Below are 47985 nucleotides of genomic sequence, written 5' to 3'. Positions count from 1 at the left end.
AGACTCCGAAGAGTCTCGCTCGACTTGCATGTATTAGGCACGCCGCCAGCGTTCGTCCTGAGCCAGGATCAAACTCTCCAAGAAAGTTGATTAGCTCATAAAATAAAACGTTGGCTTCGTTTCAAAAAGAAACGAATATTATTGTTTGTTGACGTTTTTGTTTGTTTAGTTTTCAAAGAACAATCTGCCGCTCAAAGACGACTATATCAAGATAACATTTCAAGTTGTTAAAGTCAACAACTTTTTTATTTATCTTTCATCGCCTCGCTGACGACTTTTCCTATATTACAGGAGATTAATAGATTGGTCAATACCTTTTTAAAAATAATTTATGATAATATAAAAAAACGTAGTAGATACAATAGTTTACCTATATTCAGGATTAAAAATAGTCACAAGTGATTGTTGTGTAAAAATCATAGTTCCCCGAACTAAAGTCCTTTTACACCAATTCGAATAAATGTTGACCAGCCTTACGAACGCTCCTGCACCATCCTGATTCCAAGCGTCATCATCGATGAGCCCATCACACTGAATACCGTCATCGACATGAGGTAATACGCCTGCTACTGTGCCTTGTCCGGTGCATTCGTATTGACAATATTCGTGAAGATATAATAGAAAAGAATCGGCATCACCAGCGACCAAAACACGATATAGCAATTCCTTAACACCCGAATAATCTCTGTTTTACATTGCATTTGAAATACTTTCATCTTATATAGCGTCCTTGGTGTTACCCGGTAATTGTTCGAATGCTTCCTCCAGCTTGCCGCGTTCAATTCGGATATCCCTCGTCTCGATTTTTTCGCGGACTTGCTTTTCATGAGGTTCGAGTTTAAACAGGTGGATCTCCCCGGCTGTTGGCTCGAGAAGCCCTAACCAGTGGTTTGGCATTTGGATGATAATGACTGAATAGGCAAAAAGTCTTGCTGGTTTATTCACAGGTTTTAAGGCAGTTACCAACAGTTATAGGATTGCTATCCACACTTCACCGCAATATATCCACACTTTTCAGACTTTTATACACAAATTATGTGCATAACTATAATTATCCGATTAATATCCACTTTCGTATCCACAATCTTGTTAAACTTATCCACTTTTTCCAGAGGTTTATCCACAAAATATGTTCAGGTATCCACATTAACACGTTGATTTGTCCACAACACGCATAAAAAAGACCTAGAACAGTATCTAGGTCTTTTGGCTTTTCTGATTATGTGGTGGAAGGGTTATTCTCGCTGGAATCGTTTTGATCAACGATTTCCTTGAGCTCGCCCGTATCGCCTTTTGCATTGATGATTTCAAATATTTGATTTAAGCCATCGCTTATTTTATCCTCATCTTTTTTCATTTTAACAGCCCTCCTCTTTTATTTTTAGGATGGCCTACAAGATAGGAAACTATGACAAATAATGTCGATAACATTCACAAACCACTTGACAATATCCGTCTTTTTTCACGTCTATCATTTGCTATCTTAAAAGAAAAACTAGTAGGGGGCAAGAGGATGGATTTTGAGATTTTGTTAGATGCCATTTTAGGAGAACGACGAATTTTCCACATAATTGAATGCCCTGTTTGCGGATTTGAAGAAATTTATTATGAACATCATGTAACGAAAAGACTGCTTGGACGTGCCTGTTCCTGCTGTAACTTTGTACAAAGGTTCTCATAAAAAAAGCCTGGAATCCCAGGCTTTTTTTGATAACGATTACATTTTTGCCCCTAGCTCCACGGCCTTGCTATTATGGTAGCTTGATTTCACCCTTAACTTCATTCTTAATTCCTCATCAAGGCAATCCTGCTGCAGGATTTCGTTGTGACGGTACTGGATTAAATGATAAAAATATTTGCCTCGAATAAACATTTTCAACACATGATAACCCCCCAATTGTGGTTTACATAAATCGCAGGAGTACGTCGTGTTCGGTAACTGGCTAGCATCGTCGTTAAACATTAGCCCCTTTAGTTTTGCGTCACCACTTTTCAATGGCTTTGCCGTTTCGTACGATTTATGTGTTTATCAAAAATATATCCAACAAATTTATAAATGAAAAGTGTCTTAGGACCCAACAGGTGGGTAATTTTTCTATTTTCCGCTAGGATGATTGTTTCTAAATAGGACTTGTGAGGTTTTAAGTCTATTAATAGTGTCCATGATGATAACAGGATTTAATTTTAAAAAAAAGGAAGTTATTCATGTTAAAATTATGGTCCCTTACTTTTTGTCTTCTCCTGACGGCTTTGATGTTAGCAGGCTGCATGGAAAAATTTCATTTTGCCCAGGAAGAGGAAAATATCGCTTTGAACAAACCATCATCATCTACGAACAAGACCCGCTCACAATCCTTGGATAGTATCTCTGTTGTCGCCAATCCAGAAAGTATCCCCGTTCTTGTCAATAAACAGCATAAATTGCCGGAAAATTATTCGCCTGAGGATTTAGTGGATGCGAATATCCCGTTTATTTTTAAAGAAAAATCCGAGAAGCGAAAAATGCGTGCGGCAGCGGCGTCCGCGATTGAAAAACTTTTTACAGGCGCTAAAAAACAGGGTGTAAATCTTTTAGGTGTTTCGGCTTATCGTTCACACATTGCTCAAACGGCTTTGTTCAATAGCTATGTAAAGCAAGATGGCTATGAAAAAGCATCAACCTATAGTGCGGTTCCCGGAACAAGCGAGCATGAAACTGGGCTTGCCATTGATGTGACTGGCGGGGATGGCAGGTGTGCGGCTGAGGAATGCTTTGGAGGAACAAAAGAGGCAAAATGGCTTCAGAAGCATGCCGCTGATTACGGCTTTATTATCCGCTATCCGAAAGGAAAGAGTGCCATCACCGGCTATACCTACGAGCCGTGGCATCTTCGCTATGTCGGAAAAACGATGGCTAAAAAAATCATGTCTCGTGACATTACCCTCGAGGAGTACTATCACACTGTGCCTGTTAATAAGTAAAAGGGGTCTCCATCTGGAGACCTCTTTTGTGTTATTTTCCTTTTATCTCTAATAATTTTATTTTTAGGTCGTTTTCCATTGTGGCAAGTTCTTGTTCAGCAGCTCGGCGTTTGTGGCGGCCTTCCTCTTGAATTCGCAAAGTTTCTTCGAGTGTGGAGATGAGGTTTTCCTGGGTCTTCTTAAGTGTTTCAATATCAACAAGGCCGCGCTCGTTTTCTTTCGCTGTTTCAATCGTATTTGTTTTTAACATTTCAGCATTTTTTAACAGCAGTTCATTTGTTGTTTTGGAGACCTGCTTTTGTGCCTCCACCGCATGACGCTGGCGGATTAATGTTAAGGCAATGGCCACTTGGTTTTTCCAAAGAGGAATGGCGGTCATGATCGACGATTGAATTTTTTCCACTAATGCCTGGTTCGTGTTTTGAATCAGGCGGATTTGCGGTGCGCTTTGAATCGTAATTTCCCGGCTCAGCTTCAAATCATGAAGCCGTTTATCCAAGCGGTCGGCAAATTGAATCATATCGTTGACCTCTTGAAACTTCATCTGATCATTGGAAGCCTGTGCCGCTTGTCTTAACTGCGGGATAATTTTTTCATTCATTTCCTCAAGCTTGATTTCCCCAGCCGCAATATAGACATTCAAGGCGTGAAAATATTCTTTATTCGTTTCATATAACTGCTCAAGCAGCTTGATATCAGACAATAGGACATTTTTGCTGCGGTCAAGCTTCACACTGATTCGGTCAATTTGCGCCCCAGTTTTTTGATATTTAGAGAGAACCTCCTGTATGGAGCCGGAAATTTTTCCAAACATACGCGCAAACAAGGATGGCTTCCCATCCTTTAGATCATCCGGATTCACTTCATTCAGGCGCTTCATTAAGTCGCTGATTATGTCTCCGATTTCGCCTACATCCTTTTTCTGAACGTGCTCGAGCATCGTGTGCGAAAAGCTGAGGAGCTTGCCTTGGGCCTGGGTGCCGTATTGAATCATCGCCTGATGGTTGGCGGGATCAATTTGCTCGGCAATCTGATACGCTTTTGCCCGGTGCTCCTCTGGAATGACGTCAATTAACTTGACCGGCTTTGGTTCCCCTGTCTGCGGGATCGGGCTTTTAGATGGCGCGTGTCCGTCGCCAAAGGGATTAGCAAGGATATCATCTAATAAGTTGCCCGATGTGTTGGGCTGAATTGGGTTGTTTTCGCTCATTTTAGCCACCTATTCTCTTCAGGAAATTTAGAGTCCTTTTGTTTTTTGATTGTATGCTTTGCGACATCTATTTCGAAATTTAAAGTATCGATATCATCCGATATGACGTGGTATAAATCCTCTTCCAAGACCCGTGTCATTTCATTTAAGGTTCGGCGTGTTTCAATTAAGGACTGGTCCAGCTCCATGCTTTTTTTCGGCTGAGTGGATAGGAAGTTATATTTCTCGGTCAGTTCCACCACGGAATCCAGATGAGAAAAATAAAAGGGCTCCGCCTGGTAAAAACGCTTCGGCTCTTTTAATGTCATTTTGTGTATTTTTTTGGTGATTCTTAGGATATCGATTCTCTGCTTTACAGACGAAATATCACGGATGGTGAAAAGGTTTTTATTCAAGCGATGGATTTTTCGCTTGGCTTCCTTTAAATTCTTCTTAATGTAGCGGTATTCCTTGCTTGAAAGCTGATGCTTTTTTAGAAAGTTCTTGTTCATGAACAGCCCAAGTATTAGGTGGGTTAAAACACCGCCCGCAATCGCATAGCCCAGGGATGGCAGGAAGTACTGATCAAGCGCTAAATAGCTGATTAACCCGGTTAAAACGGTGACAGGGACAGCCACAAATGAACGAATGATTAATGAAAGGATAGGGTTCATAAAAATCGACTCCTGACTAGGTTTCCTTTATATTCATACGAATAAAATCAATAGAATGTTTCACATTCTTGTAATTTGTACCAAAAGAAATGATTTCCATCTACTACTTCCACAATACATGAAAAAACTCCTGCCCGCCATAGACCTCAAACGGAAAGAAAACTAGGACTTGAGACGTATTTTGGACATCCTTTCAAGGGGAGAAGAATTCACCAATTTCTAATAATATGGGCACAAACCCAAGAATTATCTAAAAGGGTACATAGGCTAATTATGATTATGAGGAGAAAGGAGATCGTATGTATTATCCTTATAGAATGCCCGTAGAGAGTTATCATGGAATTCATCACCATGCACAGCATCATTATGAGGACAACCATCATGGGGGCCATCACCATGCACAACATCATTATGAGGACAACCATCATGGGGGCCATCACTATGCACAACATCATTATGAGGACAACCATCATGGGGGCCATCACTATGGACACCATACCGATTCCCATTTAGGTCTTGGTCAAGTTGGTAAAGGGCTCCTGGGTCTTGGTTTGGGATATTTAGGCTCTGGACTGCTTGGAGGCATGGGAACTGGAGGATTTGGCGGCTATGGCGGCTTCCCAGGTTACGTCCCTGGGCCGGGTGGTGGAATTTACGGCTATGCTCCGGGTGCTGGCGGCTATCCCGTTCTCGGAAATGTCGGTTACCCAGGATATGGACCGAATATAAACCCCTACACATTGAGCAGCTATGGCACCTGGTCCCCACAAGAATACGGCCTGCCGAGATACTAGCTGTTTAATAGTGACGTTCATTTAATGGTGTCATTAATGGTGTCAGGCACCGCTCGTGGACAGTTAGGCTAAATTGTCCATTCCACGCGGACAAATTAAAAAAGAAGGGCAGGGTGAACGATTGGTTATGGTCTCCTGCTCTTCTTTTTGTTTATTTCTCATAGAGTTCGATTGGCAGTCCGTCTGGGTCGGGGAAGAAGGTGAATTTCTTGTTGGTTAAAGGATCGATTCGAATCGCCTCAACATTTATTTGGTGTTTTTTAAAGTAGGCTGCTGCCTCCTCAATATCGTCCACTTCAAAGGCAATATGTCTTAAACCGGCAGCTTCAGGGTAGCCTGGCCGTGCTGGAGGGTTTGGGAATGAAAACAATTCAATCTGATATTGTCCATTTATTTCTAAATCCAGCTTATAGGAATCTCTGTCCTCTCGATAAACCTCGCTTATAGGGTTCATCCCTAAAATCCGTACATAAAAATCCTTCGACTTTTCATAATTAGTACAAATGATTGCTATGTGATGAATTTTATTAAACTTCATTAATGGCCACACCTTTTCTTCAGAATTCGATAAATAAACAGCCCTCTTGTCTTCTAACCAAAGACAGGAGGGCTGATAAACCTTACATAATACTAGTATTTCCCTGCTTACGCCATGTCGGCAGGTCGTTGTTCGCTTCTTCCGAAGTGATAAAGAATCGCTTCAACGATTCGTCTGGAGGCGAAACCGTCTCCGTATGGATTAGAGGCTTTTGCCATTTGGTCATGGGCGGACTTATCAGACAATAATTCATCTGCCAGCCCAAAGATGGTTTCTTCATCTGTTCCTGCTAGCTTTAATGTCCCCGCTGCAATTCCTTCAGGCCGCTCAGTTGTATCGCGTAAAACAAGAACAGGAACACCCAAAGATGGCGCCTCTTCCTGAACCCCACCGGAATCAGTCAAAATTAAATAGGCCCGTGAAGCAAAGTTATGGAAATCAATTACATCCAACGGCTCGATCAGCTGAATTCGATCGTTTTCTCCCAATACCCGATTAGCAATTTCACGAACCACAGGGTTCATGTGAACTGGATAAACGACTTGTACATCAGCATGTTTTTCCACTACTCTGCGAATCGCACGGAACATGTTTTCCATGGGTTCACCGGTGTTTTCTCTTCGATGGGCCGTCATTAAAATTAATCGATCGTCCCCAAGCTTATCCAAAACAGGATGGGAGTAATTCGTTTTAACGGTTGTTTTTAATGCATCGATCGCGGTATTTCCTGTAATAAAAATTGCTTCTTCTTTTTTATTTTCTACCAAAAGATTTTGCTTTGATTGTACTGTTGGCGAAAAATGAAGATCAGCTAATACACCTGTCAGCTGGCGGTTCATTTCCTCAGGGTATGGTGAATACTTGTTATGTGTGCGAAGTCCTGCTTCCACATGACCAATCGGAATTTGATTATAAAAAGCCGCTAAACTCGCCACAAATGTTGTCGTTGTGTCACCATGAACGAGAACGATATCGGGTTTTACCTTTCCCATTACATCATTAAGCCCCTCTAAGCTTCTTGTTGTCACATCAATCAAGGATTGGCGTTCCTTCATTACATTTAAGTCATAGTCAGGTGTAATTTCAAAAATATTTAAGACCTGATCCAGCATTTGGCGGTGCTGTGCTGTTACCGTTACAATCGATTGAATTTGATCAGGATGTTTTTCTAATTCTTTAACAAGCGGAGCCATTTTAATTGCCTCCGGTCTTGTTCCAAATACGGTCATTACCTTCAATTGATTTGTCATAAAAACCTCCAAAGAATATATGTACCATCATTATACAATTCACTATTAATATTTAAAAATTGACAGCCAAATCATAGCCTAACTATCATGATATCAAATTACACTAGCTGGCAAAAGCATTAACCGAATGAAAACGGTATTTAATGAAAACAAACTGGCTGGTGAAGGTGAAAGTGAACAATGCATGAGATTACTTAGCTTATTTATTTAGAAAACTCATTGAATTTTAATAAAAGAGTAATGGGATTTATTTACTATGAGTGTTAAAATAAATGGTAACTTACATACTATCATGAGAATACAAGCCTTTTATTTCCTTCATACAATGGACCCATCTTCAAGACACTGCATTTCAACATAGAAAACCTGCTGCACCAGCACCATGAATCATACCTTCAATCATCCATACATATCACCCATCACGAATGTCCACCCAGGGCGGACAAATTAACCGAAGTGTCCACGAACGGTGCCTGACACCATTTTGCATCATTATTATTATGGGGGTTTTATCATATGAGATCTCAGGAGAAGAGAAGTAGAAAGTGGTTAAAGGTGACGGGGATTATTTTATTGCTAATCTTTGTTGCTGTGGGTGTTTATAGTTACACGGTTTATAAATCTCTAAAAACTGCTGTAGTAACGATGCACCAGCCGGTTGAACGAATCCAGCCGGAAAAGCGGGAATTGCCGGTAGCATTGGAAAAAAAGGTGCCCTTCTCCGTCTTAATGCTGGGTGTTGATGAACGAAAGGGTGACAAAGGCCGTTCTGATACCATTATTGTGCTCGCCGTGAATCCCAATAATAACTCAGTAAAAATGCTAAGTATCCCGCGAGATACTCGCACTGAGATAGTCGGAAAAGGGAAAGAGGATAAAATAAACCATGCTTATGCTTTTGGCGGGGTTCCCATGTCTATGGCTACCGTTGAAAATTTCCTCGATATCCCAATTGACTATTATATGAAGATTAATATGGAAGGTTTTAAGGACCTTGTCGATGCGGTTGGCGGGGTAAACGTCCAAAATGATTTTGAATTCGATCAGTATGGTTTTCATTTTGGAAAAGGAGATATTACCCTAGACGGTGAACAGGCTTTAATATTTTCTAGAATGAGATACGAGGATCCGCGCGGGGACTTCGGCCGTCAATCAAGGCAGCGGGAAATCATTAAAGCGGTCATTAATGAGGGTGTAAGCGTATCAAGCTTAACGAATTTTTCCGATATATTTACTGCCCTTGGAAAAAATATTAAGACAAATCTGACCTTTGATCAAATGGTTGATATCCAGAAAAACTATCGAGAAGCCGGAAAGAACATTCAACAGATGGAAATAAAGGAAACAGGCACAATGATCAACAAAATCTACTATGGCATAGTAACAGCTGCAGAAAAACAAAGAATCCAAACCGAACTGAAGAGGCAATTAGAATTAGAAGCGAAATAAGATAATTGAAAGGGATGACAAAAAAAGTATAATAACACTTTTAAATTCATCCCTTTTTTATTTTATCTGCATTTTGTTCTATTACTTTACAACATCTTCCCGCTTTAATATTTCCTCGACTTCGTGTTTATAAGGCATAGCAGGTGCTGTACCAATTTTTGTCACGGAGAGGGCGGCAACTGCATTGGCGAAGGTCATCGCTTCACGGACAGAGTACCCGATGCTAAGCGCGTGAGCAAATCCCCCATTAAAGGCATCGCCGGCCCCTGTTGTATCAACAGCCTCTACTTTGAGACCCGGAACCAATTCACCCTTCTCACCGCCAGTATAAAGGAACGCGCCTTTCGATCCAAGGGTGATAATCACCTTCTCAACACCCAATCCATGAATTTTCCTCGCAGCCACTAAAGCAGATTCTTCATCTTTTACTTCTACCCCGCTCAACTCAAATGCTTCTGTTTCATTTGGAGTAATATAGGTTACATCCGAAAGAATCTCTCTAGGAAACTCCTGGTATGGGGCGGGATTCAAAATGACCGGAACATCATATTTTTTTGCTAGTTTCAGCGTAGTTACCACCGCTTCAATACTTGTTTCCAACTGGAGCAGGACGATGTCTGCAGTTTTGAACCTTTCCTCCGCTACTACTACTTCCTCTTCTGTAATAGTTCCGCAGGCTCCCAGGGCGACAACAATGCTGTTTTCACTTTTATCATCCACGGCGATCAATGCAGCTCCAGTTGACTGGCTTGGATCGACCTTAATATATTGATTATTGATATTTTCTGCTAAGTGTTTTAATGCCTCTTGACCAAAAAGATCGTCACCCACTTTGGTGATAAACGTAACCTCTGAGCCGCACCTTGCCGCTGCGGTCGCCTGATTTCCACCTTTTCCTCCAGGCCCCATCTGAAACGGTCCCCCTAGAACTGTCTCCCCCGGCTTTGGAAGATGTGGTGCTCGGCTCATTAAATCTACTACATAACTACCAATTACAAGCACATTAGACATAAATGCCCTCCAAATAATGACCTAAATTCTCTCTAAACAATAAACAGCATATAGTACTTAAAGATATTAGCCTTCTCCTTCAAACTAAAAGAGGTGGATGTATTTTCCACCATACTTTTATTATATATAATTCAACTTGTTACGGCCTACCAAAATTGCACACAACTAGAAAGGTGTGATTCGAGTGATTTGGCTATATTTTGCCTGTTCTTATTTCATTGGGTGCATTATGTTTGGATATCTGATTACAAAATTGCTCTTTCAGCAGGATATCCGCAGGCAGGGGAGCGGAAATGTCGGTGCGCGGAATGCCGGGCGAATTTATGGCAAAAAGGCCTTTGTTATCACATTTCTTGGGGACGCTTTAAAGGGCATTCTGATCATTTTTATTGGCCGGTACCTCAGTTTCTCTGAACCTATTCAATTAATTGGCCTCGCTTTTGCCATCATTGGCCATTTAAAGCCCGTCACTCTTAAATTTCAGGGCGGGAAAGGTATTTCAACGTTCATCGGCGGGATGGTTACCTTCGAGCCCTTCCTTGCACCTGTGATTATCCTGGCATTCCTTGTCACATATCCCTTCACCAAAAGCTTTACCTTTTCAGGATTAGGAGCATTCCTTGTCATTCCAGTGTTTTTGTTTATCCAGCATGATAATTGGGAAACCGGTGTACTGGCAATCCTAATCCTAGCTTTAATACTTCTTGCACACTCTGAAAATATTAAAGTTCGATTGAAAAAATAATTCCGATCAAGCTCCCCCATTCCACTTGACTGCTGCCCAAATACTTTGGTCGGTGATGCGGGAGCTCCCTTGCAAGTCGGAGATCGTCCTGGCGAGGCGGATGATTTTAATTTGCGTTCGATTGCTGAGCCCTTTATTAAAAGATAACTTTTGTAAATCCACTTGCTGCCCCTCTGACAATGGGCTTGTCCTTAAAAGCACCTCAAACGGAACCCGGCCATTGCAAACTTCCTGCCCATAGCGTTCAAATTGCCTTTCCCTTGCTTCAACCACTCTTTGGCGAACAGCCCTTGACTCCTCCCCTGCCTTTTCCGTCATAGCCTTACTGAAATCTACCGATCTTAAGGAAAGATTAATATCAAAACGGTCTCTAAGCGGACCTGAAAGTTTATTTTTATAAGCAAGAATCTGCTTCGGCGTGCAGGTACAATATCGCTTATTGGAGCCTGCATATCCGCAGGGACACGGATTCATGGCAGCCAAAAAGATAAACTGGGCAGGATAGGTAATCGTCGCATGTGTGCGGCTAATGGTAATCTCCCCATTTTCCAGTGGCTGCCGAAGCATATCCAAAGTTTTTTTCGAAAACTCACCAATTTCATCGAGAAACAACACACCGCGATGGGCCAGCGATATTTCTCCAGGCTTAGGGTATTGGCCGCCTCCAATAATCGAGACACCTGAAGCGGAGTGATGAGGATTCCGAAAAGGAGGCAAAAATGTTCGAGGATATTTGTTCCGGCTCAATTGATACAAACTTATAACTTCGAGCTGGGCTTCCTTACTTAATTCAGGCAGAATCGTCGGAAAACTCCCGGCTAACAGACTTTTTCCACAACCCGGCGGGCCCGTCATCAAGACATGATGCTCACCCGCAGCTGCAATCTCAAGCGCCTGTTTTGCGCTCCTATGGCCAATAATCTGTTGAAAGTCTAAAAAATCGGCGCTTTGGACACATAGCTCCTCCTGCTTTTCCAACAAAGGAGGAACCCATTGGTCCGAAAGATGACCGATTACATCCTGCAACGATGAAACAAAGATGATTTCCAAACCATTAAATTCAAGCACAGGCAATTCATCATCAAAGGGCATATAGAGCCATTTAATCCCAAGCCTTTTCGCAGCAAGCGCAGCTGGCAGCATTCCTTCAACCGGCTGAATCGAACCATCCAATGACAGGGCTCCCAAAAAACCAGTTCCTTCTGGAATGACCACATCTAATTCATGCAAACTCAACAACAGACTAATCGCCATCGGCAGATCAAACATCGGGCCAAATTTCTTTTGATCGGCAGGCGACAGATTGATTGTAATTTTTTGACCAGATAAGGTATACCCCAATGAGCGAAGGGACGCAATAATACGCTCCTTGGCTTCCTTCACCGCAGCATCGGGAAGACCGACAATTTTAAACGAATCGGTCCCAATATAGGTACCAACCTCGACATTGACCCGGTACCCTTCCATTCCTTTTAGGCCAATACTCGACACACGTGCCCACATTATAACATCACCTTTTCGCCCATATAGAGCTTACCATCTTCCCAGAAAAATTTATCATTCCAGCGGGAATTCATATATTGCTGATAATGCTGTGTCTGTGGGTGAGGAAAGTAGGACAGAATCGGCTGGGGTTCAATTAACGGAATATCCTTCAAGTCGATGTAAGCTCGATAGCTGCTCCATGGATACTCCTCAGGCAGGTTCACCACCCCGGCGCTGACAGGATTTAAGTGAATATATTTACTGACATCGATTTCATATTCAGGGGAATTGAGCAGTTCAGCGCCATAGCGCTTTTCAAATACATGCCCCGAATAATCGTACTTTTTATTAAAAAATTTCGCGTATTTCGTATTGAGGTTTTTTATTATGATGCTGAGCGGAGATTCAAGTGTTTCAATCTGGAGATGGATATGATTGGTCATCAAACAAAACGAATGGAGGATGAATGGGTATTGCTTCCTTGTTTCTTCTACTAAATTGAGGTATTTTTCATAATCTTCTTCATCATAAAAAAGCGAATTTTTTCTGATTCCCCTGCTGGTCACATGATATTTCGCACCGGCAAACCACAATCTTGTGCTGCGTACCAAAGTAAATCACTCCCTTTGCATTATCTACTTTTTATTATACTGGAATCAGCCTTTTCGATTAGCAGTATTCACAATATTTAACAAAATGTTCAAAGCTGAAAACGCCCAAGCTGTCGAATGTATAAAAAGTCCTGCCTGCTAATATTTATTTACTATAACATTTTACATCTAGGGGGTATGTCTCTGAAAACGATAAGATTCCTTCAATGGCTGATTGGTATTTTCCTATTGGTGTTCGGCATTTATCTTATTTTCGGAACCCAGGAATTTTTCGGTACCATATTAATTATTGGGGCCTTTTTAATTTTTCCCACAGTAAAAAGAAAAGCACAATCCAATGATTATTACGATAATAATGATGTTTCTAAAGATGACAATACTTATGCTGGCGGGGACAGTGACGGCGGCGGCGGGGACTCAAGAGGAGATTAATAAATTTATATAAAAAATGTCCCCTACTTTGGGGACATTTTTTACTGCATCTTTGAAAAAAAGTACAAAAACCACACGGCATGATTTTGTTCATCAGCTGCCGCTCTTCGAAAAATCCTTCTTATTGCTGGGTCTGTCGCTTCATCAGCGATTTCATGATAAAAATCAACGGTATGCTGTTCATCCTGCAGGGCAAATTCCAAGCCTTTTTTATAAACATTTGGACAATCTTCCGTGATCTTTGGCTGGGGCTGTCTGCCTGTTAAACGGCTATAAAGCTGGACAAACTGCTGATAATGCTTAACTTCATCCTCACGAATTTCAAGAATTTGCTTCCGTTCCTTTTCATTCGCCGCAAGTGTGGCTAATTTGGCATAGCAATTTATTGCACTATATTCACCATTAATAGCTTTTTCAAGATCAGTAATCATTTTATGAGGCTGCCTGTTTATCGCATCGTAGTAATTTGTGTAAGGATACATAACTCGCCCTCCGTTTTCGTTAATATTTGTATATCTTACGGCCACAAAAATATAAAGTGATGATTATAAAAATTTGTCGACCAATTCTTTTACACGAGATTACTCATTTCCCGGGAAACATTCATTATTCGACGTTATTCCCCTCCTTATTTCCAAAAATGGTAGAAAGATGTCGAATTTTCCTTCACATAATAAAAAAATCAGTTTAATATAAAAAGGGAGCAAAACGGAAACATTTGGTAACATCATTCGATAAGGGAGCGTGAGAGTCTAGTAGTGAAGCCATACAACCTTTCAACTCGAGGTTGTACCGACTCGACTCTTTAGAGTTAAATAAAAGATTAAAGGGGTACTATGCTTTGAAACAAAAACTATTAATCTTCTCAATTTTCGTCCTGTTATTCGCGGGATTGGGGATCGGAACTAGCCATACGTATGCCGCCAGTTCGGGCTGGAAGCAGGAAAGTGGCAAATGGTATTACTATAAAAATGATATGGCGGTAAAAGGCTGGTTATACATAGGAAATAAGTGGTATTACATGGATAAAACCGGAACAATGCAAACCGGTTGGGTGCTGGATCAGAATAAATGGTATTACATGGCTCCATCGGGCGCGATGCAGACCGGTTGGATTAACGTTAATAACAAATGGTATTACCTTCAATCAAGCGGCGTGATGAAAACGGGATGGCTGCTGCTTGGTTCCAGCTGGTATTATCTTAAGTCCAGCGGCGAAAGAAGCACCGGACTACTAACCATCAATTCAAAATTGTACTATTTTAATAGTTTAGGTGTCATGGGGTCGAATCTATGGCAGGAAATAGGCGGCAAAAAATATTACTTTACTATTGATGGTGCCGCAGCCAAAGGCATCACTGATATTCTGGGAAAAAGATATCTTTTTAACACAGATGGTACGCTTGTCTATGGTTGGGGCAAGGTGGATGGAAAATGGTATTTTTCCAATAATGAAGGTGTAATTCAAACAGGCTGGATTACCTACAAGGATAAAAAATATTTGTTAGACCAAAATGGCATCATGCTTACCGGCTGGTATCAAGAGCAAGGGAAAACCTACTTTTTCGATAATAACGGAGCTTTAAAAACGGGCTTAGCTATCTTGTATGGGAAGGGATATTATTTCGGTAACGATGGTTCCCTATTTAGTGGCGGCTGGTTTACTGCCGAAGCAAAAAAATATTACGCAAATAATGCGGGTCAGCTTCAAAAGGGATGGCTGCTTTTGAATAACATTTGGTATTACCTTGGTGACGATTTTGCTATGAAATCAGGCTGGATACTTAACGGTGGAAAATGGTACTTTTTAAATGGCCAAGGTGAAATGCAAACAGGGTGGCTGGATAATAACGGCGGGCGATATTACTTAAATTCAGGCGGGGACATGCAAACTGGCTGGATAAATCTAAGCGGCAAATGGTTTTACTTTAATCAGTCAGGGCAGCTGAAAACAGGGTGGTTCCAAGATAAAGGCAACTGGTATTATGCCGACAATAATGGCATCATGCAGACTGGCTGGATTACGGTTAATGGCACGGATTTCTTTTTAGAGTCCAGTGGTGTTTGGGTTCCTATTTCCCGGGATTTAGAAGGGAAAGTAATTGTTCTCGATCCCGGTCATGGAGGTTATGATGGCGGGGCGAGTGCCGCAGGTGTTCTTGAAAAAACCATCAACCTGCAGGTCAGCTTGAAATTTGCCGACATGTTAAAACGGCACGGAGCTACGGTTTATTTGACTAGGAGCACGGATGAATTTATTTCATTGGATGGAAGGGTCGAATTTTCCAATTCCATTAAGCCAGATGCGTTTATCAGTATTCACGTCAATTCGGCAGGAAACATTGGGAGCTCCGCCCAGGGGATTGAAACCTATTTTAATTCTGTCGACGGAGTGATGCCTGAGGAAAGCAAGAAGCTAGCGACCTACCTTCAGAATGAAGTCATTAAAGCAACCGGCGCTGTCACAAGGGGCGTGAAGGACGAGAGCTTCCGGGTAATAAGAGGGAATAACGCACCGGCAGTCTTAATGGAAATCGGCTTCATTACCAATAACGGGGAACGGGCCAATCTTATCAGCGACAGCTACCAAAACAAACTATGTAATGGATTAATAAACGGATTACTGAAGTTTTTCAATCAATAAAGAGAAATAAAGCATTGACAATAGGATGCAAAATCCGTATAGTCAATGCTTTTTTTGGTGAAAAAGAAACTAACCAGATTAACAAACGTATAATAGTACAATTGGTGAAAAAAAGGAGGGTTTCAGAATGAAAAAATCGATAATGATTCTATTTACCAGCTTTTTGATGCTGCTTAGTGGTTGTTCCCTGCTTAATGATGCAAAGAATACGGTCACGTATATAAACGAGGCAACTAGTTATTTAGATAAGGCGACTGCTTTTGCTAATGACGCCCCTTCTCTTGCCCAACAAGCTGTAGGAAATCAGCAGGCAGCTAAACAGCTTGAAACAATGCTAAAGCAGATGAAACAAGAAATACAATCCTTTAATCAACTGCAGGCACCGGATATAGCTGTTGATTTACATCAGCAAATTATTGATCAAAACAATAAGCTATTAGATGGAATTAACCTCTATTTAAATAATTTTAAGAACGGCTTACTAGACCCATCCGTTTTACAAAACACCGAACTCTTTCAAACCGTTCAGGACATTACCAGCATTATTAATCAGATCAAACAGCTTGGGCAGTAATGCCACTTCGAAATCACACAAGAAAGTGTCCACCATACGCGGACAAAACTCAGGAATTGTCCACGTGTGGTGCCTGACACCTTTAACACCATTTACACCTTTCTTAACCAAATTTGGAACACCGCACCACCTTGCACTCCGTTCATCGCATTAATTGTTCCTCCATGTCCTTCAATGATGGCTTTGGTGATGGCAAGGCCGATTCCCGAACCGCCCTCCTCACCGCTATAGAATCGCTGGAACACCTTGTCCACTTCTCCTGGCGCGAACCCGGAGCCATTATCCATTACTTCTATCAGCAACGTCTTCCCATCCCTTATGCTGCTTTTCACGATGACCGCCGATTTTGCATAGCGGATGGCATTCCCAAACAAATTGATAAAGGCCCGCTTCATTTTTTCACTGTCGACCATAACCAGCTCGGAGATAGCCCCTTCAATAACAATTTCAATTTCCCGCTGATCGGCTAACGCTGCAACACTATCCATCGCCTCTTGAATAAGAGTTTCTAACGACTCACGCTTGAACACAAAGCTTTCTTCGACACTCTCAAGCCTCGCTAAATAGGTAATTCCTTCAACAATCCGCTTCAGCCGCTGGCTTTCAGCAATAATGACGTTTAAGCTTTTATTCACATCTTCACCGGTCACGACGCCATCCAATATTCCTTCTGCATTACCTTGAATCGCCATCAGCGGCGTTTTCAATTCGTGTGAAGCATTTTGAAAAAATACCTTTTGGTCCTCATCATACTGCTTCAGCCTCCGAGATAAAGCATTAAAGCTTTCAGCGAGTTCGCCAATTTCGTCCTTGGTCGTTAGGCGTATCTCCCTGTTCGCCCCTTTCAACGAATAATTTTTCATATGTTCGCTAAGGTTGCGAATGGGTCGCGTTATGCCTTTTTTGAAAAATAAGCCTAAAACCACAGCGATCAATGCCGAAAGCACCAAACTAATCAGCTGTGACTTCCGCATTAATCGATTCAGTTCCTGAACCTCATCCAGTCTGGCTACTAAGGTTACATATCCTCGCGTCTTCCCATTTTTTGCTTGAATCGGCACCGTTTCCGAAACAAAATTTCTTTTGGCTCCCTGTCTGAATTCCGCTAAGACAGCTTCTTTTAAATCTGTATAAACAATCTCCTGCCGCGCCGTCCAGATAATCATTTTGGAAGACAATAACCGCTCCGTGACAGCCAGCGCCTTTCGATTCATAAGCTTTTCCTCAATTACCGGTCTTGAGAGAGACGACTTGCCAAGTAATTGACTCATTACCGTGGCTTCCTTATGTAATTGCTGTTCGGTTTCGTGAATCAAATATCGCTGCGAGATAAAGCGAAAGGATACGCTTGTAATGATGAATATAATGATAATCAATAAAAAATAAGTGAATAAGAGCTTCGATCCTAATTTCATCCTACTCATCCAATCTGTACCCATATCCCCAAATCGTCGACACCGCCACCGTTGACTGGTGCTGCTCTAATTTTTTCCGGACCCGCTTAACCAAATCATCGATTAGCCGCCCATCTCCTGCGAACTCATACCCCCAAATAAACTCCAGCAGTTCTTCTCTTGTAAAAGGCTTCCCTTTGTTTTGCGCCAAAAAGCAGAACAAATCGTACTCCTTGGTCGTCATTTTGATTTCCTGGCCTTCTTTTTCTATGTATCGCCGCTCTGTATCAATATTGACATCCCTTATATTCAGAATTTGCGTCCCGCTGCCAGCCGTTTTCCCAAGCCGCTTAAATATATTTTTAATTCGAACCATCAGTTCACGCGGGCTGAATGGCTTCGTCAAGTAATCGTCCCCGCCAAGCTCCAAGCCCAAAATTCGATCAAATTCACCGTCTCTTGCGGAGACAAAAATAATTGGAATATCGCTCACCCGGCGAATCTCTTTGCAGAGCTCAATTCCATCGAGATGAGGCATCATGATGTCGATGATCAATAAATCCGGCCTAAGCCGCAGCATTTCCTGAAAAACTTGTCTTCCTTCTGAAAAAAGTGTCACTTTGTATCCTTCATTTTCGATATATTTCTGCAAAATATCCCTAATATTCTTCTCATCATCCACAACAAAAATATGCTTCATCAAAGGTTCACCTCGGTTCCATTATATAATAAAGAAGAGATAGCACTGAACACTATCTCTTCCCGACTTTATTTTAATATCTCAATCATCTTATCCAGTTCTGCCAGCTTCTCTTTCATTTTTTCATTAATCTTTTGCTGTGTCGCTATCAACTTGGTGAACTGTTCACTGCCTTCGCCTTTTTTCAGGTCTTCTTTCAGTGTCTTCCGCTCATTGCGTCCCTCTTGGATAAGCGTCTTCATATCGCTGTTTAGTGCCTTTAATTGCTGCTTTACTTCTTTTGCCTGCTTTATGTCTTCTTTATTGCCGCTTTGTTTGGCAGCCACAACTAAATCGAGGAGCTGGTCCCTTTTTTCAATCATTTGTTTCTTCAGGTCAAGGCGCTCTTTGCGAAGCTGATTTACTTGATGAATTTGATCTTTAAATTGGCTAATCACCTCAAACCGTTTGCCAGCATGTCCTGCTTTTGCTTCTACTTTTGCCGGCGGATTTTCCGCAGCGGAAACACTTTGGATTTTATAAACGCCGCCTAACAGCATCAAGGCTCCAACCCCGACAATCAATCCTTTTTTTAGATTCATTTCCATCACTCCTTTCATCTTCAGTATAGACAAAGAGTGTGGCAGAACTTCGGGATAAATGTGTGAAAAGTGTGTGAAAATAGGCTGGGCGATAAAAAAGAAGCCCAGCCTAAATGGAGTCATTTAAGCTGGGCTGATTAGATTATTTACCTGTTAAGGCCGTGTACGCATTGGCTTCGCCAGAGCCGAACAGTTCATCGTGGCCTTTTTTGCCATAATCTAAGGCAGTCTTCTCAATTAAAGCCTCCACTTGTGCTGGAGTATAATTTGGGTGAGCCGCCTTGATAACACCAGCGATTCCAGCTACTTTTGGTGAGGCCATGGACGTGCCGTGCAGGTAGGCGTAGCCTTCATTAGTATCCATAGTAAAATATGGGTCTAAGTATGTTGGCCATGTGGATAATGCACGATACGTAAAATCACGTTTATTTAAATCACCTGTTGCAACATAATCCGGACCGTTGTCTCCTCCAGGAGCCGCTACATCAATAAAGCTATTTCCGTAGTTTGAATAGAAGGCTAGCTGATCTGTTGACCATTTGTTGGAGGATGAAACAGTAATAACTCCAGGAAGTCCTCCAGGTGTTTCAATAGCCACGCCTGTAAATACTAGATTAGCATCACCATATGCCGCATTCATATAATCTGTTAGTGACTTTTTATCAGCGTAGTTCAATGATTCATTTCCAGCCGAAGTAACAACGGTGACATTTTTATTAACCGCATATTTGATGGCCCGCTTCCAGAGAAGAACATCAGCAATATCATTATAACGAGTGCCGTTATAGTAATACTTCAAATTATCAAAGCCGCCAATTGACATATTAATGACATCTACTTTATCGTTTGCGGCTGCAATAATACCCCCTACAATTGGTCCTGTCGGTGCACCACCTGTAGCAGCAAAAACACGATAAGAACGGATTCCTAAGCCTGGACCAACACCCTTAATTTTCCCATTGCCCGCAATCGATCCTGCCACATGTGTTCCATGGCCGGCACGGTCTTTCACATCAGTTTTGTCACCTGTTTCTGATGAATCGTTACCAGTATAACCTCCTGCAGGCACCATATTTTGACCACCAAGGAAATTCGCTTTTAAATCCGGATGATTGAAGTCGATGCCGGTGTCGATAACACCTACAACTGCTTTATGAGTTGTGCCGTTGCCACCTTTTTCGATAGCAAATGATTTTCCCTCATTAGTTAAATGCCTAATATCCCATTGGGAACTCCAAAATGTTCCGTCGGCATCAAGAGTTAGTGTTACCGGCAGACCATCCGAACCCGCTGGCTGTTCATCATCGAGTTTATGAAATTTCTCAACATTCGCCGCCACAATAGTTCCGCTCGACTTTAACTGGCTGAGGAAATTGGGATTCGTTGAGCGAACTTCTACCCCGCCAATTTCTGGTAGCGCTTTCAAAACTTCTCCGCCCGCATTCTTAATCTCAGCAAGATAGTTCTTTGGTAAAGACTGACTATAAGCAATCAAATAATTTTTGCTTACTGTCTGTGTACTGGCAGATGTGTGAACACTAGTTGAAAACCCTAATAAAGACATTGCTAAAACACTGCTGGCGGCAATCGCCATTCCTCTTTTTTTCTTTTTCATAAGCAAGACCTCCTCTATATTTGTCCCAACGTTCTTAATTTTAAAACTATTAATTCTCCCTTGAAAACAAATACTTCTCGATAAAGAATGACAAACGATGCAGAACTTGCCTAAGCTTGTCTTTATTTGAAATTTTGTAGTAAAACGAGAAAACTCCATTTCTAGTCATAATTCCTTCATTTTCATCAAAAAACCTCTCTGCACTATGCAAAGAGGTCCTACAATAACCTTTGTAAACCAAAAACCTCGTACCTGACACCAAAGCACCTCTTCCATTATACTATTATACAAACCTGCATATCTATTAATGATGTAAAGATGGAAGCCATCCTTTTTGAGAGGAGATTTTTCATGGAGCGAAACGGTATTTTTCATTCAGTTTGCCCGCTGGACTGCCCGGATCAGTGCGGATTGCTTTTACATAAAAAAGACGGGAAAATCGTCAAGGTCGAGGGTGACCCCGAGCATCCGGTTACGAAGGGGCATATTTGCAACAAGGTACGGAATATGACGGAACGGATATATGATGAGAATCGATTGAAATACCCGCTGAAACGCACAGGGCTCAAAGGCGAGGGAAAGTTCACGAGAATCAGCTGGGAAGAAGCCTTGAGAACGATTACGGCACACTGGTCGGAACTTATTCAATCAGATGGTCCGGAAAGCATCCTCCCCTACAGTTTTTATGGGAACATGGGGAGGCTCAGCGCGGAAGGAATGGACCGCCGCTTTTTCCACCGCCTCGGTGCTTCCAGACTCGATCAAACAATTTGCTCTTCAGCCGGCTCCGTTGGCTATAAATATACCATGGGCGGAAGCCTTGGAATCGATCCGGAAGAAACGATCCATTCCAAGCTGATCATTTTTTGGGGCATCAATGCTGCCAGCACCAATATGCATCAGGTAGCCCTTGCGCAAAAAGCCCGAAAGCAAAACGGTGCTAAAATCATCGTCATCGATGTTCATAAAAACCAAACGGGCAGATTAGCAGATTGGTTTATTCCGATTTTACCCGGCACAGACAGCGCACTCGCCCTTGGGCTCATGCATATTTTGTTTGCCGAAAACATGGTGGACCAGGACTTTCTCCAAACCTATACCGTTGGTCATGAAGAGCTCCGGGAACATGTTATGCAGTACGATCCAGAGACGGTTTCCGCCATCACTGGAGTTCCAGTTGCGGACATTTTCAAACTTGCACGGATGTATGGAGAAGCGTCACCTTCTTTTATTCGAATTGGCAACGGGCCACAGCATCACGACAATGGCGGGATGTTCGTTCGGACCGTCTCTTGTTTGCCTGCCCTTACCGGCCAATGGCTTGTTAAAGGCGGAGGTGCGATTAAGGGAAATTCGGGGTACCTTCTACCGAATACTGAATGCCTGCAGCGTCCTGACCTTTTGAAAAATAAAAACACGCGCATCGTGAACATGAATTTGCTCGGTGAAGCATTGCAGGCCCTTAACCAGCCTATTAAGTCCCTTTATGTATACGGCTCAAACCCGGCAGTTGTTGCTCCGTCCAGTCATAAAGTAAGAGCAGGCCTTGCCCGAGAAAATTTATTTACCGTCGTTCACGATTTATTTTTAACCGAAACGGCCAAGTATGCCGACATTGTCTTACCCGCAACGTCGTCCTTCGAAAATACGGATATTTATACGTCCTACTGGCACCACTTTGCCCAGCTTCAGCAGCCGGTAATTGAACCATTTGGGGAAGCTAAATCAAATGTCGAAGTTTTTCGCTTACTGGCGCATACTATGGGATTCGGTGATGAAGCAGCCTTCAAAGAAACTGAGGCAGAGATGATTGAAGGCGCGTTGAATAACCCGCGGAATCCATATTTGGAAGGAATTAATTTTGACAGGTTATCCGAGTCGAATTATCTAAAAGCCAAGGTAAAACCGTTGTTTCCTGGAAAACTTCCAACGCCTAGCGGAAAAATAGAATTATTTTCTGAGCGGATGAAGCAGGACGGACACCCGCCGCTCCCAACCTATATTCCGCTCGTGAACGATGGGGATCATCCATATCAATTTGTGCCTGGGCCAAATCATAATTTCTTAAATTCTACTTTTTCTAACAACCAGAAGCATGTAGACCTGGAAAAAGAACCGCGATTGCATATGAATCAGAAGGATGCCCTGGCAGCTGGCATTCAAGATGGCGAAATGGTGCGTGTATGGAATGATCGCGGGGAATGTGTGCTGAAGGTTTCAATCGGCGAAAACGTCCTTTCTGGAGTCGTAGTCAGCCAGGGACTTTGGGCCGACGAAAATGGAACGAAACAGTTGGTTAACGTCCTCACCCCGGATCGAATTGCCGACATGGGAGGCGGTGCCACCTTCTTTTCCGGCCGTGTCAGCATCGAAAAAACTTAATTTTTACTAACAAAAGCTCCCTGGGTTCTCGAACCAGGGAACTTTTGTTCAACTTGCTTTGTAACCTTTGCCCATCATTTCGTGGACGTTATGGACGGTGACGTAAGCGTTTTCGTCGATTGTTTTAATAATATTTTTCAACTGGATGATTTCCTGTTTATTGATGACGATATAGAGAACTTCCTTGTTCTGACCAGTATAGCCGCCGCGTCCATCTAAAATGGTCAAGCCACGCGACATTTTATTCGTAATCCCTTCGAGCACCTGCTCTGGCGTGTTCGAGATAATCAAGACGGCGACCCGCTCATCAAGCCCTTCAACGATGAAATCAATCGCCTTCGCCCCTACATACACAATCAAAAGCGTATACATCGCCTTTTCCAAACCGATGATCGGAATCGAGCCTGCCACCACGATAATATCAATAATGAGCACAGATTTACCAAGGCTCCAGCCGAAAAATTGCGTCGCCAGCCTAGCTATAATGGTTGTTCCGCCTGACGTTCCGCCCGCACGAAATATAAAGCCAATCCCGCCATTCACTAACAATCCGGCAAAAAGGGAAGCGAGCAGGGTATCCTCTGTTATCCGTTTGCTGACATCCTCTGTTAAAAATAAAAACCCTGAGCAGGCCGCAATCGAAATCAACGTATAAACAAACGCTCTTTTTTCAAAAAATTTATAGCCGACCACGATCAGCACAGCATTTAAGACAAAGTTTACGACCCCAGGTGACCAATTCCACAAATAGTGCAAAATGATGGTAATACCTAAAAGTCCGCCTTCGGAAAGATGATTGGGAATCGTGAAAAAATTAACTCCGACCGCAAAAATAAACGCACCCAGTATAATGAAAAGCATATCTTTAAATAGTTTCCTCATTAAAATGCCATCCTTCTATTATGCCGCCCATTTAGAGCACACAAAATCATTTCTTGCAATAATGATACAACAAAATGATAGACTCTAGTAACATAAATTGAGGCATAAAAAAAGAACAGAAACATCCGTCTCTGCCCTTCCCTAAAAATTGTGGTTTCAAACATCGCCTCTTTGTCCACTGCACAAGGACATTTGTCCACGAATGGTGCCTGACACCACAATAACACCACAATGACACACACTTTTTTTAATACTTCTGCGTCCGGTGCCATTTCCAGGCATCGCCGATGATTTGTTCAAGGTTTCGCTGGGCTTTCCAGCCTAGTTCATCAAGGATTTTAGCTGAAGAAGCAACGAGTCTGGCTGGGTCGCCAGCACGGCGGTCGGCCATTTCGACATTGGCTTTTACCCCAGTTACTTTTTCACAGGTCTCGATAACTTCCTTCACAGAATAGCCAAGTCCGTTCCCTAAATTATAAATCTCTGCTGACTTCTTCCCAGATAGCAGCGCCTCAAGGGCAAGAATATGAGCGGCAGCCAAATCAGTAACATGGATATAATCGCGGATACATGTACCATCCGGAGTGTCATAATCATCCCCAAACACAGACACCTTTTCCCGCTGACCTAATAATTGCTGCAGCACAATCGGGATTAAATGTGTTTCCGGATCATGACTTTCGCCAATCACCGCGGAGTCATGCGCTCCTGCAGCATTAAAGTAACGAAGCACCACATAATTTAAACCGTAGGCCTTTGAAAAATCAGCCAGAACCTGCTCGACCATCAGCTTAGAATGACCATACGGGTTAATTGGTGCAGTCACTGTTGATTCATCAATGATTTCCACATTCGGTATGCCATAGGTTGCTGCTGTAGAAGAGAAAATAAAGTTTTTTACTTGAAATTTCACCATGACCTTCAACAAAGTCAAAGTAGAGGCTACATTATTTTGATAATATTTTAAAGGATCAATAACAGACTCTCCAACCAGGCTATTGGCCGCAAAGTGCATGACCGCCTTGATGGGATAGCTTCTAAAGATCATTTGCAAATCCTCTTCATTGCCAAGGTCTCCCTTAACAAAAATAGCCCGGCTATCAACGGCCTCGCGGTGGCCCGTAGACAGGTTATCCAATACAACGACCTCTTCTTTTTCGACTAAATCCTTCACAAGATGGCTGCCAATGTATCCAGCGCCGCCGACAACGAGAATCATAGTTCATTTCCCCTTACATTAAATTCTATACCGTAAGTATTATAGCACTTTTATCCAACGACCGCTTGTCAGGTGTATTTGCTAATAATTCCCTATTAAAAATCTTCTAGTGTCAGGCATCTTTTTTCATTGTATTTTCATACTTCGACTATTAAAATCAACAATAAGATTTAATTTTTAGGAGGCCCCACCATGAAACTGAGCAGTGAAGAAATTGAGATATTAAAAATCATCGAAGAAGACCATAAGCTTTCCGTTGAAACGATTGCATCCATGGTACTTAGCAGCGAAGAAAAAGTTAAAGCGGCGATTGAAAAATTAGAGCAGGAAAAAATCATTATCAGTTATCCGACCTTAATCGATTGGAGCAAAGTCGAGGGACAGGAAAACATCATTGCGATGATTGATGTAAAAGTAACCCCGAAGCGCGGGGTCGGCTTTGATGAGGTAGCAGAGCGAATATATCGTTTCCCGGAAGTGACTTCTCTTTATCTTATGAGCGGTGCATACGATTTGTCGATAACCGTTGAAGGTAAAACAATGACGCAAATCGCCACCTTCGTATCGGAAAAATTATCAACGATTGAAAATGTCATTTCCACCACCACCCATTTTATGCTGAAAAAATATAAGCATGACGGGGTCATCTTTGGCGGCGGTGATGAGAAAGATAAACGAATGGTGGTTACACCATGAAACAGGATTATTCCCATTATCTTTCCAAAACAGCAAAAGAGCTTCAGCCATCCGGCATAAGGAAATTTTTCGATTTGGCCGCCAGTATGAAGGACGTGATTTCGCTGGGAGTCGGTGAACCCGACTTTATCACTCCCTGGAACATTCGCGAAGCAGCCATTTTATCGTTAGAACAGGGCGAAACCGCCTATACGGCGAATCCGGGGCTGCTGGAGCTTCGGCAAGAAATCACCAATTATCTGGGAACCAGATTTGGGGTCGAGTACGATCCTAAAAATCAAATTATTGTGACAATCGGAGCCAGTCAGGCCATCGACCTCGCCTTCCGGGCGATTTTAAACCAAGGTGATGAGGTCTTGATTGTGGAACCAGCCTTTGTTTCCTATGCCCCGTTGGTATCGATTGCCGGCGGCACACCTGTTGCTCTTTCAACTTCGCCTGCGAATGGGTTTAAATTGACACCTGAGCAGCTGGAAAATGCCATCACGGAAAAAACAAAAGCAATTTTGCTTTGTTTTCCGAACAATCCAACCGGCACTTCCTTAAACAAGAAGGAACTGACGGAAATCGCCAGAATCGTCGAGAAGCATGATCTAATTGTGGTATCAGATGAAATATACGCGGAATTAACCTATGATGAAGTCTTTACGAGCTTCTCGGCCCTTGAAGGCATGTATGACCGAACCATTTTAATCAACGGTTTCTCCAAAGGCTTTGCAATGACCGGCTGGCGCTTAGGTTTCCTTGCAGCCCCAGCACCGTTTGTGGAAGTTATGCTGAAAATTTTCCAATATACGACGATGTGCGCGCCAACGATGCTGCAGCATGGTGCAATTGAGGCCCTCCGGAACAGTTATCATGATGTGGAAACGATGAAACGAAGCTATCGCAGAAGGCGGAACTTTGTCGTCCAGACCTTGAATAAGATCGGTTTGGATTGCCACATTCCCGGCGGCGCCTTTTATGTGTTTCCATCAATTAAAGCAACCGGCCTGACCTCAGAACAATTTGCGGAACAGCTGCTGATGCAGGAACGAGTTGCAGTAGTCCCTGGCCATGTGTTTGGTGAAAGCGGTGAAGGGTATGTACGTTGCTCTTACGCCACCTCGATGGCCCAGCTTCAAGAAGCGCTCAAGAGAATGCAGCGGTTTTTGGAATCGAAGGGTGTCTATGGGGAGAATGCTGTGGAAATATTGAAATAGACGTGGAAAGCCCAATTCTGTGTAAGGAATTGGGCTTTTTCTTAATTAATATGGGAAATGTTTATTTTTTGAAGTTCAATAGAAGCATTTATTTGGAAGTTAAATTATAACTGAAGGTGAAATTTAAGTTTAGCTAACTCTCTTTCATTTCTAGCTGATTTTTCCCAGATATGTTCTTGTTCTGCTCTAATGTCAGTCACGATATTAAGTATTTCAGTAAATTTCGCCTCATTTTTGCTATCCATGGCGGCTAGTTCCTTCCTCATTCCCTCCTGGTCATTCTTCATTTCATGCTGTTCCTTCTTCATTACCTGCTGTTCTATTTTCATTTCCTGCAGTTGCTGATTAATGTTTCCTACTATCGAAATTATGCTTGATAACATCTCTTCCATTCTCTCTAGTTTTTTTTCCAAGTATGTCACCTCCTATTTTAACAATTATTATACACCAATTTTTCATCCTACTATCGACATCATCCGATATATTTCCATTTTTACTCAAAAAATAATGATTGAAAATCTTACAGGAAACGAATAATATATAAAAGTATTTCAAAAATGTTCGTGTTTTCGGAGGAACCTCAATGTTTAAACTAAATGAAAATCATACAAATGCAAAAACAGAGCTACTGGCGGGGATAACGACCTTCTTTACAATGGTCTATATCGTGGTGGTCAATCCCGTTATTCTTGCTGATGCTGGCGTGCCGTTCCAGCAGGTTTTCACGGCAACCATCATCGCTGCGGTGGTCGGGACTCTTTGGATGGGGCTTTTCGCCAACTATCCAATCGCCATCGCTCCGGGGATGGGTCTTAACGCGTATTTTGCCTATTCTGTCGTCGGCGGCCATCAGGGTATCACCTATCAAACAGCCTTTGCCGCTGTCTTTATTGCCGGTCTTATTTTTGTCATCTTGTCATTAACTCCTTTACGGGAAAAATTAATCGATGCCATTCCGGATAATCTCAAACATGGGATCACTGCTGGAATCGGTTTATTCATTGCTTTTATCGGACTACGCCTGACAAAAATTATTACGGCGCATCCGACAAACCTTGTTGGGCTGGGCGATCTCCATGACCCGTCGGCGATATTGACGCTGGTCGGACTCGCTGTGACCCTTATATTAATGATGCTGCGCGTCAATGGAGCATTATTTTTTGGAATGATTGTGACTGGTCTCATCGCATTTTTCACAGGTCAGCTTTCCTTTAAAAATGGATTCATGGCCCTGCCTTCTCTGCCGGAAGGGCTTATGATTGGGAATCCTATCACCGCATTTGGTGATGTGGTTCAGCACAGTCTTTATGCCGTTGTTTTTTCGTTCATACTTGTTACCATTTTTGATACGACCGGAACGATGATTGGTGTCGCTAACCAAGCAGGCCTGATGAAAAACGGCAAATTTCCACGGGCGCGTCAGGCATTGCTGTCGGATTCCATTGCGACGGCAATTGGCGCCATGTTTGGGACGAGCCCGACCACAGCTTATATTGAATCATCATCAGGCGTTGCAGCCGGCGGACGGACAGGCTTAACTTCACTTACTGTCGCAGCTCTATTTATCCTGTCTGCATTCTTTGGCCCGCTCGTCAGCGCCGTTTCAGGAATTTCCGCCATTACAGCACCTGCACTTATCATTGTCGGAAGCCTGATGATGGGAAGCATTGCGAAAATCCGCTGGGACGAGCTCGACGAAGCTTTCCCGGCCTTCCTGACGATTCTTGCCATGCCATTAACATCCAGTATTGCGACAGGAATCGCCCTTGGATTTATCAGCTATCCGCTATTAAAATTAGTCAAAGGCAAATGGCGTGAGGTTCACCCGCTGCTTTATGTATTTGCGGTTCTGTTCTTTTATCAACTGGCGTTTTTACAGCATTAAGTAAGAAAAGCCCATGCTTGTCGGGGCTAGGCGCTGAAGCTGGACAATTCTCAAAGTCGGATTTTCTTATCATAAATTAAAAGTCCAATTCACATAGGAATTGGACTTTTTTTACATAACGCACTTAAAAACAGGACAAGCACCCTCACGAATACTATCGCCCCTCATACCATATAGATGTACCACTATTTAAAAAAGTGAGGAGATAAAATGAAACTTTATTTAGATCCAGGACACGGCGGTACAGATCCAGGTGCCCAGGGAAATGGTCTAAACGAGAAAGATTTAACATTAGATATTGCGCTAAAAATCCGTACAATCCTATTAAATAATTATGAAAATATTGAAGTGATGATGAGCAGGACTGGCGATATTACGAAAAGCTTAAGCCAGCGGACGAATGAGGCAAATGCTTGGAAGGCCGATTATTATCTGTCTATCCACATCAACGCCGACAGCGGCACTGCCACAGGATATGAGGATTATATTCACAGCAGTTTGTCAGACACTTCAACAACAGCAAAGTATCGTGATATCATCCATGCCGAAGTCATCAAACTGAATCAACTGAAGGACCGCGGAAAGAAGAAGGCCAATTTTCACGTCCTTCGCGAATCAGCCATGCCAGCCATGCTATCCGAAAACGGCTTCATTGACAACCCCCAAGATGCAGCCCTCATGAAGCAGACTTCTTGGCGTCAAAATGTGGCTCAAGGTCATGCCAACGGGATTGCACTAGCATTTAACCTGCAGCCAAAATCCACTGCTCCCGCCGGAACGATCTACAAAGTCATTGCCGGTTCCTTCAAGCTGAGAGAAAATGCGGACAAGCGCGTTGCCTTCCTGCACTCAGTCGGCATTGAATCATTTGTAGTGACCACAACGATTTCTGGTGAAACCCGGTACCGTGTTCAGGCAGGCGCTTTTTCTAGCCGTACAAATGCCGAAACACGCCTGCAGGAGGTCAAAAACGCCGGAATTACAGATGCTTTTATTGAGGCCGAAGCTCCAAGTACAAGCCCAACACCTGCAGAACCAACAGGCTATTCGATCCTTGGCCCGACATATCTTTCCCCGGAACACCTGAATCTTTTTGTAAAAACAGTCAATCCGAACGCAATTGAGATTGGCAAATATTATTTAACCTTCGGTGAATATTATGGAATCAGAGGTGACATCGCCTTCGCTCAAGCCTTGCACGAAACCGACTTTTTCCGTTTTACCGGTGTTGTCCAGCCTGATCAAAACAACTTTGCTGGAATTGGCGCAACAGGACCAAGCAATCCAGGTGCGACCTTTAAAACCCAGGAAGAAGGAGTACTCGCCCACCTGCAGCACCTATTCGCTTACGCTTCTACCGAGCCATTGCCAAATCAATATCCATTAGTTGATCCCCGCTTCAATCTCGTAACAAGAGGGTCTGCTCCAACTTGGACTTCCTTAAACGGGAAATGGGCAGTGCCAGGCACCACTTACGGACAATCTATATTGGAACTTTACAAACGAATGGTTAACTTCGCGAAACTTAATCTTGATTCTGTTGTTAATGAGATCAACAAATAATAAAAAATGCCGGATTCACTCAAGCTGAATCCGGCATTTTTCCGAAAATATTCGTGTGGTGACAGGCACCGCCACTATCCTACCCAAACACCACTGCTATTAAATTTATACCACTTACCGCTAATCAGCACCCAGCCCGTTTTCATCGCACCGCTGCTGTCCAGGTAGTACCATTTGGTTCCATCCTTCAGCCAGCCCGTCCGCATCACACCGCTCACATCCAGATAGTACCACTTAGCTCCATCCTTCAGCCAGCCCGTCCGCATCGCACCGCTCGCATCCAGATAGTACCACTTAGCTCCATCTTTCAGCCAGCCCGTCTTCATGGCTCCGCTGCCAGCCAGATAGTACCATTTACCCCCATTCTTTAACCAGCCCGTCTTCATCACGCCGCTCGCATCAAGGTAGTACCATTTGCCGCCGTCCAACAGCCAGCCGGTCCGCATCTCACTGGTTTTCAAATCATAATAATACCACTTGCCATTGGCTAAAACCCAGCCGAACCGCAGTGGTACCCCATTATTTTCTTGTCCTTTTTTTAAAAAGCTATAACTTACATTATTACCTTTAGTAGTGGGCTGGACAAACCCATCCTTTGAATTATACGTCGTCACAACCGCTCCGCCGCCGTGCAGGTTCACAGAACTGCCGGTAAAAATTTTCTCATTCAGCGTATTAAAGAACGGATCACCCTTGAATCCGTAAGGACCGGACCCTTCTTTTAATAAAAGCGCAATCCGGAAATTGGTCATTAATTTTCCAAACGTCATATCCGGACTGATATACTTTTTCGCCACATCCTCAATCGCCTTATAATTATTATTCGGGTCCGCTAAAATTTCTTTAAAAATCCGATTCCCCTGACCGGTCTGAATTTTTATATACTGCCCGAACAAATAAGACAGCGAATAATTAGCAAGCGTATCACCGTAATAATCCCAATACAACAGAGATTGTCCATTTCTGATGGACGAAGAAAAATTATAATACTCAACCCGGTTGGATAGGCCGTGACCCAAATAGATTTGCTCGGCCGCCATAGATAAAGCTTCATCCAGCCATGTATCCATGCCCTCACTATTTCCTTCAATCAACGCATTTTGATTGAAGTTCACCATATGCTGAAACTCGTGGGCAAGTGTCTCATAAGCGCCAGTGACATCCTTTTCCGAACCTATGCCCATTGTCGGGTACGTATCTATATAAAAAATCTCAGACTGATTGGAATGATCGACATTGTATAAATCCCCGGAATAAAAATAACCGGCGGTATAGCCGTCGCCACTCGTATCCGAATATCCATCCTGAATGTCATAGCATAAAATATTTATTTTTCCATCATGGTCCACATCCGATTCCGGCCCAAAATTAGTGGTCACAGCAGAATAAATCTTATTGTCAAATTCCGTCCCTAATTTTTCAGCATCAGAATCAGTAATTTGGTTATCATAAACCCATACATTTGCTTTTGCTCCGCTGTAAGCTAAGCGGGCATTAATTTGCGTATCTGTATTCGTCGTTAAATCTGACACCCAAAATAACTTTTGATCGCCGATTTTATATGCCGGCATCAAAGACCGGGCGCTTTTTCGAACCAGCTTGCCTTTATAAGCTGCATGGTCAAATGGTTTATTATAGTCAATCTTATAAGCATCACGATTCAAACTTGCATTGGTCGTGACCTTCATTTTTTTTACATTAAAAGCCCCGGAAGCCTGAATCGCCTCTCCATCAACAGACTCATTACTAATTACCGCATATCGATCGTCCGGTACAATGTCCCTCGGCGAAGCATAAAACGGATTTGCCACCTTAAAAGTAAGCACGTCAGCATAGTAAGGATCATCACTAGATTTCGAAATTCCTATTCTCATATAAATATAAGGCTGATCGCTGAAATCACTTTTGGCCAATTCTGTATTTAAATAAACGCCATTATACCCGGTCATATCATAATCCGCACTGCCTAAGAATTCCAAAGAACCCGCTGCTTCATTATATAGTTCAAGGGTCAAAAGACTATCTTTTTCCGTAGATGAATCTGACTCATAGGTCAACTTCACATTCATCAGTTCTGAACTAACAGAAGTCACATCATCAAAATAAATATAATGATAACTGCCAACACTATCATATAAATCATCAACAAAATCGCCATTCGCAATTAAAGGATAATCCTGTGGATCCATAAAATCCGCTTTCTTTACCGACTGCTTCGGTGCTTTTTCCGAAGATAATTTCTGGCTTATCGTCTTCTCAGGCGTTGCCGCCGCCGAATCCATCCCCTCGGCAACCCCCACCGCAGGCACCAGCACCAGCTGAAGCGCAAGTAATACCGCTGCAAATCTCCGCAATTCCTCAAACCCCATTTCCATTAAAAGTCTATTAGTATTCTACTATTAAACTCTCGTAATTTCATTCCCATTTTGTTTCCAAAAAGCAACCCTATGTAGTGACTAAGCCAGTCTAGCGCTAATATCTAGTAATGCAGATTTCTGCCAAATTTTTAAACCGGCATGCAAATTGAAAGAAGCCTCCACAAAATGTGAAGACTCCGATCATTAAAATGGAACTTTTTTGTAATACCGTCTCGTCGTCAGAGGATGGTTCCTTTGCGCTTCTAAATGGCAGCTGACCCTCTCGAGAAGACTCGCAAACACGATCGGCGAGATTATACCCCTTAATTCCTCCGAAATCCCCTCTAGCTGATAATCCTTCGTATCAAAAACGGTTACTTCTCTGGAGTAATGTTCAGCAAACCGCTCTACTCTCTCTATCAGAGGGCGGGTGCGATTCTCGCCTTTGAGCAGAATTATACTCGTATCCTTCTCCACCAGCTCTAACGTGCCGTGAAAGAAATCGGAGGCATGGACCGGACGGGTTTTGATCCATTGCATTTCTTCTAAAATACACATCCCGTAGTAATAGGTTTGCCCCCAATCTACGCCTGCACCGGAAAGAATATGGTAAGACGTTCTCTTATGGTTTTGGGCAAATGCGGATGCCCGCTGCTCGGCAGCTTCCTTTACTTTTAAAAGTGCGTCTGGCAGCAGTTTCATTTCCTCAATGTATTGATGGTACCGCGGGAATTCCTTTCGATTATACATGAGGCGGAACGCTATCAAATAGGACTGGATGTAAAATGACTCACAAGAGGTATCGTCCTCCGCAAAATTAACGAAGGTGTAATCCGTTAATTTTGCTAACGGGGTATCGGCATGGCCAACCAGGCTGATGGTCGTCGCCCCTTTTTTACGGGCAAATTGCGCCGCTTCCACCGTTTCTTTGGTTGTACCGGATAAAGAAGGAAAAATCACTAAGGAATGTTGGTCTAAGTGTTGATGATCCATCAACATCAATTCCGATGAGATTTCCGTAAAAACAGGCAGGGTAGAATACGTTTTTAAGATGTATTCAGCAGGATACATGAGAATCGCGGCGCCGCCTGTACCTACAAAAAATACATTTTTTATTTCTGACATGGAATCAATGGCCGCATCCAGCTCATCCTTAAGAGACAACGCTCCCTTTTGAATTCTTAAATACCGTTTTGAGTCGAAATTGAACATCACATTCCCCCCTTAATACTCCATTTTCCGGTAATAGCGTCTCAGCTCCAACGGATGATTTCGTTCCCGCTCCAGATACACACTGATCCGTCCGGTTAAGGCCCAGTTCACGTTAATGGCCAAATGTTTCCTGAACTCCTCACTGATTCCATCCAAGGCATAATCCTTTGTATCCAGAATGAATAGCTCTTTTGTAATTTTTTCAGCAAATCGCTCGACCCGCTCCACCAGCGGACGGGTTTCATCTTCTCCTTTGAAAAGGATAAGGCTTGTATCTTCCTCGACGAGCTCGAGCGTCCCGTGGAAAAACTCCGCCGCATGGATCGATTTAGACTTAATCCACTGCATTTCCTCTAATATGCACATCGCATAGGAATAAGTGTTGCCCCAAAGATTGCCCGCCCCGACCAGCATGTGGTACCCGGTATCCTTGTGCTTAATGGCGAATTGCTCTGCCCGTTCGTCAAAGGCTTCGAGCGCCTTGACCATGCCTTGCGGGAGAAGTTCCAATTCTTTTGCAAATTGATTATATTGCGGGAACTCGTCGTTGTTATGGATGAGACGGAAGGTCAAGAGCTGTAAATATAGAAAGAAGGTATCAAAGGAATGCTTTTCATCAGGAGCCAAAATGCAATAATCGACCGCTTCGGCGAGCGGGGTGCCTGCCTTTGCTACCAGCCCAATCGTCGTCGCCCCTTTATCCTTGCAGAACTGGGCGGCGGCTACCGTTTCTTTCGTAGTACCGGTGACAGAAGCAAATACACAAACAGAGTCTTTTGTCAGATGACGGTTGTTCATGACAAGCAGCTCCGCCGCAATCTCCGCATGAACTTCTAAAGAAGAATTCGATTTCAAGATATATTCAAATGGGTACATCATTGCAATCGTCCCGCCTGATCCGATAAGGAAAATATTCTTAAACCCTTTAGTGGCGATTTCATCCACCACCCGCTCAATCTCCGGTCTTTGTGCAAGCGCCTCCTGCCCGACAATCTTTAAAAATAACTCGGCATCAAATTTTAACATGGTTTTACCTCCAAATTTATTTTAGTTGAGTGGCGTCAGGATCATTAATGGACATTAGTACGCCTACAGTGTACATCCTTACTTAAAAGAGAAATGTCCTCCCACCGCGGACAAAATGGTTAAAATGTCTTTCTTTGGTGCCTGACACCAATTTAACTTTCCTTTTAATACGGGACCTTCCACATGTATCGTCTGGTGCTTAGCGGGTGGTTGCGGGCTTCGGCCAGCTCTTCTGCGTATTGGCGGAGCACGGCTTGTAATACAAGTGGGGCAATATAGCCTTTCACGCTGTCAGCCACGGCCGTTAAGTCGAATTCCTTTGCATCAAGAACAACGACTCTGTCACCGTAACGTTGCGTGAATTCTAAGGAACGCTCTTCTAGCGGACGAGTTTCATCCAAACCTAACAGCTGAATGACTGGAAGGTCTTTATCTAGCACTTCAAATGGTCCATGGAAGTATTCGCCGGCATGGAGGGCATGGGAATGGATCCACTGCATTTCCATCAGCAGGCATATCGCAAACCAGTAGGCAATCCCGTAGTTAGCGCCGCTGCCCATTGTGTAAATCACCTTGTCAGCCTTATAGGACTCCGCAAACGCCTTTGCCCGTGGTAAAAATTTTGCCTTTTCTTTTTCTAAAATTGGTTCTAGGTTTTCTAATGAAGAAACAACATCATTGAATTTTTCATTACCTTCTTTAGCTGCAAGGAGTCCGAAAACAAGCTCGAGCATAATCGCAGGTGATTCGTTCAGGTAATTTGCTCCTTTGCCATCTTCATAAACAATGACATATTCAGACTCTTGGGCCAGCGGTGCATCAGCATCAAAGGTTAATGAAACGGTTAATGCCCCTTTTTCGCGGGCGAAGCGGGCCGCTTCCACGGTTTCTGGTGTTTTTCCATAGTGTGAGCACAATATCACCAGTGATTTTTCATTGAGCTTTTGCGGGTTGCGATGAATGAATTCATTGGAGCTGTATAAATCAGAATCGATTGTTGCACTCTCACGGTCTAATACATATTTACTGACATACATCAAGGAGGAAGATCCCCCGCATGCGACGAAATAAACTCGGTCAATTTCGCGTTTTTTGAAAACCTCTAAGGCATTTTTAACGTCTGCTAACAATTTTTGTCCTCCTTTTTTATCTGTTTGGCATAAAAAGAACCCTACATTCATTTGGTATATACCATTTAAACCAATCAGGCTGAAAAAGGGAAGCATTCCCCTAATCATCCCTTCACACTGCCAGCTGACAGCCCGCGCACAAATTGTTTTTGAAAGAGAATATAGGCAATAATCATCGGCAGCGCTGAAATCGCTAAGCCGGCCAATTGGATTCCAAAATTAGTATTCAATTGACTCCGCAAATTCATTAGACCAACTGGAATCGTTCGAAGCGCAGAATCCTCCACGAATACCAGCGCGAACATAAATTCATTCCAGACATTCATCCCCGCCAGCAACGCGCAGGAAGCAATAATCGGCTTCCCCATCGGGATGATAATGTGCCAATACACCTTCCATCTATTACAGCCATCGATAATTGCTGACTCCTCAAGCTCTCGCGGGATGGATAAAAAGTAAGATCTCATTAAGAAAATCGCAAACGGCAATTGAAACGCCACATACGGAAGAATTAACGCCCAATACGTATTGTAAAGCCCCAGCCCCTGCAGCAATTTAAACAAAGGAATCAAGCTGACCTGTGGTGCCAGCATTAAACCGCTTAAAATCAGGACAAGCACCAGATTCTGGCCTTTAAAATGGAAACGGCTCAAGCCAAAAGCCGCCATCGACCCGAGCAGCAGCACTGCCAGCACTGAAACAACCGTCACGAGCACACTATTTAAAAAGAATTGGCCGATACCCGCGTCCCAGGCAGCTTTATAATTGCTCCACAGCCATTCCTTTGGCAGCGACCACGTATTCAGGAAAAAATCACTATTCGATTTCAGTCCGCTTAAGGCAAGCCAGATAATCGGGTAAATGATCACTAAAGCGAAGACACTAAACCAGACGAACACCACAGATTGAAACAATCTATTTTTGACCAAGGTCAAGTTAACCCGCGAACTGCGAAACTCCGCCACTTTTTCCGTATTCACCAAAGGTTCCATACCCGCTACACCTCCTGTCCCGATTTCCCCAATTTCAACTGAACCAAAGACAGGGTCAGCGTTATCACAAAAATCACTGTTCCGATTGTTGAGGCATAGCCCATTTCATCATTTCGGAAAGCCGCCCGGTACAGCATCGTCCCCAGCACTTCCGTCGAACGGCCCGGTCCCCCGTTAGTCATAATGTACACTTCATCAAACACCTTAAACGCGCCAATCACGGTGATCACCGTGCCAACTAGAATCATTTCCTTAATCTGCGGCAAGGTAATAAACAGGAACGTTTTAATTTTAGAAGCGCCATCAATCATCGCCGCTTCATAGTATTCATACGGAATTTTTTGCATCGCTAAAATGAACAGCATCGCCATATAGCCGGTATACTGCCATTGTGACACCGCAACGACCGCGTAAATGGCTACTTCACTATCACCCAGCCAGGAGCGTGCCCATTCCGCCTGCCCAATTGCCTTCAAGGCACCGTTAACCAAGCCGACTTCCGGATTATAGAGGAGCTGCCAGAGCAATCCGACAACCGCAATCGATATTACAGAAGGAATAAAAAACACCGTACGGAAAAAGGGCTGGAACCTGCGAATCAATTTATCTTCTAAAATAGCAGCAATAACCAAACCGCCGCCGACTTGAAACACTAACGAAATGACCGCGTATAAGGAATTATTTTTCAAAGCCGTAAAAAAGATCGGGTCTTTAAAAAGTCTCCCGTAATACTCTAAGCCGACAAATGCTCTCCCCGCCTCGAACGAATTCCACCTAAATAAGCTATTGTAGAGATTTAAGACAATCGGCAGAAACACAAACATGAGAATGAGAAGGAGTGCCGGCAAAATAAATAGTAAGGCTGTACGGCTACTGCGAAAGGTTCTTGTCATATCTTCTCCCTCCTGGAAGGGGGCAGGCAAATCGCAAGCAACTGCCTGCCCTTCTCATTCTTATTCCACTTCACTTTGGACTTGCTTCGCTACCTTTTGAACTTCCTTAATAATTTGTTCCGGTGTTTTCGATCCATCCAGCAAGAGTTGGATATTAGATAAATACACATCCGCAACTTTCGCGTGAACATCGGTATCAAGCCACTCCGCCATGCCTTCTGCTTTCTTCATCGCCTCAACACCTTCAGCCACTTCCTTCAAAGCTGTGTCTGGGTTTGTAGCTCCGTCAATCGGGCTTGGCCAGCCAATTTGCTTCACCAATTTTAAAGAATTTTCTTTGCTGGTTAAGAATTTCAGGAACTGGATCGCTTCTTTAGGATGCTTGGTTTTTGAAGAAACGATAAAGCCATCCGGTGCGCCGGTGATGAAATTCTGGTTTCCTTTTCCATCGGCAATCGACGGCATCGGGAAGAAGCCCCAATTGCCCTTCATGTTTTTATCCATATCAGCAAATTCCTCTAGTTCCACATACATAATCGCGCCCTTGCCGGCGAAGAATAATTGCTTCGCCATATCATGTGAGCTGGAGTTGACATTTTTCATAAAATAACCCTTTTTATTCAAATCAGCTAACAGTTCCATGGCTTTGACATAGCCTGGGTCGGTGAATTCACCAGAACCTGGATTATAATCTTTCATTCTTACATCCTGGGAAACTTCTTTTTGGTTTAAGCCTGTTAAGTAATGAATCGCGGCCCATGGATCTTGATTTCCTAGAATGAGCGGAGTTTCGCCGCCCTTTTTCAACGTATCGAGAGTCTGTAAAAATTCATCCCAGGTCGCAGGCTCCTGCAGGTTATATTTTTCAAAAACTTTCTTGTTGTAAACAAAGAATTTACCATTGAATCGAAGTGGGATACCGTAGTTTTTTCCGTCAGAGGTGAAAGGCTGCAGGGATGCTGGAATAAAGCTGTTCTTCCAAGCTGTATCTTCATTTAGATAGGGGGTCAAATCTAGGGCTGCATTGGCACGGACGAACTTACGGGCAAATTCGCCTGACCAGGAAAACATGATGTCCGGAACCTCGTTGCCTCCGAGGATGACACGAAGTTTGTCCTTGATCGGTTCATCGGCAATGGCTTCCATCTTAATCTTGATGTTAGGATTCTGCTTTTCGAAATCTTTAACCACTTCTTCAAAATAGGGAGCGTATTCTGGCTGCGGCCACTTATGCAAAAACTTTAACACTACTTTTCCCGACTCATCTTCCTTTGTGGATGAAGAGCTCGAGCACCCCGCGAGCAACAGGGCGAACACCAACATGAATGTTAAGACCAGCTTTGTTTTCATAGAAATAGACCCTCCTTATTTTTATAAAAATTAAAACGGAATCCCATATCCAAAAGCGCCATCGACAAGGCAGGTTTTGGCTGCGAATTTAGCGCCCTCTTCCAAACTTCTTTCCAACCTATTTCCAGTTAAATGATGCAGGATAAACGCTGTAAAAAAGGAGTCGCCGGCACCGAGTGTATCCACTGGCTGAACAAAATGCGGCTCTTGACGGTAAAAATTCTCGCCATCAAAAACCATCGCGCCCCGCGAACCCCTCGTGCCAATCGCCAGCTTGCTGCCAAAGGCATAAACTCGTTTTAATAGATTCTCAGCTTCCTCATTCGCCAGCTGTCCGCATGAAAGAAGACTAATATCAATATGAGGGCAATTTTGTTCTAGCAATGAATCAGTGTAGTCACTCGAAAAATCATAGGATACGAGAATGCCCGCTTCCTTCAATTTCGGCAGCTCTGTATCCATATCGCTGTAGATGCTGCTATGAGCTAGATTGAAAGATTTAACATAGTCGAGGTCTTCGTTATTGAGGACAATTGGATGATCCTTCTGGACACCTCCTCCATTCCCGCCAATAAATATCCGGTCGCCATCAACTAAATCGACTGCGGCAAAGCCGTTTTCTCCTTTATGCTGGCGGCATTTCGAAATATCCACATCCAAGCTTTTTAATGTTTCAATAATATGTGCTGCCGCTAGATCATTCCCGAAAACGCCCAGATAGGCGGATTCAATCCCTAATTGCTTGGCATAGACGGCGAAATTCAGGGCGTTCCCACCGGGATACATCGTTTTTTTATACATATATTTATCAACGACATTATCGCCGACACCTATTACCTTCATCTCGGTTCCCTCCTTTAATGGTATATACCATTTCTTGTAAATCTGAAACAAAATCATTTCAGATTAAGTTCAGAATAAAACCTTACGATATCGCTTCTAGTTAAAGAAGTGGAAAATTCTATTTCTTGGTCATGGGGGTCGTAGGCAACGGACTCCTGATATATACACGGACTTTCGGAGCGGATTTTTAATAGCTTACTATCACTTTCCTCCGAAAAAGTAACCTGCATTTGCTCCTTTGCCTTGACTAGAACAATCTCGTATTGATCCTCCAAGATTTGATAGAGAGATACATTATCGAAGATAAACTGTTCGAGATTTGGACATAGTTTTTCAGAAATAAACGATTCTTCGATCGCTACCGGCATTTCATTGACTGAGCGCAATCGTTTTAAGAAAATAAGTGTTTCTCCGATTGGCACATTCAATTTCCTGGCGATATGGGGCTTGGCCACGGTCTTCCCGATGGAAAGCACCTTTGTGCTGGGAATAAACCCCTTGTTCATCATATTTTTCGTAAAACTATTAAAGGTAATAAAGTCCATTTCAATTTTATTGTTGGTGATGAACGTTCCCGCGCCTACCCGCCGCTCGACCACACCTTCTCTTTCCAGGACTGAAAGTGTGTGCCTAGCCGTCATCCGGCTGATTTGAAATTGCTCGGCCAGCTCCCTTTCAGACGGAAGCTTATCCCCGTGCTTCAGCTTCCCACTCTCAATATCATCTAAAATCTTTTCCTTTAGCTGCTTATAAAAAGGAACTTCTTCGTCTCGTGTCATTCTGCTCATTGATAATTTCCCCTATTTTAGTTGATATTCACTCCTAAAACTAATTGTTGAGGTTCCTACAAAATTTGTCAAATCCAATAATGGTATATACCATTTAAAGCAATTTTTAAAAAATTGGACTATTAAAACGCTTTCATTTTTTTTGGTAAAGTAAATGGTCAATTGCTTGCGGGTTGAGTTTAGAATAGTCCAAATTTTTTGTGCCGTCAATGAGGTTTCAATAAACAAATATCGACGATTCTCGCAAAAAGATTTTTTTGAGTCAATAATCTAATGAATCAGCAAAAATGAGCTCCAAAAATCACTTTTGTGCATAAAAATCGACTGTTTCAGGCGAAAATGCCCTTCAAAAATGATTTTGTGACATTCGATAAGCTGTACCATTCCGGCTATGGTAGAGGTACCCGGGAATATCAAGGATAGCGCGCTTTCTGAAAGGAATTTACCATTGGAAAGCTTCGAACAATTAGTGGAACAGTACCAGCCGATGATCCAAAAGATTATCAACTCGCTCCATCTTTACAAGAACAAGGACGAATTTTACCAGCAGGCGCTCATCGCCCTGTGGGAGGCAAGCAGGCGTTTCAATCCTGAAAAAGGAAGCTTTACCAACTATGCCTACTCCTATATACGCGGCCACCTTCTCATGGAATTAGCCAAATTGTATCGGGACAGCGAACGAAACCTTTACCCTAAGGAAGAATTCTGGACCGCCGTTGAAGACGATCATTCAGTCTGTCCAATGGAAAAAGAAACTCTATTAACCTATTGCTCCACGCTGACACCAAATCAAAGAAAGTGGGTCCGCGATTCGGTCTTCTATGGTTTTTCGATTAGAGAGATTGCCGAACGGGAGCAGGTTTCGGTCTCAGCTGTCAAACAATGGCGCACGGGTGCGAGGGAAAAGATAAAGAACTTGATTCTTTCTGTCGAAAACATTTAATTCTACCTGACACGCTTCTCCATTTTTCCGCTGTTCGGTTTGCTATTTTTAGTAATAGATATCCACGAACTTGACCATACTGATGAAGGTATTCTTTCAGGTAGGAGTGGTTTTAATGGAAGAGCGGGAAAGTTTTTTCACAGGATTGCTATGGGGCACAGCGCTAAGCATCCCATTATGGCTGGCCTTATTTGGATGGGTAAAAATAATCCTCCATCTATTATAAATTTCGATTAGCTGATAAAGGGTATGCGGTCCCCGTTATCGGCTTTTTTATTTTAAAATAAACCGGAATACCCTTTCCTTTCCCAAAAAATATGCTAAAATACCGAGGATAAATAGAAAAAAGGAGGATCAACTTGAAATCCTTCACTAAGAATCTATTAACAACACAAGAATTCAATCAAGTTAATGAAGAGCAGTTATTTGAAAGAATAAAACTCATTTCTTATATGCTGATTTTCACCTATCCATGTTTTTTCATTGTCGACTTTCTATTTTTTAAAAATCTTGACAGGCCCATGTTTAAATTGGTGCTCAAAGGCGTACATCTTACTGGACTGGTAATATCACTCATATTTCTTATGATCTACCGGAATAAGAAAGCTCCTAAAAGTTTGATCGTAAGTGGTTATATTTCCCTCTATTTGTTGATAGGGGCCGTTTCCTCTATCAACAGCCAGCTATTCACCGGAAACATTTACGCCTATATCATAATATTACTGGGAGTCGCTGCTATCTTCCCGATTCGTCCTAGGAATCTATTATTCCAGTATGTCACCGTCCATATTTTATTCTTAATCGGCTTATATCTAATTGAGTCCAATCATTATTCGTACCTCTCCATATTAATTAACTCGACAGGGACCGCCGTCATTTCATTTACCATTGCACTGGCCTTCTATTCGTTTCGAAAAAATGACTTTTTAAACAAGCAGAAGCTTAGCCGGAATGAGGAAAGTTTTCGGAGACTATTTAATTTGAATCCAAACCCGTTAATACTGACAAAGCTCGATAGTGATGAGATTGTCCTCATGAATAAACAAGCGGTCGAATACTACCCGGAACATGTTGATATAAGCTTTTTTTTCAGCAGTCCATATGAGAAGCAGGAAATTTTAAATAGGCTATTAAAGGAAAAAAGCATTAAAAATTATGTAGCAGAGCAGCAAATTACTGCTAACGTATGGAAATGGTCGCTGCTAAATTTCGAATTGGTTGATTACCTTGAGGACACCTGCATTTTAATCGATTCGACTGATATTACTGACATGAAAAAGAAAGAGGCCGAGCTCCTTCAGCATGCATCTATTGATATGCTGACCGGCATTCGCAATCGCCGCAGCGGCATTGAACTATTAAGAGGGCTGCTTAAGGAGGATACGCAGGAATTTATTATTTGCTATATTGATATAAACAATTTGAAAATCGTCAATGATTGTTTTGGTCATTCAATTGGTGACGATCTGATTAAAACGTGCTGTGAGACAATTAGCGATAACCTTGATCCCCAGGACGTGTTATTCCGCCTGGGCGGGGACGAATTTATCGTGATCTTTTTAAAAAAGAAAATCGAAAACGTCGAGGAAGTATGGGATGACATTCAGTATACCTTCCACGAGATTAACCTTTCCAATCAGAAACCGTACGAAATCTCGGCTAGCCACGGATATTACCACTATAAGCCGGGGACAAAGGTTACGCTCGAAGAAATACTAAAGTCGGCAGACCAGGAGATGTACAAGAAAAAGGCGATTGATAAGGCGTTGGAAAATGTCTAAATGTTGTTATTGTGATGCTTCGGATAATAGGATACGATAGATTAGGTAATATTTACAATTTAACGGGGTAGTGTACGTATGTATAAAAATTTAATTATGGACCTCATCGCTAACCTTGCCATCTTAACTTCATCCATCGTCCTTATCCATTACTTTTTTAAAAATAAAGGCAATTTTTTCGATATTCATCACCTAAACACAAGAATCCTGAAGGGCAAGTCAAAATTATTCATTGGTTTGTTTTTTGGCATAGTTGGGTCAATCCTGATGTTTTATGGATTGCGGCTTGGCACGGGAACTCTTGTCGATTTCCGGCATTTTCCCATTATCATCAGTTCCCTTTTTGGCGGAATTCCTTCTGCATTCCTAACAGGAAGTATTATCGCTATCTCGCGAATCTTTTTTAACGGGCAAACAGATTTGCCGTCTTTCATTGGGGCATTAAATGCCATCCACATGGCCATCGCCTGCGGTCTCATTTCCACCTATGCCACCCAATGGAGGAAATGGATATATTTGAATATCTATTGTTTAATTTCTATTAATCTCATTGCTATTTATTTAATTAAGGACCTAAGCACGCTGCTGCTGATTACGGTTGCCTTTTGGACGACATCTATGATTAGTGCTATATGTATATTCTATTTGATTAATTATCTATTAAAGACTAGTTTTCTTCAAAATCGAATAAAAGAGAACGAGGAACAATTCCGCTTAATTAGTGAGAATATGTCGGATGTCGTTATGGTGCTGGATACAACAGGGATGGCGCTATATGCTTCCCCTTCTATCGAACTTTTTGGCGGTAAGCCGATCGAGTATATCGGAAAGTATCCTCGTGAATATATTCACCCGGACGATGTCGATCGTGTCCGAGAAATGTTCCATAAAGTGGTCATCGACAGAAGTATTTTAGTAACGGAATACCGCTGGCGGCATGCAACTGGGGATTGGATTGATGTCGATATGCGCGGAACACCCATCATTGAAAATGGAGAAGTGACAAAAGTGGTGGCCGTTTCAAGGGATATTTCAGAACGGAAAAAGATGGAGCAGCAATTGTACTATTTGTCGAATATCGATGGCCTAACCGGATTATCGAACCGGCGCTTTTTTGATAGACAGCTTGAAAAGGAATGGATCAAGTCGGTGCAAGCGAAAACGCCGCTGTCACTGCTATTTTTTGATATAGATTATTTTAAACCTTATAACGATACATATGGTCACCCAGCAGGTGATCGGTGTTTGCAAAAGATTGGTATTCTTGTCCAAGAGCTTCTTGTTCCTCCCCAGGTTTCGGCCCGCTATGGCGGGGAGGAATTCGCCATCATTCTTCCGGAAACCGATTCAGCTGGAGCGGTTATCATTGCTGAGAAAGTGCGCGAGGCGATTGAGACGTTAAACATCCCTCATCAAGCTTCACAGGAATATGGGGTAATAACCGTAAGTATCGGCATTGCCACTTATCGGGACGGATCGGTTGGGTCCACCAGTGAATTGATGGAACAGGCGGACAAAGCATTGTACCAAACAAAAAATGCCGGGCGGAACCGGGTAAGCAGTTGGGGAGCATTGGCCCCATAATGAAGGCGGCTTAATCAGCCGCCTTTTTATTTTAACTCGGGATGAATTGAGAGTGGGAATGAGGAACATCGGGGCCCTTCTATAGGACAGTTTGGTAGTTTTTTTTCCAAGTTTTGTCCCATAGAGCCTTTCTATGAGACAGTTTGATAGTTTTTTACCAATTTTTGTCCCATAGAGCTCTTCTATGGATAGTTTGGTAATTTTTCCACCAAGTTTTGTCCCATAGATCTATTCTATACGACAGTTTAATAGTGTTTCTGCCAAGTTTTGTCCCATAGTCTATTCTATAAGACAGTTTGATAGTTTTTTTACCAAGTTTTGTACCATAGAGCTCTTCTATGGGACAGTCTGGAAATTTTTCCGCCAAGTTTTGTCCCATAGGGCTCTCCCATGGGACTGATTGAGCACATTTTAACTTAGTTTTTGTCCTTCAGTGCAAAAAGCTTCCCATCAAACTGGTTTCTCCGCCTTTGCTTTGCTCGTTACAGGAGCCGCTACCGTGACACCTGTGGTTTCTTCGAAATTAAATAAACTGGTTGGCAGATCCGTGAAACGCTCCAATTCGTTATATGCCGGAATACCGTGGTAGGACATATCAAGCCCCTCTTCTTCCTCTCGCTCAGATGCCCGGAAGCCGACCGTTTTTTCGCAAACCTTCGCCATAAACGTTCCGCCAAGGAGCCCCCATATTATTACTACAGCTGCCCCTAAAAGCTGAACCTTTAAAAGCGAGAAATCACCCGTGGTGAATAATCCCGCTGACCGGTCAAACAACCCGACCGCAATTGTTCCGAACACACCGCTGAAACCATGGACAGCCACAGCCCCGACAGGATCATCCACCTTTAAATAATCGACGAATAGCGTTGAATAAATCACCAGCAAACCGCTAACCGCCCCAATTAAAACGGCACTCCATTCGGAAACAAACGCACATCCAGCCGTAATCGCCACTAATCCCGCTAAAACACCATTGATCGTCATACTTGGGTCAGCTTTGCCAAACTTCTTCATCGTTAAAAATAAAGCAGCCGCACCGCCGCTTGCTCCAGCTAACATTGTGTTAATCGCAATCGGGGCAAGCGCTGAGCTTGAAGCATCCAGGGTGCTGCCAGCATTAAACGCAAACCAGCCGAACCATAGAATAAACGCACCGGCGGATGCCAATGGTATATTACTAGGGGCAAAAACGTTAACACTGCCGTCAGAATTGAATCTGCCCTTCCTTGGTCCCAGCCATTTCGCCATCGCAAATGCGGCAAAGCCGCCAACCGCATGAATTGCCGCCGAACCAGCAAAATCCTTCATGCCTAATTTCGCCAGCCAGCCATCGCTATTCCAAATCCAGTGACCGGACAAAGGATAAATAATAATACAAATAAGGGCCGCAGTGACCACATAGGCTTTAAAATTCATCCGCTCTGCCAGTGCACCCGAAATAATCGAGATACAAGCAACCGCAAATCCCATCTGAAAGAGCACAAACGCCACACTGGGCAATTCAATCGAAAGGACAATTTTTTCCGGGCTGCCAATCAGGCTTGTGCCAACGAATCCAAAAGCATCCTTGCCAAACATAATTCCAAAGCCAATTAGCCAAAACGCTAAGGCGCCGATCGTTAAGTCGACAAAAATCTTCATCGTGACATTGACGGCATTTTTCGTCCGGACAAACCCGGCCTCCAATAAACTGAAGCCGCCTTCCATAAATAACACCATGGCCGCAGCCAGGACCACCCAAATGGTATTGACATACATTAGTTCCATTATGATCACCCCTCTCGATTTGCTAAATCATCAATATCATAATCAATCGTTCCCGTTCGAATATTGTACGCCTCCAAAATCGGATAGACGTATATTTTCCCGTCTCCGTCTTCTCCTGTCCGGGCTGCCTGGACAACGGTGCGGATGGTCGATTCCACCAAATAATCCGAAAGGACAATTTCCAGCTTTACTTTTGGATGCAAGGTCACCTGATAATTTTTCCCACGGTACACACCCTGCGTATCTTTTTGCTTACCGCGGCCAACCACCTGGGATACGGTAAAACCGGTAATTCCTATCTTTTTCAAGCCCTTAATGGTATCTGTAAGCCTTTCAGGCCGAATAATCGCCTCAATCTTTTTCATGGAAACACCCCCATGTTACATTTCCTAACATCAATATGTAAAAATATATAACAATAAACAACCCTTCGTCAATGGAATTTTTCCACCAATTAATCAATTCTGAATATTTAAATAATTATGTAAGCCCTTACATAAAAAAATATCCCTTTAGCAGGGATATTGAAAGCTATTTATTCAAGAAGTTTTCCTAGAGGCTTGTATAAGACATCAATTAATTCTGAAGGACCCGGTACATCCGGAAAAAAGATTAATAGGTTAGCCAAGATCAAGCCGAGGACTGAAAATATAACTAAAACCGCTTTTTCCTTTTTTTGATTTTGGTTTATTTTTGATAATTGAAACATAACCATACAGAGAACAAGAAAAGCAGTTCCTAATAATGATCCCCATTTCATTCTTCCTTCACCTTTTCCTTTGGAAATTGCGGTAGAACAGAATGCATACCCTGCCTCTGAATTTTGATTTTCGACGAAACCGT

At 42.8% G+C, this 47985-nt stretch carries 47 protein-coding genes, 1 rRNA gene, 1 pseudogene and 1 riboswitch (1 of these 50 running past the window's edge); of the genes and pseudogenes, 16 read left to right on the top strand and 33 right to left on the bottom strand.

Annotated elements, in window-relative coordinates; all coding sequences use genetic code 11:
- From LC455_RS22735 to LC455_RS22720, 4 genes and pseudogenes are all read right to left on the bottom strand, one after another.
- Nucleotides 1-84 (bottom strand): 16S ribosomal RNA (locus tag LC455_RS22735); the annotation flags it as partial.
- A 392-nt stretch (nt 85-476) separates the two neighbouring features.
- A pseudogene (locus tag LC455_RS22730) lies at nt 477-716 on the bottom strand (ABC transporter permease); the annotation flags it as partial.
- A 1-nt stretch (nt 717) separates the two neighbouring features.
- A complete protein-coding gene (locus LC455_RS22725; RefSeq protein ID WP_223594274.1) occupies nt 718-966 on the bottom strand; it encodes a hypothetical protein in 249 nt (82 codons plus the stop codon).
- A gap of 253 nt (nt 967-1219) precedes the next feature.
- Nucleotides 1220-1357, bottom strand: coding sequence for a hypothetical protein (locus LC455_RS22720; protein WP_223594273.1), 138 nt, complete (start codon nt 1355-1357; stop codon nt 1220-1222).
- 156 nt (nt 1358-1513) lie between these two features.
- On the opposite strand from LC455_RS22720, the gene LC455_RS22715 reads away from it, so the two are divergent.
- Nucleotides 1514-1681, top strand: coding sequence for an acyltransferase (locus LC455_RS22715; RefSeq protein ID WP_223594271.1), 168 nt, complete (start codon nt 1514-1516; stop codon nt 1679-1681).
- Nucleotides 1682-1717: 36 nt separating this feature from the next.
- Here LC455_RS22715 and LC455_RS22710 read toward each other — a convergent pair whose 3' ends face one another.
- Nucleotides 1718-1882 carry a hypothetical protein gene (locus LC455_RS22710; RefSeq protein WP_223594270.1) on the bottom strand — a complete coding sequence of 55 codons (165 nt, stop codon included), beginning with the start codon at nt 1880-1882 and terminating at the stop codon, nt 1718-1720.
- A gap of 49 nt (nt 1883-1931) precedes the next feature.
- Nucleotides 1932-2016, bottom strand: a riboswitch (cyclic di-GMP riboswitch).
- A 189-nt stretch (nt 2017-2205) separates the two neighbouring features.
- Between LC455_RS22710 and LC455_RS22705 the strand changes: the two genes are divergently transcribed.
- Nucleotides 2206-2961 carry a M15 family metallopeptidase gene (locus LC455_RS22705; RefSeq protein ID WP_223594268.1) on the top strand — a complete coding sequence of 252 codons (756 nt, stop codon included), beginning with the start codon at nt 2206-2208 and terminating at the stop codon, nt 2959-2961.
- A gap of 31 nt (nt 2962-2992) precedes the next feature.
- On the opposite strand, the gene LC455_RS22700 is transcribed toward LC455_RS22705, so the two are convergent.
- On the bottom strand, nt 2993-4171 hold the full coding sequence (locus LC455_RS22700) for a toxic anion resistance protein (RefSeq protein ID WP_223594266.1): 1179 nt from the start codon (nt 4169-4171) through the stop codon (nt 2993-2995).
- A complete protein-coding gene (locus LC455_RS22695) occupies nt 4168-4824 on the bottom strand; it encodes a 5-bromo-4-chloroindolyl phosphate hydrolysis family protein (protein ID WP_223594261.1) in 657 nt (218 codons plus the stop codon). The genes LC455_RS22700 and LC455_RS22695 overlap by 4 nt, the downstream gene beginning before the upstream one ends.
- Nucleotides 4825-5123: 299 nt before the next feature.
- On the opposite strand from LC455_RS22695, the gene LC455_RS22690 reads away from it, so the two are divergent.
- A complete protein-coding gene (locus LC455_RS22690) occupies nt 5124-5618 on the top strand; it encodes a hypothetical protein (protein ID WP_223594259.1) in 495 nt (164 codons plus the stop codon).
- Between the two features lie 151 nt (nt 5619-5769).
- Here the strand turns inward: LC455_RS22690 and gloA2 are convergent, their stop codons facing one another.
- Both gloA2 and wecB read right to left on the bottom strand, forming a co-directional pair.
- Nucleotides 5770-6156, bottom strand: a complete 387-nt coding sequence (gene gloA2, locus LC455_RS22685; RefSeq protein WP_223594258.1) for an SMU1112c/YaeR family gloxylase I-like metalloprotein — start codon at nt 6154-6156, stop codon at nt 5770-5772.
- 107 nt (nt 6157-6263) lie between these two features.
- The gene (gene wecB / locus LC455_RS22680) at nt 6264-7406 is read right to left on the bottom strand and encodes a non-hydrolyzing UDP-N-acetylglucosamine 2-epimerase (protein WP_223594256.1); all 1143 of its coding nucleotides are present in this window, start codon (nt 7404-7406) and stop codon (nt 6264-6266) included.
- Nucleotides 7407-7922: 516 nt separating this feature from the next.
- Between wecB and tagU the strand changes: the two genes are divergently transcribed.
- Nucleotides 7923-8855, top strand: a complete 933-nt coding sequence (gene tagU / locus LC455_RS22675; protein ID WP_223594254.1) for a polyisoprenyl-teichoic acid--peptidoglycan teichoic acid transferase TagU — start codon at nt 7923-7925, stop codon at nt 8853-8855.
- An 81-nt stretch (nt 8856-8936) separates the two neighbouring features.
- Here tagU and rbsK read toward each other — a convergent pair whose 3' ends face one another.
- On the bottom strand, nt 8937-9866 hold the full coding sequence (gene rbsK, locus LC455_RS22670; protein WP_223594253.1) for a ribokinase: 930 nt from the start codon (nt 9864-9866) through the stop codon (nt 8937-8939).
- A 184-nt stretch (nt 9867-10050) separates the two neighbouring features.
- On the opposite strand from rbsK, the gene LC455_RS22665 reads away from it, so the two are divergent.
- Complete coding sequence (locus tag LC455_RS22665; RefSeq protein ID WP_223594251.1) at nt 10051-10611, top strand: glycerol-3-phosphate acyltransferase; 561 nt, start codon at nt 10051-10053, stop codon at nt 10609-10611.
- Nucleotides 10612-10617: 6 nt separating this feature from the next.
- Here LC455_RS22665 and LC455_RS22660 read toward each other — a convergent pair whose 3' ends face one another.
- Entirely contained in the window at nt 10618-12114 is a 1497-nt protein-coding gene (locus LC455_RS22660; RefSeq protein WP_223594248.1) for a YifB family Mg chelatase-like AAA ATPase, read from the bottom strand.
- Nucleotides 12114-12707 (bottom strand): transposase, encoded by a 594-nt coding sequence (locus tag LC455_RS22655; protein WP_223594247.1) that lies wholly within the window; start codon nt 12705-12707, stop codon nt 12114-12116. The genes LC455_RS22660 and LC455_RS22655 overlap by 1 nt, the downstream gene beginning before the upstream one ends.
- Nucleotides 12708-12884: 177 nt before the next feature.
- On the opposite strand from LC455_RS22655, the gene LC455_RS22650 reads away from it, so the two are divergent.
- On the top strand, nt 12885-13139 hold the full coding sequence (locus tag LC455_RS22650) for a hypothetical protein (protein WP_223594246.1): 255 nt from the start codon (nt 12885-12887) through the stop codon (nt 13137-13139).
- A gap of 41 nt (nt 13140-13180) precedes the next feature.
- Here LC455_RS22650 and LC455_RS22645 read toward each other — a convergent pair whose 3' ends face one another.
- Nucleotides 13181-13621, bottom strand: coding sequence for a ferritin-like domain-containing protein (locus LC455_RS22645; protein WP_223594245.1), 441 nt, complete (start codon nt 13619-13621; stop codon nt 13181-13183).
- A 359-nt stretch (nt 13622-13980) separates the two neighbouring features.
- Here LC455_RS22645 and LC455_RS22640 point away from each other — a divergent pair, with 359 nt between their 5' ends.
- Nucleotides 13981-15783 (top strand): N-acetylmuramoyl-L-alanine amidase, encoded by a 1803-nt coding sequence (locus LC455_RS22640; RefSeq protein WP_223594243.1) that lies wholly within the window; start codon nt 13981-13983, stop codon nt 15781-15783.
- A gap of 127 nt (nt 15784-15910) precedes the next feature.
- Nucleotides 15911-16357 (top strand): DUF6376 family protein, encoded by a 447-nt coding sequence (locus LC455_RS22635; RefSeq protein ID WP_223594241.1) that lies wholly within the window; start codon nt 15911-15913, stop codon nt 16355-16357.
- A 92-nt stretch (nt 16358-16449) separates the two neighbouring features.
- Here the strand turns inward: LC455_RS22635 and LC455_RS22630 are convergent, their stop codons facing one another.
- The 4 genes from LC455_RS22630 to LC455_RS22615 form a co-directional block, all read right to left on the bottom strand.
- A complete protein-coding gene (locus LC455_RS22630; RefSeq protein WP_223594239.1) occupies nt 16450-17772 on the bottom strand; it encodes a sensor histidine kinase in 1323 nt (440 codons plus the stop codon).
- A gap of 1 nt (nt 17773) precedes the next feature.
- Nucleotides 17774-18451: a response regulator transcription factor gene (locus LC455_RS22625; RefSeq protein WP_223594237.1), complete on the bottom strand. Its 678-nt coding sequence runs from the start codon at nt 18449-18451 to the stop codon at nt 17774-17776.
- Between the two features lie 68 nt (nt 18452-18519).
- Entirely contained in the window at nt 18520-19032 is a 513-nt protein-coding gene (locus LC455_RS22620) for a hypothetical protein (RefSeq protein WP_223594235.1), read from the bottom strand.
- Nucleotides 19033-19174: 142 nt separating this feature from the next.
- Nucleotides 19175-20647 (bottom strand): S8 family serine peptidase, encoded by a 1473-nt coding sequence (locus LC455_RS22615; RefSeq protein WP_223594285.1) that lies wholly within the window; start codon nt 20645-20647, stop codon nt 19175-19177.
- A gap of 351 nt (nt 20648-20998) precedes the next feature.
- On the opposite strand from LC455_RS22615, the gene LC455_RS22610 reads away from it, so the two are divergent.
- On the top strand, nt 20999-23029 hold the full coding sequence (locus LC455_RS22610; RefSeq protein ID WP_223594233.1) for a molybdopterin-containing oxidoreductase family protein: 2031 nt from the start codon (nt 20999-21001) through the stop codon (nt 23027-23029).
- A gap of 48 nt (nt 23030-23077) precedes the next feature.
- Here the strand turns inward: LC455_RS22610 and LC455_RS22605 are convergent, their stop codons facing one another.
- The gene (locus tag LC455_RS22605; protein WP_223594231.1) at nt 23078-23911 is read right to left on the bottom strand and encodes a YitT family protein; all 834 of its coding nucleotides are present in this window, start codon (nt 23909-23911) and stop codon (nt 23078-23080) included.
- A gap of 247 nt (nt 23912-24158) precedes the next feature.
- A complete protein-coding gene (gene galE / locus LC455_RS22600; RefSeq protein ID WP_223594230.1) occupies nt 24159-25130 on the bottom strand; it encodes a UDP-glucose 4-epimerase GalE in 972 nt (323 codons plus the stop codon).
- Nucleotides 25131-25322: 192 nt separating this feature from the next.
- Between galE and LC455_RS22595 the strand changes: the two genes are divergently transcribed.
- Together LC455_RS22595 and LC455_RS22590 are read left to right on the top strand one after the other, a co-directional pair.
- Nucleotides 25323-25826, top strand: coding sequence for an Lrp/AsnC family transcriptional regulator (locus LC455_RS22595; RefSeq protein ID WP_223594223.1), 504 nt, complete (start codon nt 25323-25325; stop codon nt 25824-25826).
- Nucleotides 25823-27028, top strand: coding sequence for an aminotransferase (locus LC455_RS22590; protein ID WP_223594221.1), 1206 nt, complete (start codon nt 25823-25825; stop codon nt 27026-27028). Before LC455_RS22595 ends, LC455_RS22590 begins: the two co-directional genes overlap by 4 nt.
- 104 nt (nt 27029-27132) lie before the next feature.
- On the opposite strand, the gene LC455_RS22585 is transcribed toward LC455_RS22590, so the two are convergent.
- A complete protein-coding gene (locus LC455_RS22585) occupies nt 27133-27441 on the bottom strand; it encodes a hypothetical protein (protein ID WP_223594219.1) in 309 nt (102 codons plus the stop codon).
- A 170-nt stretch (nt 27442-27611) separates the two neighbouring features.
- Between LC455_RS22585 and LC455_RS22580 the strand changes: the two genes are divergently transcribed.
- A complete protein-coding gene (locus tag LC455_RS22580; protein ID WP_223594217.1) occupies nt 27612-28913 on the top strand; it encodes an NCS2 family permease in 1302 nt (433 codons plus the stop codon).
- Between the two features lie 210 nt (nt 28914-29123).
- Nucleotides 29124-30476 (top strand): N-acetylmuramoyl-L-alanine amidase, encoded by a 1353-nt coding sequence (locus tag LC455_RS22575; protein ID WP_223594216.1) that lies wholly within the window; start codon nt 29124-29126, stop codon nt 30474-30476.
- Between the two features lie 74 nt (nt 30477-30550).
- Here the strand turns inward: LC455_RS22575 and LC455_RS22570 are convergent, their stop codons facing one another.
- From LC455_RS22570 to LC455_RS22530, 9 genes are all read right to left on the bottom strand, one after another.
- Nucleotides 30551-32830 (bottom strand): M30 family zinc metallopeptidase, encoded by a 2280-nt coding sequence (locus LC455_RS22570; protein ID WP_223594207.1) that lies wholly within the window; start codon nt 32828-32830, stop codon nt 30551-30553.
- Nucleotides 32831-33037: 207 nt separating this feature from the next.
- Complete coding sequence (locus LC455_RS22565; RefSeq protein ID WP_223594187.1) at nt 33038-34045, bottom strand: SIS domain-containing protein; 1008 nt, start codon at nt 34043-34045, stop codon at nt 33038-33040.
- A 12-nt stretch (nt 34046-34057) separates the two neighbouring features.
- Nucleotides 34058-35071, bottom strand: coding sequence for an SIS domain-containing protein (locus LC455_RS22560; RefSeq protein ID WP_223594182.1), 1014 nt, complete (start codon nt 35069-35071; stop codon nt 34058-34060).
- 164 nt (nt 35072-35235) lie between these two features.
- On the bottom strand, nt 35236-36252 hold the full coding sequence (locus tag LC455_RS22555) for an SIS domain-containing protein (RefSeq protein ID WP_223594283.1): 1017 nt from the start codon (nt 36250-36252) through the stop codon (nt 35236-35238).
- Between the two features lie 53 nt (nt 36253-36305).
- Entirely contained in the window at nt 36306-37193 is an 888-nt protein-coding gene (locus LC455_RS22550) for a carbohydrate ABC transporter permease (protein WP_223594181.1), read from the bottom strand.
- 5 nt (nt 37194-37198) lie between these two features.
- Nucleotides 37199-38086 carry a carbohydrate ABC transporter permease gene (locus tag LC455_RS22545; protein ID WP_223594179.1) on the bottom strand — a complete coding sequence of 296 codons (888 nt, stop codon included), beginning with the start codon at nt 38084-38086 and terminating at the stop codon, nt 37199-37201.
- A 60-nt stretch (nt 38087-38146) separates the two neighbouring features.
- Nucleotides 38147-39436: an ABC transporter substrate-binding protein gene (locus tag LC455_RS22540; RefSeq protein WP_223594177.1), complete on the bottom strand. Its 1290-nt coding sequence runs from the start codon at nt 39434-39436 to the stop codon at nt 38147-38149.
- 30 nt (nt 39437-39466) lie between these two features.
- Nucleotides 39467-40279 carry a fructoselysine 6-kinase gene (locus LC455_RS22535; RefSeq protein WP_223594175.1) on the bottom strand — a complete coding sequence of 271 codons (813 nt, stop codon included), beginning with the start codon at nt 40277-40279 and terminating at the stop codon, nt 39467-39469.
- 53 nt (nt 40280-40332) lie between these two features.
- On the bottom strand, nt 40333-41067 hold the full coding sequence (locus LC455_RS22530; RefSeq protein WP_223594174.1) for a GntR family transcriptional regulator: 735 nt from the start codon (nt 41065-41067) through the stop codon (nt 40333-40335).
- A gap of 448 nt (nt 41068-41515) precedes the next feature.
- On the opposite strand from LC455_RS22530, the gene LC455_RS22525 reads away from it, so the two are divergent.
- The 3 genes from LC455_RS22525 (at nt 41516) to LC455_RS22515 (ending at nt 45375) form a co-directional block, all read left to right on the top strand.
- Entirely contained in the window at nt 41516-42010 is a 495-nt protein-coding gene (locus LC455_RS22525; RefSeq protein WP_223594172.1) for a sigma-70 family RNA polymerase sigma factor, read from the top strand.
- Nucleotides 42011-42369: 359 nt separating this feature from the next.
- On the top strand, nt 42370-43791 hold the full coding sequence (locus LC455_RS22520) for a GGDEF domain-containing protein (RefSeq protein WP_223594170.1): 1422 nt from the start codon (nt 42370-42372) through the stop codon (nt 43789-43791).
- A 78-nt stretch (nt 43792-43869) separates the two neighbouring features.
- Complete coding sequence (locus LC455_RS22515; protein ID WP_223594163.1) at nt 43870-45375, top strand: diguanylate cyclase domain-containing protein; 1506 nt, start codon at nt 43870-43872, stop codon at nt 45373-45375.
- A 450-nt stretch (nt 45376-45825) separates the two neighbouring features.
- On the opposite strand, the gene LC455_RS22510 is transcribed toward LC455_RS22515, so the two are convergent.
- From LC455_RS22510 to LC455_RS22495, 4 genes are all read right to left on the bottom strand, one after another.
- Nucleotides 45826-47142, bottom strand: coding sequence for an ammonium transporter (locus tag LC455_RS22510; protein WP_223594156.1), 1317 nt, complete (start codon nt 47140-47142; stop codon nt 45826-45828).
- 5 nt (nt 47143-47147) lie between these two features.
- A complete protein-coding gene (locus LC455_RS22505) occupies nt 47148-47507 on the bottom strand; it encodes a P-II family nitrogen regulator (RefSeq protein WP_223594154.1) in 360 nt (119 codons plus the stop codon).
- Between the two features lie 170 nt (nt 47508-47677).
- Nucleotides 47678-47902: a hypothetical protein gene (locus tag LC455_RS22500; RefSeq protein ID WP_223594152.1), complete on the bottom strand. Its 225-nt coding sequence runs from the start codon at nt 47900-47902 to the stop codon at nt 47678-47680.
- Nucleotides 47899-47985: the 3' end of a Ger(x)C family spore germination protein gene (locus LC455_RS22495; protein WP_223594150.1), read on the bottom strand. 1125 nt of this gene lie beyond the right edge of the window; only the last 87 of its 1212 coding nucleotides appear in the window; its start codon lies beyond the right edge, outside the window — the gene reads right to left on this strand; it ends in the stop codon at nt 47899-47901. Before LC455_RS22495 ends, LC455_RS22500 begins: the two co-directional genes overlap by 4 nt.

The sequence above is a fragment of the Neobacillus bataviensis genome (genome assembly GCF_019969725.1).
The sequence above is the reverse complement of the archived record's forward strand: the minus strand, read 5'-3'. Positions and strand labels throughout refer to the sequence as shown.

Coding starts and splice junctions, on each gene's coding strand:
- LC455_RS22720 (WP_223594273.1), bottom strand. CDS start 1,357: ATGAAAAAAGATGAGGATAAAATAAGCGATGGCTTAAATCAAATATTT.
- LC455_RS22715 (WP_223594271.1), top strand. CDS start 1,514: ATGGATTTTGAGATTTTGTTAGATGCCATTTTAGGAGAACGACGAATT.
- LC455_RS22705 (WP_223594268.1), top strand. CDS start 2,206: ATGTTAAAATTATGGTCCCTTACTTTTTGTCTTCTCCTGACGGCTTTG.
- LC455_RS22700 (WP_223594266.1), bottom strand. CDS start 4,171: ATGAGCGAAAACAACCCAATTCAGCCCAACACATCGGGCAACTTATTA.
- LC455_RS22695 (WP_223594261.1), bottom strand. CDS start 4,824: ATGAACCCTATCCTTTCATTAATCATTCGTTCATTTGTGGCTGTCCCT.
- LC455_RS22690 (WP_223594259.1), top strand. CDS start 5,124: ATGTATTATCCTTATAGAATGCCCGTAGAGAGTTATCATGGAATTCAT.
- gloA2 (WP_223594258.1), bottom strand. CDS start 6,156: ATGAAGTTTAATAAAATTCATCACATAGCAATCATTTGTACTAATTAT.
- wecB (WP_223594256.1), bottom strand. CDS start 7,406: ATGACAAATCAATTGAAGGTAATGACCGTATTTGGAACAAGACCGGAG.
- tagU (WP_223594254.1), top strand. CDS start 7,923: ATGAGATCTCAGGAGAAGAGAAGTAGAAAGTGGTTAAAGGTGACGGGG.
- rbsK (WP_223594253.1), bottom strand. CDS start 9,866: ATGTCTAATGTGCTTGTAATTGGTAGTTATGTAGTAGATTTAATGAGC.
- LC455_RS22660 (WP_223594248.1), bottom strand. CDS start 12,114: ATGTGGGCACGTGTGTCGAGTATTGGCCTAAAAGGAATGGAAGGGTAC.
- LC455_RS22650 (WP_223594246.1), top strand. CDS start 12,885: ATGTCTCTGAAAACGATAAGATTCCTTCAATGGCTGATTGGTATTTTC.
- LC455_RS22645 (WP_223594245.1), bottom strand. CDS start 13,621: ATGTATCCTTACACAAATTACTACGATGCGATAAACAGGCAGCCTCAT.
- LC455_RS22635 (WP_223594241.1), top strand. CDS start 15,911: ATGAAAAAATCGATAATGATTCTATTTACCAGCTTTTTGATGCTGCTT.
- LC455_RS22630 (WP_223594239.1), bottom strand. CDS start 17,772: ATGAAATTAGGATCGAAGCTCTTATTCACTTATTTTTTATTGATTATC.
- LC455_RS22625 (WP_223594237.1), bottom strand. CDS start 18,451: ATGAAGCATATTTTTGTTGTGGATGATGAGAAGAATATTAGGGATATT.
- LC455_RS22620 (WP_223594235.1), bottom strand. CDS start 19,032: ATGAATCTAAAAAAAGGATTGATTGTCGGGGTTGGAGCCTTGATGCTG.
- LC455_RS22615 (WP_223594285.1), bottom strand. CDS start 20,647: ATGAAAAAGAAAAAAAGAGGAATGGCGATTGCCGCCAGCAGTGTTTTA.
- LC455_RS22610 (WP_223594233.1), top strand. CDS start 20,999: ATGGAGCGAAACGGTATTTTTCATTCAGTTTGCCCGCTGGACTGCCCG.
- LC455_RS22605 (WP_223594231.1), bottom strand. CDS start 23,911: ATGAGGAAACTATTTAAAGATATGCTTTTCATTATACTGGGTGCGTTT.
- galE (WP_223594230.1), bottom strand. CDS start 25,130: ATGATTCTCGTTGTCGGCGGCGCTGGATACATTGGCAGCCATCTTGTG.
- LC455_RS22595 (WP_223594223.1), top strand. CDS start 25,323: ATGAAACTGAGCAGTGAAGAAATTGAGATATTAAAAATCATCGAAGAA.
- LC455_RS22590 (WP_223594221.1), top strand. CDS start 25,823: ATGAAACAGGATTATTCCCATTATCTTTCCAAAACAGCAAAAGAGCTT.
- LC455_RS22580 (WP_223594217.1), top strand. CDS start 27,612: ATGTTTAAACTAAATGAAAATCATACAAATGCAAAAACAGAGCTACTG.
- LC455_RS22575 (WP_223594216.1), top strand. CDS start 29,124: ATGAAACTTTATTTAGATCCAGGACACGGCGGTACAGATCCAGGTGCC.
- LC455_RS22565 (WP_223594187.1), bottom strand. CDS start 34,045: ATGTTCAATTTCGACTCAAAACGGTATTTAAGAATTCAAAAGGGAGCG.
- LC455_RS22560 (WP_223594182.1), bottom strand. CDS start 35,071: ATGTTAAAATTTGATGCCGAGTTATTTTTAAAGATTGTCGGGCAGGAG.
- LC455_RS22555 (WP_223594283.1), bottom strand. CDS start 36,252: ATGAATGTAGGGTTCTTTTTATGCCAAACAGATAAAAAAGGAGGACAA.
- LC455_RS22550 (WP_223594181.1), bottom strand. CDS start 37,193: ATGGAACCTTTGGTGAATACGGAAAAAGTGGCGGAGTTTCGCAGTTCG.
- LC455_RS22545 (WP_223594179.1), bottom strand. CDS start 38,086: ATGACAAGAACCTTTCGCAGTAGCCGTACAGCCTTACTATTTATTTTG.
- LC455_RS22540 (WP_223594177.1), bottom strand. CDS start 39,436: ATGAAAACAAAGCTGGTCTTAACATTCATGTTGGTGTTCGCCCTGTTG.
- LC455_RS22535 (WP_223594175.1), bottom strand. CDS start 40,279: ATGAAGGTAATAGGTGTCGGCGATAATGTCGTTGATAAATATATGTAT.
- LC455_RS22530 (WP_223594174.1), bottom strand. CDS start 41,067: ATGAGCAGAATGACACGAGACGAAGAAGTTCCTTTTTATAAGCAGCTA.
- LC455_RS22515 (WP_223594163.1), top strand. CDS start 43,870: ATGTATAAAAATTTAATTATGGACCTCATCGCTAACCTTGCCATCTTA.
- LC455_RS22510 (WP_223594156.1), bottom strand. CDS start 47,142: ATGGAACTAATGTATGTCAATACCATTTGGGTGGTCCTGGCTGCGGCC.
- LC455_RS22505 (WP_223594154.1), bottom strand. CDS start 47,507: ATGAAAAAGATTGAGGCGATTATTCGGCCTGAAAGGCTTACAGATACC.
- LC455_RS22500 (WP_223594152.1), bottom strand. CDS start 47,902: ATGAAATGGGGATCATTATTAGGAACTGCTTTTCTTGTTCTCTGTATG.